The sequence below is a fragment of the Streptomyces sp. NPDC001904 genome (genome assembly GCF_040297005.1).
GTDB lineage: Bacteria > Actinomycetota > Actinomycetes > Streptomycetales > Streptomycetaceae > Streptomyces.
Map to the genome: position 1 here is coordinate 1 of NZ_JBEOYI010000044.1, position 40,794 is coordinate 40,794.

Here is a 40,794-nt window from a genome sequence, read left to right on the forward strand (position 1 = left end):
GCGCGCGGTCTGCTCCGCAGACACGACGCGCCGCCGCTACGCGGCGGGTGACCGGTGCTCCGCACCGGTGCAACTCCCCGACTTCGTCGGGGAGTTGGGCGTCACTCCGTGACGCCTGCCGGTTCCGCTCCGCGGCCCCGGCGGCTCGGATCGCTCCGCGATCCGGCCTGGCAGGTCCACGCTCCGCGCGGACCTGAAAAGCGCCCCTGTTGGATGGGCGGTGGCCGGGGACCTCGTTTCGGGGCGCAGGCTGACACTGCTTCAGATATTCGGAGTGCGCCGGGTCGGATCTTCAGCATGGGACGTCAGCCCCGGGGGATGTCGGTCATGCCGGGCGTTGAGTCAGTCGACAGGCTCCGGCGATACCGAGATGGATCTGATAGCGGTGCGCAGCCATACCGCGATGCCGCTGGTTGTCACGACCATCACCGCAGCCAAGATCCAGTAGCCGAGGGTCTGCCCGCTCTCCAGCGCCACAGCCACACCGATGACGCCTCCGGTCGGCAGTCCTGTCAAGGGGGGCCAGTCCAGCCGGCGGACAACGAGAATGAAGCAGGGAGCGAGCGCGAAGCCGCCGATGAACAGCACCATCATGCGTGTGCCCGCGTCCGGGGCCGCGGGGCATCCCCGAGCGTAGGGGCAGGGCGGTGTGTTCATGAGGCCGGATATCCCCCAGGCCAGGCTGATGACGGCGACGACGAAGCCCGTAAAGACTGTGCTCTTCAGGAACATTCGCGGATCCTACGCACGAGTGCCTCACTGCGGATACAGGGTTCGACAGGCATACCGCAGCGGCGGAAGCCTGGTTGCGGCGGTGCCCTCCTCCAGAGCGCCGAGCGCGTGGTGTCCAGCCGGCAGTGCGGGCACGCGTGCGGCGGGCGCCGGTCTCTCGCGCCGCTCCGGACCGCTTCTGCGGTGGGTGTACGAGGGTCGGCGTCTTGGGAGGAGGGAGGTGTCTCGTCTGGTGCACCTTGTGTGTCATTATATTGTCCAAGCTAGGTTATAGCGTGAGCATCGCTTCCTGGTCCGGTGGTGGAGACCGGCGCGGTGCTGGATCTTCAGTGATTTGACCTCACGTTTTCAGTGCTTATCAAGACGTGTGCTGGATATCTTTCACGGGAGCAGAGGATGGCCGCAATGAAACTTCTTCCGCATCAGGTCGAGGCCGTGGACGGTATTCTGAGGGCTCTGCAGGAACCGGTTGACGGCACAATGCCGTCGCAGGGTTTGCGGGCGCAGGTGGTTTCTGCGACGGGGTCTGGGAAGACGCTGATGGCGGTGGAGGCGGCCCGCCGGTTGAAGGCGCGGCGTGTTCTGGTGTTGGTGCCGACGCTGGATCTGTTGCTGCAGACGGTGGCCGCCTGGCGGGCCGGCGGCCGTGGTGGCGCCATGGTCGGTGTCTGCTCGCTGTCCGCTGCGGACAGTCAGGGCATCCCGTGTACGACCAGTGATGTCGAACTGCGGTTGTGGCTGCGGGGCTTGGACCAGGTCACCGTGTTCGCCACCTACGCCTCGCTCGGATTGCGAACCCTCCAGCGCGCTCATGAGGCCGGGGTCGGTGTGTGGGACCTGGTGATCATCGACGAGGCCCACAGGACTTCGGGGGATGCCGGGCGGCCGTGGGCGGCGGTGCATGACCAGCAGCAGGTCCCGGCACATCGTCGGTTGTATATGACGGCGACGCCGCGGGTGTGGGAGGCCGGCGGTGAGGCGCCGCAGGTGGTGGCGTCGATGGACCGTGACAGTGCGGTGTTCGGTCCGGTGGCGTTCGAGCTGAAGCTGTCGGAGGCCATCCGGCGCGGGATCGTCGCCCCCTACCAGGTGGTGTGCGTCGAGATCGAGGACGAAGACCTCTATCTGGCCCTGCAGGAAGCTCCCCTGGGTAACGACCATGTCCGGGGTGTGCGTCTGGCGGCGTTGCAGACCGGGCTGCTGACGGCGGCGACGGACGAGAGGCTGCGCCGGATCCTGACCTTCCACAGCCGTGTCTCGGAGGCGGAGGCGATGGCGGCCGGAGTGCCGGCCGTCGCAGAGCGGCTGCACGCGGACGATCCAGACCGGTTTCCGGCGCCGGATCGGGTGTGGGCGCAGTGGCTGTACGGCGAGCACTCCCCCGGGCACCGCCAGGCGGTGCTGCGGGAGTTCGCCTCCGACTACCTGCACCGCGAGGAGGACCGTGAGCAGGGCCGTGGGGTGAAGGCGGCGGTGCGGGTACTGGCGTCGGTCAAGGTATTGGGTGAAGGCGTCGATACAGCCCGGTGTGATGCTGTCGCGTTTATGGATACGCGCGGCTCCATGGTCGATATTGTGCAGATGGTCGGGCGTTCTCTGCGTATCAGGCCGGGTGAGGGAAAACTCGCCACTTTGGTCGTTCCCATCTTTATGCGGCCGGGCGAGAATCCCTCGGAAATGCTGACCTCGGAGGCTTACAGCAGCCTGAGCAAACTGCTGTCCGCCTTGCGGGCACACGACACCGAGACGATCGAGGCTCTCGCGGATCCCCGTGTCCGCAGTGGGAGTTGGACCTCCGAGGACGAGCAGCCCGGAGCGGGCGAGGCGACCGCGGATGCGGATGCAGCTGCGGATGCGGATGCGGAGTCGGATGTCGTCGAGGGCCAGGACGAGAGCGCCGACGTCGGTGGCCGTGAGGGCGGCGGGCCGGTGGTGAGTGGGGCGGCGGCCCAGTTGCTGCGGTTCTCCATGCCGCGGGACCCGGCCCTGATCGCGCAGTTCATCCAGCTGCGGATCCTGGACCCGGAGAAGGCCTACTGGCGGCGCGGCATCGCCGCATGCCTGCAGTACCTCAAAGAGACCGGCGCCGAGGAGCTCAAGGCGCCCTATCGGTATGTCACGCCGGAGGACTGGGCGCCGGCCGGGTTCCCGCTGGGCGTGTGGCTGGCGAACCAGCGCAAGGCCTACAACGCCGAAACCCTCCCCGCCGAGCGGGTACGGCAACTCGATGCACTGGGCATGGTGTGGAACGCGCACGACCACGCCTTCGACGAAGGTCTGACCGTGGCGCGGGCGTGGGCTGACGTGCACGGGCACCTGTTGGCACCGGTGAGCGCGGTGAGTACGGGCGGGTTCCCGATCGGGGTGTGGCTGAAGAACCAGCGCGCTGCGGCCAGGACGGCCGTGGAGGCGGCTGCCGCGCACGAACAAGGGCAGAAGGTTCCTCCGGGTGGGTGGGGGCTGTCGGAGAGCCGCCAGGACGCCCTCGACGCGATCGACCCCGGGTGGTGCCCGGCCTGGGACACCGCCTGGCAACGCTGCTACCGACTCGCCAAAAATCACCTCGACGCCGGCGGAACACTCCCCCACGGCGAGTCCGGGGTACTGGTCGTGCAGGGCGAAGACCTCGGCGAGTGGGTGCACGCGCAGCGGATGGGATGGGACAAGCTCGGGCCCGCGCAGCAGTGGCTGTTGGAGAGCGTCCTCGGGGTTGAAGAGGCTGGGGAGGGCGAGCGGCCTGTCCGGCGCACCCAGAACGACAAGTGGGCCCTCAACCTGGCAGCCGCACAACGCTTCCACACTCGGGAAGGACATCTACAGGTACCCAGGAAGCACACCGAGCTCGTACCATTCGCGGACGCCGGCCGCGGCGCGGTCGGAGCCGAGCGCGACGCAGATGGAGTGCCTGTCGCGCTCGGCATGTGGCTGGCCAATGTGCGGCGTAGGGCTGACAAACTCACCGACCAACGCCGGGCTGATCTCGATGCCCTCAGCATGCGCTGGTAGCCACACAGACCACCGCCAGGAACAGGCGATCATCAGCAGCCCGAGCGCCTCGGCCTTGAGACCCATCCCCGCGGGCGCAGGGAGCAGCCTCCGCCGAGCTTCTCTGCCCAGTAGTGCGGGGGACCATCCCCGCGGGCGCGGGGAGCAGAGCTTGTCGCGGTCGGCGTAGCGCTTGTGCCCGGAGCCATCCCCCTGGGGTACGGGGAGCAGGCCATCTCCCTCAGGTTGCACAGCCACGTCCCGGGACCATCACCGCCGGTGCGAAAAGGAAGCAGTCGATCCCCTCTCCGTCATTGTTGCCGTTGTTGGGAGCATCCCCGCGGGTGCGGGAGCAGATGAGGTTGTCGAAGACCATGACGGCCGGGTAGGGACCATCCCCGCGAGTGCGGAGCAGTGGTGCCGCCCGTACTTAGGGGAGCCGATCTTGGGGACCATCCTCGCAGGTGCGGGGAGCAGGGCGCGCAGTGCCCGTGCGATCCGCCGCGCCTGGGACCATCCCCGCGGGTGCGGGGAGCAGAGCCCGTCCTCCCCGAAGATGATCCGTCCTCCGGGACCATCCCCACGGGTGCGGGGAGCAGTCGGCGCCCTCGTCGATGGACTCCGTGACGCCGGAACCATCCCGGGGCGCGGAGAGCAGGAGGGCGGGGTGACGTTCCCGCTGCAGATGCCGCGACCGTCCCCGCAGGCGCAGGGAGCAGGACACAGGCACGGGCGCCATCATCACACCACTGAGACCATCCCAGCGGGCGCGGTGCGCAGGAGCGGGGCTTGTTCGTCAGCCGGTCCTGTCCGGTGGGACCATCCCCGCAGGCGCGGGGGCAGCGAGATGTGCCGGTCTGGCCGCTCTCCAGGGCGGGACCATCCCCGCGGGCGCGGGGAGCAGTGGCCGAAGATGTAGGCGAGCGCCCCCGTGGGGGACCATCCCCGCGGGCGCGGGGAGCAGATGGCCTACACCAGCGCGCGGGCGCTCGGCGAGGGACCATCCACGCGGACGCGGGGAGCAGGGCGTGACCGGTGGCACCGGCGTGGCGGGCGCAGGACCTTCCCCGCGGGGCGGGGAGCAGGTGACGAGCCCCAGGCCCGTTTGCGTGCCCTTGGGACCATCCCCGCGCGTGCGGGGAGCAGCGCGACAGCATGTCCTGGCCCTGGAGCACGAAGGGACCATCCCCGCGGGCGCGGAGAGCAGGTGTCCAGCCTGATCAGCGGCATCGTAGGCCTGAGACCATCCCTGCGGGCGCGGGGAGCAGGCGGGAAGGTAGCTCTGCGCCTTCCAGGTGGGGGGAGCATCCCCGCGGGTGCAGGGAGCAGGCCGCCGGCACCGGCAGCACCGGCCCCATGCGGGGACCATACCCGCGGGCGCGCGGGGAGCAGTTCAAAGGCCGGATCTACCCCATCCCAAGTAGGGGCCATCCCCCGCGAACGCGGCACGCACTCTTCAGCGAACAGCGCGGTGTAGTCGGAACCATTCCCACGGGTGCGGGGAGCAGTGGACCACGGTGAAGGTGACGGCGCCGTTCGGGGGACCATCCCCGCGGGCGCGGGGAGCAGCCCGTGGTGTGGGCGCACAAGTGGGGCGGCCCGGGACCATCCCCGTGGGAGAGCGGGGAGCAGAAGGCCGGACAGAATGTCCTGGAGGACCTCGGGGGACAATCCCCGCGGGCGCGGGGAGCAGTTTGAGTACTTGCCGGTGTCCACGTCGCTGGAGGGACCATCCCCGCGGTGCGGGGAGCAGGCGTGGGGCGAGGTCAGCATGGTCGCCATGTGGGGACCATCCCCGCGGGCGCGGGGGGGGGCAGCTTGCCAGATACTTCTCGGGCCGTTCGTCGTGGGGACCATCCCCGCGGGCACGGGGAGCAGCGGATCGCCCGGCTCGCCGTCCACAACAAGCAGGGACCATCCTTCCAGATCCCGAGCATGGGACCATCCCCGCGGGTGCGGGGAGCAGATGGCTGGCACCCTCGCGGGCACAGACAGCTGGGGACCACCCCCGCGGGCGCGCGGGGAGCAGTTCAACGGCCGGATCTACCCCATCCTCAAGCAGGGGCCATCCCCGCGAACGCGGCAAGTAGCACGCGCTCTTCAGCAAACAGCGCAGTTTAGTCGGGACCATCCCTGCGCCTCAGGGGCTCACCAAGTTCCGCTCGGCGTAGTCCTTGTGCTGAGGACCATCCCCGCGGGTACGGGAAGCGGCTGTCGCCCATTTTTAACGAAGGGGCTAGCCCCCGCAGTTCGGCGAGCAGGTCATCTTGCTCAGGTTGCACAGCCTCTTCCCGGGACGGGGCCATCCCTGCAGGTGAAGGTAGGGGCCCGACGTACGTGGTCGGCTCATCGGGCACTGATGGTGGCAGCGTGCGCCGGTCTGGCTGCTCCATGCCCGCACCGGCTCATAGGGCACCGCAGGATTAGGTGTGGGCCACTTCTTTGCCGCCGAGGCTCGTCGCCTACCCATCTCGCTGGTTCACAAATCCCAACGACGTGAGCCCCTCCGCGGCACACAGCCGGTCTGACGCCCCACCCACCTCGGTCTGCAACAGCTGGTAAGCGGCGCCGTGCTGATGCCCCCACTGCATCGCCGCACGCCACAGCGACCGGCCGTAGCCGTGCCCGCGGTATTCGGGCCGCACGCCGAAGTACTGGGGCAACAGGCGCAGGGTGCCGCTGGGGTCATTCATGGTTTCCATGGGGCCGATCGCTCCAGCCACGCGCCCTTCGTGCAGCACGGTCAGGACCGGGCCGACAGTGCCGGCGCGCATCCGCTGGTGGAGGAAGGTGAAGCCATCGGCCGCCATCTGGTCCGCGAACGAGGCGAAGTCGTCCTGTGCCGGCGCGGTGAGCTGCTTGTACTCCCCCACTGGCGCGGCGGGTTCGGCCCCTGGTCCCCTCGCGAAGTCCTTGAGCTGAACCCGCGCGCCCACCCCGTGTGCGTGTGCCTCGGGCTGGTCGGGGCCGGAGAACCAGACAATGCGGGCCCGGCCGGCGCCGAGCGTCGCAGCGAGGTTGCGGGCCAGGACCGCGCCGGCCGAGAGGCTGTCGGGGCGTGCCCCGTAGACGTGGACCTTGACGGTGCCCGCTCCGCGTTCCAGATACGTCGGGACGAGGGTCAGTTCCGGGCCGTGCTCGATGGCGTCGGCAAGGACGTGCTCGGTCTTCGTGTCGGACCAGCGGCGGTCTTTGTCGTACGGGAGGAAGACACCGGTACCGGCATTGGCCACGACCGCCTCAAAGAGGTCGGGGAGCGGGTCATGCGGACGGACGGGCCCGAGAGTCGGCACATACGGCACCGACAACACGGGCTCGATCCAGCCCCAGTGAAAACGCATGACGGCACGCTACTCACGCCGCACACGCGGCGCAGGCCCCGGCACAGGGCTAGTCGTCCGCGGGACCATCACCGCAGGTGCAAGGAGCAGCTCGACGTCCAGACCGACGGATTTTTGCAGGTGAGACCATCCCCGCGGTTGCGGGGAGCAGTTGAGCATGGACACGACGCCGTGACCAATGCCGGGACCATCCCCGCGGGCGCGGGGAGCAGCAGCGTGCCGGGCGCCTCCGGGGACTGCCCCGGGGACCATCCCCGCGGGCGCGGGGAGCAGGACGGCAACAGCTCGCCGGGCGATCCGGTGGCGGGACCATCCCCGCGGGCGCGGGGAGCAGGCCACCGGCAACGGCAAGATGGTCGGCCCCGCGGGACCATCCCCGCGGGCGCGGGGAGCAGAAGTCCACCATGACGTGGATGTGGTCGTTGCCGGGACCATCCCCGCGGGCGCGGGGAGCAGTTCTGAACCGACCTGCCGGTTCTGGTATGTCGGGGACCATCCCCGCGGGCGCGGGGAGCAGGTCGCAGCGCCGATCGCCCGGTCGATCTTCGAGGGACCATCCCCGCGGGCGCGGGGAGCAGCAGCGCGCGGTGACCGGGACGGCGTCCGGCCAGGGACCATCCCCGCGGGCGCGGGGAGCAGGCGATGACGTGCTTGATGACGCTCGACAGGTCGGGACCATCCCCGCGGGCGCGGGGAGCAGCAGGCTGCGTCATCGGTCTCGAACCCGAATGCGGGACCATCCCCGCGGGCGCGGGGAGCAGGTCCCGATCACGATCAACAACAAAGACGGCATGGGACCATCCCCGCGGGCGCGGGGAGCAGGACATCGTGCCGCAGTCCGTCATCGACCGGCTGGGACCATCCCCGCGGGCGCGGGGAGCAGCCCAACATGTTGATCTGCCACAAGCCGTACGAGGGACCATCCCCGCGGGCGCGGGGAGCAGCCGGACCGGCAGACGCCGAAGGTGATCGACGCGGGACCATCCCCGCGGGCGCGGGGAGCAGAGGAGGTTGTTGGCCTCGGGCACGCGGCCGGTGGGACCATCCCCGCGGGCGCGGGGAGCAGAAGGAATGGGCGGCGATGACCGATCCGGAGGCGGGACCATCCCCGCGGGCGCGGGGAGCAGGTACGCCGACTGCGCGGCAGCCGCCTCCCCGAGGGACCATCCCCGCGGGCGCGGGGAGCAGATCATGCCGCAGCGCCTGGAGCTCGCGCGGCCGGGACCATCCCCGCGGGCGCGGGGAGCAGACTGGATGACCTGGGACTTCTCTACGTCCAAGGCTTCTTTCTGAGTACTTTCTCCGAATCCGATATGAGCGACAAAAGAGGCAATTTATGCGTCATTGGCGTCCGAACCGTCGGCGTTTTGAGGCTCTGCTCCACCCGGCAGGCGGGCCGGTCGTGGTGGGCGCGTCAACGGTCGGGGCGTTCGGATCCGGGCGGCGGATGAGGGTGACTCCGTCGTGGTCGGTTGGGTGCCAGGCGTGGTCGTGGGTGCGGAAGGTGAAGCCCTGTTCGTTGTTGGTGGTGTGGGCGAGCAGGGCGCGTCCCTGGCCGGAATACTGTTGGACTTCGTTCCAGAGGGTGTCGCGGATGCGGGCCGAGGGGTTGCCGACGAATACGCCTGCGGAGATTTCCAGCAGCCAGCGGGTGAGGAATCCGCGCAGACCAGCGGGGCAGTTGGTGAGGACGATGACGGTCACCAGAGCTCGTCTCCGTAGTCGTCGGGCCCGTCCCCGCTGCCGTAATTGACTCCGGAGGCGACCTGGTGCCCGCCGTCAGTGTGGAGAGTGACCACATCCCGGTCAGCGTCCGCATCAGAAGCCGAGGCCGGCCTGGCTGCTTCGGGCGGTAGGAGCAGTCGCTGGATGTCGTCCACGCACCGGTTGAGCAGGGACAGTTCGGTGATGCGGTCGCGCAGGGCACGGCGGGTGCGGGGGCCGACGTCCTCCTCACTCTCGGCTGCCACGTCGAAGGCGAGGGGGATGCCGATCTCTGTTTTGTAGAGGTCGGCGATGTCCAGGACGAAGGAGAGTTCGTGGCCGGAGTGGACGAAGCCGAGGGCGGGGCTGCATCCCAGAGAGGTGACGACGGCGTGGGCGATGCCGTACATGCACTGGGCTGCGGCTGTGACAGCCTGGTTGACGGCGTCGCCGCTTTGGAAGTCGCCGGGAACATAGCGGCGGCCACGCCAGGGAACTCCGGTGCGTGCGGCCTGGGCGCGGTAGCAGTCCTTGACGCGTCGTCCTTCCCTTCCCAGGAGTTCTTGCCGGGTGAGCCCCTCGGGGTTTTCGTCGGGGAAGCGCAGCCGGTACATCGCCCGGGCGACGCTGAGGCGGCTGCGCATGCTTGCCCACTGCCGGGCCTGTGCCTCCATCAAAGCCGAGGAGCGGCTCAGGGCGCGGCCGGAGGCGTAGTAGCGCACGCCCTGTTCGCCGACCCAGCAGACGGCCGCACCGCTCTCGCCCAGCACGGTCATGGCCTGGTGGGTGACGCGGGTGCCGGGGCCCAGCAGAAGCGTGCCGATGGTGGCCGCCGGAATGTGCGCGGTGCCTTCCGCGTCCTGTGCCGTGATGGCGTTGGCGTCGCGGTGCACGATGCAGCGTTCGAGGTAGAGGAAAGAGAGGCGGTCGCTGGTGCGGGTGAGCTGTCGCGGCGTGAGGGCCTGCCGCTTGGCGACGGACGTCATGCTGGGGTACGGCGGTCGGGGGCGAGCGGGGCAAGGGTGAGCAGGCCGCAGCCGTAGGCGCGAGCCTTGCCGATGCCCTGGGTGAGGGTGCGGCGCAGGGCATCGGGGTCGGTGACCTCGAGTCGCCCGTCGAAGGTGGCGGTGACGACGGTGACGGGCTTGCCTTTACGTCGGCCGTCCGCTTCGCGGGACTTGGCGAAGGAGAGGGTGCGGGTGTCGATGACGGTGAGTTCGTGACGGTCGCCGGGGTGGGGGCGGCCCTGGTGGGTGGTGCCGTCGGGCAGGAGGCGGCGCTCGGCGGTCTTTTCGAGGATGCGGAAGCCGCAGCGCTGCTGGCGCTGCTCGTCGAGCAGCCAGCCCTTCTGGTGCACGGGGGTGAGGTGCGCGGTGATCTTGCGGGATTCGTCCGGGGTGCGGCGGATGGTGTGCACGGGGTTCGCGGTCAGCCGGAACGACCAGTGGTCCCCATTGGTCAGGCGGTCGAGGAGCGGCGCATAGGGCCGGGTCTGCCAGCCGGGGCTGTCCGGATTGGCTGCTGCCGCGGCCGGCCATCCGGCCTGCTCCACCAGGTGCGTGAGGTCGGGTGCGGCGGGGCTGACGATGTAGAGGAGGACTTGGGCGCGGGCCTGCTGGTCCAGCCGCCACAACACGCGTGGCTCGCCCGGGGTGGGGGTGTCGCCGGGCAGCAGGTCGGGGAAGCCCGACAGGACGGCCGCGTGCAGGGCCTGTGGAGAGGACAGCAGGCGCCTGGCTCCGGGGCGAGCGGTGTTGATACGGAAGCGGGTGAGGTACATCAGGCGCTCTCGTCCTTGAGGTCTGCGGCGGCCAAAGCCTCGAACGGATCGTGCTCAATGGCCAGTTGGGCGGCCTGGTCCGGCGGGGCGGGCACGGTGGTGGTGATCACGCTGCGCAGGGCATGGCGGCGGTGCGCCGCGCTGAAGCTGAGCGGCTGGTCGCGCAGGGCGTCGGAGGAGCTCTGCTCGCCGGCGGCCGCCTCGCGCAGCACCGTCAGCTGCGGCCGCTGGTGTGGCGGCCGGCCGATGCCGAGCTGTCTGCAGTACCAGGCGCCGGCCTGCCAGGGCACCTGCGCAAGGAACTCTTCCAGGGTGGCTTCGTGCAGGCCCAGTTCAACAGGGAGCGCGGGCGGGCAGGAGCGGCGGCCGAGGAATGGCGCGTAGACGGGGGTGCGCAGCGCTTGGTCGAGTTCGGTGAGCAGGTTGGGCGGGCCTTCGAGGGCGGCGACGAAGACGGCGTCGGCGAGGTAGAAGCGTTCGGTCAGGGGCATCGATTTGCCGCTGACGGCGTGGTGGGCGGTGTGGAAGTCGCGGATGCGGGTGCCGGGCTGGTCGATCCGCACGCCGAACCGCAGGGCAGCGAGCGGTGCCAGGCGTGCGTCGTCGTCGCGGTCGATGCCCTGGGCTGCGGCGAGCAGGCCGATGACGCCGCTCTTGGTGGGGGCGGACTCGGTGGTGCGGCGGGTGAAGCGGGAGGAGGCCCCCCAGGCTTGCAGGGGGCCGGCCAGCCGCAGGGCGAGCACGCTCATGCGGGCTGCTCCAGCCGCTCGGCGACCGCCTGTCCCACGGCGGTGACGAGGGTGGACAGCGTCTCGGACTCGGGGCCCAGGTCCGCGAGCGGCAGGGTGTTCGGGCCGACGCGCAGCACCCAGGTCAGGGTGGTGTCCGGCTGGCCGTAGGCGCGTTCGATGTCGGGGACGTAGGCGGCGAGCCGGTCGGAGGCCTCGCGGACGTGGCCGCCTTGGTCGCCGCGGACGGGTTCTTCGAAGGCGGCGACGAAGCTGACCGGGCGGGTGGTGCGCAGCTTGACCACGACGGCGTCGGGCAGGGTGTGGTGCCCGAACGTGTTGATCTTGCCGGTGGGCAGGGAGGCGACGAAACCGTGCAGGAACGCCTCGACCGCGCGGCGGACCGGCTCTCCGGCGGGTTCGCCCTCGCGCAGGCCGTGGCCGAGGTTGGCGGCGAGCTGGTGCACGCCCAGGGCGGCGTAGCGGTAGAGGGTGGCGGAATTGAAGTCGACCGTGCCGATCATTCCGGCACCGGTTTCCTCCTCGGTGTTCTCGTCGTCGACGGCCGTGTAGTAGTCGGACTCGGTGTCGACCCGGTGCACGCTGATGGCGTGGGCGACCTGGACGGCCGCGTCGACGTTGAAGTCGGCGGCGTCCGCGACCATCCGGCCGAACAGGGCGATGTCGACGGAGTGGCGGCTGTCGGCGATCTCCTTGACCTGGTCCTTGTTCTTCTTGTCCTTGAAGTACGCGGTGATGTCGCCGGCGCCCTCGAGGGCGAGGCAGGCCAGGCCGTCGATCTGCCGGGCGCTGAGGAAGACCAGGTACTTCGCCTCCGGCGCCGCAGCGGTCCCTGTTTCTTTGGCGGCGTCCGCCTTCCGCTTGGGCACCTCGGTCTTCAGTCCGGCGGCCCGGACCGTCTCGTCCGCCAGGACGAGCGCCTGTTCCTGGGCGACCGTGGTGTCGAGCGCGGTGATCCGCCCGGCGACCACCTCCACGATCTTCTTCGTGCGCACGCCGAGCTCGCTCGGCTCAAGGAGGTCCTCGTCGCCGAAGTAGGTACGGGTGGCCCTCTTCCATGCCTGGCTGGAGACACGGGCGCGCGGGACACCGCCGTAGACGGCTGTCTTCGGGGCGCCGGTGTCATCACGGTTGAGATTGCTGGGCGGGACGGTCTGCAGGGCGTGCACGTCCAGGAAGATGCGGCTCACAGGGTGTCCTTGTCACTGTCAGGGCCGGTCAGGGGGCCGGGTTCGGTGGGAACGGTCTGGGGGTCGGCGGCGGGGGCCTGCCAGGCGTGGAAGGAGCGGCCCCATTCGGTGCGCACCTGATCCGGGCCGCCGGGCCACTGCCATGCGTACAGCTGGCCGGCGAGCAGCCCGTAGTCGAGGGAAATGTCCGCGCGGCGCAGCAACACGACCAGGTCCCGCAGCCGCTGGGACAGGCTGGTGAGGTCGGCCGCGCTGCCCGCGCGCACCAGGCGCTTGCGCACCGCGTCGTCGATCTCGCCGGGCGGCATCAGCCTGCGCACCGCCGCCCCCAGGCCGGACGGGCGGCGGGATGCGTGCGGTCGGTGCATGCCGGTAGGGCGGGACTGCTGATGCAGCGCCCACAAGGTGACCGCCGTGTGCAAGGCGTCCTCGGCGCGCACCAGTTCGCTCTCGCGCAACGGCCGGCCGTCTTCCGGCTGGGCGTGAAGGTTCGTGGTGTCGATCAGCGTCCACAGGTCGGGCATAGCGCCTGCGGGTCGGCCTGCCCCGCGTCGCAGCCGGGCCAGGGCGGCCACGTCCTTGGGCCTGTCCGCCAGGTAGCCCAGCTGCCAGGGGGTGATGTGGGAGGCGGCGAGCGCGGCCACCCGTGTGCGGACGGTCGGCGCGCCATCAGTGACACTGCTCATGCGGGCACCTCCAGGTCGGTAGCGGATGAGGAGCCGTCCGCCTGGGCCTGCGAGTCCTCAGGAGTCTGCGTCGCAGGACTCCGGCGGGCGGCTTCTCCCAGCGCGGTGGCCAGACGCGCGCGAAACCATCTCTCGGCCAGACCGGCGTTCAGCCACACCGTGCCGGTCTTGGCGGTGACCGTTCTGCCCTGCCAGGCAGCCGGACCCGCCTGCGCGATCAGCCGCTGCCCGAGTTGCCCGATGAGGTCGTGCACCTCTCTCTGCCAGACGCAGCGCTGCTCGAACGGGTCCCCAACGCCCCCCAGACCCGCCAGCCACAACCGGTAGGGATTTTCCAGGGCGGAGAACCCTGCGTCCCGTGCCTGGATACGTGCGCCCGCCCCTTCACAGCCGGCCGCGCGGGCCAGATCAGTGGTCAGATCGCCCAGCGCGCGCACCGCGTCGTCGGCGTCCTTGGCCGCGTCGATCGCCTGCCGTGCGTAAGCACGCTCCTGCCGGTGCAGGACCACCACCGGCATCGCCAGATGGTCATCGACCACGTCGTCGACGACAGACTGCTGCGTCCCGTACACCGCGCCGACGGTGCGCGCCCGGACGAGGAAGTGACGCGGCAGCGCCCCGTCGCTGACCAGCCGGGCGATCCATTCCAAAACTCCGGGCTGCAGGCGCGCTGCCGCCTCCGCTCCCTGAGCGTCATGCGGCCGGTCGGCCAGCAGCGCCTCCACCCCGCGCCAGGCTGCGCGGGCCGGGTCGTGTTCCAGGGGCAGATAGACGGGCGAGCGGCGCAGCTTCTTCTCCTGGGCCGGGCTGCGCCGCCAGGCCGTCATCGGCTCCCGCCGGTGCTGGTTGCGCGCGGCCAGCGGGTCTCCATAGCCGAGCACGACACCCGTAACGCCGTCGCCGTCGTGCTGCAGCCGCAGGCGCCGCGACTGCCAGGTGTACAGATCCCGCACTCCGGTCGGGGTGCGCTCGGCGCCGGCCGGCCCGCACGGCTCCCGGCGCCAGGCCGGCCGGTCCCCCGGCGAAAACTCCAGGCCCTCGGTGTCGGCCGCGATCAGGTTCAGCAGCAGCGTCTCGCGCAGGGTCTCCCCCTCCACGAACACCCCGCCGAGCGCCCCGGCCCAGCCGGTGCCCAGCGGATACACCTTGCCGCCCTTGACCCGGCCGTCGCCGACCATGCCGGTCTTGATGCCCGAGGTGTCGTAGGCGTGAGCGTGCACCACCCAGCGGGCCGCCTCCGCACACGTCAGCCGCCCCACCTCCGGCATCCGCGCGGTGAAGAACGCCTCCCCGTTGGGCACATCCGCCACGATCCGGTTAAGCGAGAACACTTCATCCTTCGCCGTGCGCAGGCCGGCGCTCTGCAGGAACGGAGTCCGCGTGTGCAGGAGGTCAAACCGTTCGGAATAGGTGTCCAGATAGCGGGCCACGGGGGCGAAGCACTCCGGGTCCTCCCATAACTCCACCCAGTCGTCGATGTCGGCCGGGCCGTCCAGCGCGTCATGGGCAACGGCCAGCAACAGGCGCAGCAGCGCGAACTCCTGCGTCGGCAAGTCCCCGATGATCCGGCACAGTTCCCCGGATTGCGCGAAGACATCCCGCAGGGACAGCTCGTCCATGCGACCGGTGCTGCGCCGGACGGGTAACCATGGTTCGTCAGTCAAAAGAAACGACGGCACAGCGCCGCCCTCCGAATCGTTCTCAAGCACGAATCACGTCCAGGCCGTTCTCGGGGCTGTAGTGGAGTGCGTAGCCTGCCAGTTGGGTCTGACAATCCTCATCGAGCGCGAGAATCAGCTGGTCGGACAGCCAGGGACTGTCCTTGCCCTGCCAGGCGGGCACGTACAGCTGCTCCAGTTCCGCGATCGCCGCGTCCAGTGTTTTCGCGTAGGAGAACTGGATGGGCAGGCGCAGCCCGCAACTCGCCGCCACCCGTCCCGCGAACGGTGACGGGGCCTGGTCCTGTGGCAGGACGAGGCCGCCGCGCTTGCGGCCCTTTGAGTCGTCGGGCAGCCACGGGAGGGTCGCCAGTGTCCCGTCTGCGCGCCGCTGCACGACGACGACCTCCAGGCTCTCCCTGCTGTCACGGACCTGCGCTCGTCCGGTCCGGGTGTCGTCGGCGTCGCCGACACCGGCCGCCACCCATCCGATCAGCGGCCGTCCCGGACGGCTCACTTCACCGAGGCGGAACACCGCCGCCCGCTCGGCCTGGTCCGCCCGGTGCGCCTCGAACTGCCCTCTCGCCTCGGCAAGCGCTGGCTGCCACGACAGGGGCCCGACCGGCTCCGGCCCGTAGGCGCCCTGGACGAGCGGGCTGATGTCCGCGGGCAGCCGCACCGGCCTCCGCGGACTGTCCAGATGCGGCAGCAGCACCGCCGCCGAACGCAGCAGCGCATACGCCCCGTACACCGCGACCGATCCCCGCACAGGAACCGGCACCGGCGCTTCCCAGTCCATCCCGGTCAGCAGACACCGCGCCACACGCAGCCGCTCAGGCCGCTGCTCCTGGCCGGTACCGCGCTGATGGCGGTGGAGGCGGCCCATCCGCTGAAGCAACAGGTCGACCGGACACACGTCACTGACCAGCAGATCGAAGTCCACATCCAAAGACTGCTCGGCGACTTGGCTGGCCACCACGATATGGGCGGTGTCCGGGCGGCGGCCCGCCGCCCGGGCGGGCGGCCCGAAACGGTCCAGAAGGTCACGGTCCTTCGCCGCACGGTCCACATCGACGAACGCGGAATGCGCCACCGTGACAGCATCGTCGCCGAACCGATCACGCAGGACCCGGGCGGTCTCCAGCACCCGCCGAACCGTGTTGCGGACCACCAATACACAGCCGCCGCCCTGCAGTTCCCGCTCCAGCCGGCCGGCCAGCACGTCCACGTCGTCAACGAACCGCTCCACGTGGACGTCCGCACCACGGCCCGACGGCTCAGGACACCGCACCACCGGCGACCCGCCCGGTGCGACCGCCGTCAGCAGCGGATAGGCGTCCGCAGCCGTCGCACCGTCGTCGACCTGCACGGCCGGTTTTCCGGCATAGGCCGTCATCAACTCCTGCCGCCGCCCAGCAGGCAACGTCGCCGACAGCACCACGACCGGCACGCCATAAGCACCCAGCCAGGCCAGCACCCGGTCCAGATAGACACTCATGTAGGTGTCGTAGGCGTGCGCCTCGTCGATCACGACGACCTTGCCCGCCACCGCGAGATGCCGCAGCGCCAGATGGCGGCTCTTCAGCCCGGCGAACAGCAGCTGATCGATCGTCCCCGAAACGAACGAAGCCAGCATGGCCCGCTTACGGCCCCGCAACCACGCGTGCGCCACCAACTCCCCACCCGCGTAGACAGACGGGCTGCCCGGCCGCCGCTGCGAGACAGCCTCGGCGTCCACATCGACCGCCGCAATACGCCCGCTGCGCGCCAGCAAGGGCGCGAAATCCTCGTTCAACGCCGCCTTGGAATGAGCCAGATGCACCGAGCGACGGGCACCGTCCGCACCGGGAAGCTGCTTGATCCACTCCAGCAGCCGCGGGAACATCGCATTGCCCGTGGCCATCGTCGGCAGCGCGAAAAACACCCCGCCCGCACCCGAGCGCGCCGCGAACACCTCGGCCACCGCCAAAGCCGCCTCCGTCTTCCCCTCCCCCATCGGCGCCTCGACGATCATCAGCCCCGGCGCCTCCATCCCCCGGGCCAGCTCCACCGCGGCCGCCTGCACCGGCCGGACCCCGGCTCCCACCGGAAGCCGGAAACGGGAGACAAACAGCTCCTGCAACTCCCCTACCGGCTCAACCGCCGCCCACGGCGCCGGAAGATCCAGCCCCCGCCAGGCCGCCGCCAGCCGCTCGGCACTGCTATGAGCCGCAGCCTCGGGAAAGTACGGGAACAGATCCGGGTTGCTCGCGATCCAGTCCGCAACAATCACCACCGCCGTCAGCAACACCTGCGCCGGCTGCGGGAGTTTCACCTCCTGCCACTGCGCCAGCCGCCCAGCAACTCCGAACCGCTCCGCACACGCATCGAGCAGCTCCGTCTGCACCTGCCGCCACAACCCGCTACTACGCCCCGGCGTCCGCAGCAACTCCTCACGCTCGAACAGCGCCTTGACCTGACCATGATCCGGCGGCACCCCGTGATGCCCGCCCACCACCACAGCGAACTGCCCCGTCTGCCGCCCCGCCCAACCGCACCGCTCCTCCAGCCACTCCCCCAACAGCACCTGCCCGGCCAGCCCGTGCGGAGCCAACCGCCGCTCCCAACCCCACGCCTGACGCGACCGCATCTCCAGCCCCGCAGCACGCATCCCATCGGCCAGCAACTCCACCTGACAGGCAAAAGCCGGTGTCGCCTTGCCGATGTCATGCACTCCCGCCAGCCACACCGCCAACGCACGCCCGCTCGCCTCACCACCAGGCAACACCGCGGCAACTACCCTGCGCACACTGGCCGGCAGCCACTCATCCCACAACAGACCCGCGACAGCGGCAGAATCCTCCATGTGCCGCCACAACGGCATCCAGCCGTCACTGTCCCGGTCGTGCTTCGCCCACACCGTCCGCGCCGCAGCACTCAATCCCGGCAGCATCCCCTGCCCGGCACCCCCACCGACCATGCACAGTGACTATCACGCCACCCCCACACACCACACCAAAACAAAGAAGCACCCCCCATCCACAACCAGCCCGGCTAACACCCGCACAGACAACGGAACGTGCCTGCAAAAATCCCAGCACCAGCACACCACCCAGCCAGGCAAAACGTCCCACTATAGAAGCTATGCCCGAATCACTGAAACTAAGCAAAACCGAGTGCCCCGCCAACTGAACCCCCAGCTCACACAGTCTGCTCCCCGCGCCCGCGGGGATGGTCCCTTGATGCAGGTCTACACCGCTTTCAAGCTGATCTGCTCCCCGCGCCCGCGGGGATGGTCCCAGGGCCGACGCCTACGCCGACTACCCGGGTGGCTGCTCCCCGCGCCCGCGGGGATGGTCCCGGGCTCAGCGGCGGGTTGGCGGTCGCTGAGGACTGCTCCCCGCGCCCGCGGGGATGGTCCCAGGGCAGGGTTCGGCCGAACGAACGCCGTATACTGCTCCCCGCGCCCGCGGGGATGGTCCCAGGGCCGCCGCCGCGGGCAGCGGCCACCGCGCCTGCTCCCCGCGCCCGCGGGGATGGTCCCATGGCGCAGAAGTACGGCAACGCGATCGAGGGCTGCTCCCCGCGCCCGCGGGGATGGTCCCGCCAGCGACGAGCCGCCGTCCAGGTTGTTGTCCTGCTCCCCGCGCCCGCGGGGATGGTCCCTACGTCGTCCCCGCGGGCGGCGACGTGCGGGCCTGCTCCCCGCGCCCGCGGGGATGGTCCCGTCTCCTTCGGGGCGACGTTCCCCGCCACGCCCTGCTCCCCGCGCCCGCGGGGATGGTCCCGCCATCGCGGCGGCGGCCAGCGGCGTCATCGGCTGCTCCCCGCGCCCGCAGGGATGGTCCCGAGAACTGGGCGAACCCCGCACTGATCGTCCACTGCTCCCCGCGCCCGCGGGGATGGTCCCGTCAACGGATCCACCCTCAACAACGCACTGACCTGCTCCCCGCGCCCGCGGGGATGGTCCCTTCTGCGCGTCCTTCTGGGTGGTCCAACGGTGCTGCTCCCCGCGCCCGCGGGGATGGTCCCACCAACCTGGCCGCCGACCCGCCCGGGTGGTTCTGCTCCCCGCGCCCGCGGGGATGGTCCCTGCGTGCCGCCCTCGCACAGCCCAAGGAGAACGCTGCTCCCCGCGCCCGCGGGGATGGTCCCGCGCGGGAGGCGTGCGGCCCCCAGACGGTGAGCTGCTCCCCGCGCCCGCGGGGATGGCCCCCAGCCGCTGCACATGTCGCACTGCCACCCGCCCTGCTCCCCGCGCCCGCGGGGATGGTCCCAGGCTCAGGTGTCCGTCCGGGTTGACCAGGAACTGCTCCCCGCGCCCGCGGGGATGGTCCCTCGGCCGGGAGCGTCTTCCATGCCTTCGTGACCTGCTCCCCGCGCCCGCGGGGATGGTCCCCCGCCCAAGGACCAGGACCACACGGCGAGCGTCTGCTCCCCGCGCCCGCGGGGATGGTCCCCGCCGTCAGGCGGCTTTCTCCACGGTGATGTCCTGCTCCCCGCGCCCGCGGGGATGGTCCCGCGCCGCCGGAACGGGCCTTCCCGTGGTTCATCTGCTCCCCGCGCCCGCGGGGATGGTCCCCCGACGCGTCTGCCGGAGCCGACGCAGCGCCACTGCTCCCCGCGCCCGCGGGGATGGTCCCTGGCCGAGGGCGCGGGCCGACGTGTAGGCGGCCTGCTCCCCGCGCCCGCGGGGATGGTCCCGAGGCGCCGCTACTTCCGCCCCGTGTGTCTGCCTGCTCCCCACGCCCGCGGGGATGGTCCCATCCCGCTTCGCGTCCACCGGGGCGGCGAGTGCTGCTCCCCGCGCCCGCGGGGATGGTCCCGCATCACGAACACCCCGTTTGACCCGGACACCCTGCTCCCCGCGCCCGCGGGGATGGTCCCGCCTTCTGCGCGACGTCCGCCTTACCGCCCTTCTGCTCCCCGCGCCCGCGGGGATGGTCCCTGTCGACGTTCGGCCTGGACACCTACCTTCGGCTGCTCCCCGCGCCCGCGGGGATGGTCCCTCGCGGCTCTCTCTGAACTGTCCCGGGCCGCCCTGCTCCCTGCGCCCGCGGGGATGGTCCCCACGGACACCGGAATGATGGGCCACGCCTTTCCTGCTCCCCGCGCCCGCGGGGATGGTCCCACGGCGTGTACGGCCTGGCGACGGCTGCCGCCCTGCTCCCCGCGCCCGCGGGGATGGTCCCGTGGGCCTGACCACCGAGGACTCCCTGAAGTTCTGCTCCCCGCGCCCGCGGGGATGGTCCCATGGCGACCCATGAGGCGTCATCACTGCGCGCCTGCTCCCCGCGCCCGCGGGGATGGTCCCCGCAGCGGCTCCTCCGGCTCGGGGACCTTGGTCTGCTCCCCGCGCCCGCGGGGATGGTCCCAACGGCAGTTCACCGAGACCCAGTTGAAGGCTCTGCTCCCCGCGCCCGCGGGGATGGTCCCGCCAGGTTGGTGACGGGGTCTCCGTCGTACAGCTGCTCCCCGTGCCCGCGGGGATGGTCCCGCGCACACGGCCGCTCCGGCGACCCCGCCGACCTGCTCCCCGCGCCCGCGGGGATGGTCCCAGGAGGGGTTGGCCATCACCGAGCTGATCCGCTGCTCCCCGCGCCCGCGGGGATGGTCCCCGGTCAGGGAACAGGCCGAGAAGGAGGCCGCACTGCTCCCCGCGCCCGCGGGGATGGTCCCCGGTCAGGGACCGGCTCGCGGACTCGGCGGACCTGCTCCCCGCGCCCGCGGGGATGGTCCCCCGCCCATGACCTACAACGCGATGTCTGCCGCCTGCTCCCCGCGCCCGCGGGGATGGTCCCGAAGGCACCGACACGGATGCGAACGCCGACGCCTGCTCCCCGCGCTCGCGGGGATGGTCCCACGTAGGAGGCTTCCCCGGTGGGGGACTCCATCTGCTCCCCGCGCCCGCAGGGATGGTCCTGCCGGCGACCGACCCCACGGCCGAGCCGGGGCTGCTCCCCGTGCCCGCGGGAATGGTCCCGGCACGAAGCCGGGCCGGGCATGAGGCCTTGGGCCAGGTCTCAGGAGTCCTCGCGGCGCCGCTGGTGGCGGTGCACCCACACGAAGAAGAGGTTGGCCGTGCCCGGCCGGATCTCGAATTCATGGAAGTGGTCGGCCTCAAGCTCGCTTTCGACTTCGACGACCAGCCCTCCTCGCTGCGGCTCAATCCTCGGGCCGACCTCAGGCCCGTCGGGCAGGCGCAGAGCCAGCTCGGTGACGTTGCGGTGCTCGGTCGGCCGAGGGTCGGCAGCCGCCTGTGCCCTTGCGTGCGGGTGCCTCGGGCACTGCGTCGAAGGGGTGGGCCATAACGTCGGAGCGGATGGAAAGCACGTAGTCCAGGCTGAGGCAGGCCTCGCGCACTTGCCCTGCCTCCCGGACACCCAGTCCCTACCGGCGAGTAGGATCAGACTCGTCCGTTCCGTGTCCGCAGCAAGCAGTCGGGAGTCATCGTGCCCGCTTCATCCCGGATCCAAGTTGGTTCGGTAGTGGAGGACTTCACCTTGCCCGACGAGACGGGCACACCCACGAGTCTCGCCTCGCTGCTGACCGAGGGCCCGGTGGTGGTGTTCTTCTATCCGGCCGCCATGACGGCCGGCTGCACGGCCCAGGCCTGTCACTTTCGCGATCTGACCGCCGAGTTCGCGGCCGCCGGCGCCCGGCCTGTGGGCATCAGTTCGGACGAGGTCGAGCGGCAGCGCGAGTTCGCACAGAAGCACACCTTCGGGTTCCCATTGCTGTCCGATCCGGAGGGTGTGGTGCGGCGCCAGTTCGGTGTGGCCCGCGGATTCGGTCCTCTGCCCACCAAACGAGCCACGTTCGTCATCGGCACGGACCGACGCGTAATCGAAGTGGTGCGTAGCGAGTTCAGGATGAGCGCGCACGCGGACCAGGCCCTGGCGGCCCTGCGCAAGAACGCTTCCTGACGACCGGTCACCTAACGGCGGGTGCAACCAGCAAATACATGAGTGCTTGAGTGTTTTCACCCGGTTTATGTGTCCCTCAACGACCACGGAGCTCCAGGGCAGGGTCAGACCGTGGGCCTGATGCCGATCCCGAATTTTGGCCGGTTGCGCACCGCCGACTGGTCACACCTCCGCTCTGTCGCCCTGCACTCGAACGATCTCCGCGAAAGCGCAGGCAGCCCGGCCCAGTTGGGTGCCCATGGTCTCGGCCTGAAGGGTTACCTCGCCCGCCTCGACGACGCCGAGCAGCAGGAGTACGACGCGCACCAAGCCGCCTACCTCCGCGCCCAAGGACGCGACCCGCTCCAGCTCGGCGACCGCCCAGTCCCGGTCCCACGCCCTCGACACGATGCGCGCCGTGGAGGCCGCGCTCACCGCGTGCGCCGACGACATCGCCCGCCAGGTCCAGCGCGCACCCATGGCCATGCCGTCCGCCCGCCGCGCCACGTACGGCAGCCAGCGCGAGGCCGACATCGCGTACGCCGACCGGCAGCGCCTCGCCGTACTGGCCCGCGCCGACCTCGCCGACCCGCGCCGGTGGCGGCACACCGGCCGCCGCGACGCAGTACGCGCCTCCCTGTGGCTCCTCGCCCGCATCGAGTCCCGGCCCGGCCCGTGCCGGCCGATCGACGCCGTGCAGGCCCGGCGGATCGGGACCGTCGCGGCCGGCGCCGCCGAGCGGGTGGAGCAGGCCCTCGACATCGCCGCGCAGAAGCGGACCCTCGCCCAACGGTGCGCGTGCGGCGGGGAGATCGACATGAGAGCCGTGCGGTCCTCCGACACCGACGCCAGACGGCGGCCGTCGGGGGACCAGGCGACGGCCGAGACACCGGCCCGGTGGCCGGTCATTTCGGTGGTACGCCCGCCGGGTGCCAGGGACCAGACGCGCACCGTGCCGTCGTCCGACGCGCTGGCAAGTTGCCGTCGGCCCAGTGACCAGGCCAGGGCCCACACCGGCAGCTCATGGCCGGTCAGCACGGTCAGTTCGGCATGCGTCTCCGCATCCCAGATCCGCACAGTACGGTCGCTGCTCGCCGTGGCGAGCCGGTCGCCGTCCGGTGACCACGCAAGAGCCCCGACGCTGTCGTCATGACCGGTGAGCACGCCGAGTGCGGCCCAGGTCTCGGCGTCCCAGACGGTGACGGTACGGTCCCGCGCGCTACCGGCCAGCCGCTTCCCGTCAGGCGACCAGGCCACGGCGTACACCCTGTCGCCGTGGGCATGGGTGAGGACGACGGGGGCTACGGCCCCCTGGGCGTCCCAAATCCGGATCGTGCCGTCGTCCGACGCGGTCTCCAGTCGCGACCCGTCGGGAGACCAGGCCACAGCGTTGACGTCCCGTTCGTGGCCCCGGAAGACTGCACGCCGCCGGGAGGCGCCCAGAGCGGTGTGCAGGGCCTGTTGGGCCGCCGAGGTGGGTGCGCACTCCTCGATGGCGGCGAGCGACGCAAGGATCGCCAACTCCGGGTCGCGTTCGGCGCTTTCCAGAGCCCGGTGGGCGACCGCGTCGGCGACACGTTGCATAGAGATTCTGTCCTGGCGGATGGAGCATTCCAGAAAGGCCGCGACGAGCGGGACGCCGGTGAGGGCTCCAGACGCCTCGTCCGCCCATGCGCGTGCGACGGCCAGCCGTTCGCCGCTCAGCAGATAGGCGTCCTGCCGGCCCGAGCGTTCCCAGTCCTGTGCCCACCTTTCCAGCTCCGTACGGCGCCGCAGCTTGTCCGTACCGGCCGCGACAGCTTGACGCAGCGGAGCCCACTGCCGGAAGAGCGCCTCATGGGCGACATCCAGCACGGCATTGTCGCTGGTGAGCAGGCGTCCGGTGACGAAGGCATCGGTCACGGTGCGCTCTTCGGGCGTGAGGTCCTCGCGGTGCACGCGGCGGCGAGTCGGCTCGCCGTGCTCCAGGCTCACGAGTTTCAGCAGTGTGGAGAGCACAGGTGTGTCCGCGTCGACCGTACGCAAGTCGGCGGTGATCCGGTCCGCCTGGTCGGACAGTGCCCCGGCAACTGCGCCAAGGCGACGGTATTCGTCTTCCGTCACCGTCCCGCCGGAGCCGACTCGCAGGAAGAGTTCCTGAAGGGTGTACGCCAGCAGCGGCAGTGCGTCCCCACCTCCGGTGTCGTCCACCATCCGTGCCACGACCCCGGGAGCGAAGCTCAGGCCCGCCTGTTCCGCGGGTTTCTCGATCGCCTCGAACAGCTCTGTGCGACCGAGCACGCCGACCAGCGTCGGCTGGTGAATCAGCGCGGCGTATCCGGTCGCCAGGAAGTCGGTCAGGAAATCCGATCGCAAGGTGGCCACAACCCACAGATGCGGGTCCGCCGCAAGCGACTCATCGATCAGCGAGAGGAACGCGCCCCCGGTCCTGGGCTCCGGTCAACGTGAGGAGTTCCTCAAGCTGGTCGACGACCAGGAGCACTGGCGCGGCACGTCCGCCCCGCGCCGTGCGCAGCCGGTCCAGGCACCGCCGTACGCCCGCGGGTCCCTGCGCTAGTTCCGTCTGGACCTGCTCGACGGTCATATCGGGCAGCACCGCGGCAAGAGTGGACGTGAAGCTCGCCAGCGGATCGGCGCCCGGTGCGAACGGTGGCGTGATCACCCAGAGGCCACGCCGCCGTCCCAGGGCGGGCAGCAGTCCCGCCCGCACCAGCGAGGACTTGCCGCTCCCGGAGGGGCCGATCACCGCGACAAACCGGTGCGCACGGGTCGGTGCGGACGGATTGAGCCTGCCGACGAGATCCCTGATCTCCCGGTCACGGCCGAAGAATACGCCGGCATCGTCCTCAGTGAATGCCTCCAGCCCGGGGTACGGCGGCTGCGAGGAGTTCCACGTCCGCGTGATCGCGACAGGCCGCTCCAAGAAGTGCAGCCAGACCTGCCCCGCGACGAGAAGCAAGAGTACGACCGCGACCAAAGGCACCGACCATTCCCGCAACAGGCGCAGTGGCCACGGGACTTGATCCGTCTGGCTGGTGGCGTAGTTGGCCGCCATGCCCAACAGTGCCCCGAGCAGCATGAGCAGGACGTCCAAGACAAGCTTTACCGGACGACGGTCCACGCATCCCCCACCAGAATCCGTTATCACTCCACGTGCTCTAGCCAACCCTATGCATGACTGTTCGGCTCGACAGGCTCCGCCCGGCGGCAGGACACCCACACCTGCACCTGCACTCTCGCCAACTAGCGTCGCCGACACCTACGCGCGCACCGCGCGGCGCCCGTGTCGAACAAGGGCCTTCCTCCTGCCCATCCTGATCGACGGCTATCTGTGGTGCTCATGGGGCAGGATGTGGTCCGAAGCACTCCGCACGGGAGTGCGTTTGGACTCCGGGCCTCGACTGAGGACCTCGGGTGATGTGAAGGATTGCAGTATGGCCAGCGGTACCGTGAAGTGGTTCAACAGCGAAAAGGGCTTCGGCTTCATCGAGCAGGACGGGGGCGGCGCCGACGTCTTCGCCCACTACTCCAACATCTCCGGCAACGGCTACCGCGAGCTCACCGAGGGCGAGAAGGTCACCTTCGACATCACCCAGGGCCAGAAGGGCCCCCAGGCCGAGAACATCGTGCGCGGCTGACACCGAGCACAGCGCAGAGAGGGTTCCCGCCGCGGCCGGCGGGCACCCTCTCTGCGCTTTCGGCACACCGACACGGACGCCCCTGCCGATTGGCAATCGGAGCCTCCCCCGCCACCCAGCGGTAGACCTTGAGGCGCTCGCCCGCGGCACGTCCCCAAACAGTGGCTCAACGTACTGCGGCGGCGCAACGCGATGGGCCAGGCGCCGATCGGCCTCCTGCAAGACGACCGGGCCCGGCTCGACCTGGGTGCGGGCGGGCGGGAGGCCGCTCACACCAAGTCGGGGGCCGATGAGATCGGTGCGGGCGAGCCGGCCGCGTAGGAGGGCGGCGCGGGATCGATGAACACAGCTTTCGCAGCCGCCAGGAAGCCCCAGCGGCACGTCTGCGTGCCGGCGCCTGGCCACCTACACCACGCAGGCTCTCGACGGCTTTTGGCCAAAGAACCTAATGGTCGTCTATGTTGCAGCGGCCAGCGCGGCTTCGACAGCCGCCTCGACGTGCAGTCGCGTCGTGGGGAAGACCGGCACCGGGCTGTCTTGTGCCCCGATCAGAAGCTCGATCTCGGTGCACCCCAGGATGACGCCCTGTGCGCCCTTCTCGGCGAGCTTCCTGATCACACGCTGGTATTCCGCGCGCGACGTGTCCTGCACCACCCCGAGGCACAGTTCTTCGTAGATCACCTGGTGGACTAGCGCACGATCCGCCGCCTCCGGAATCAGTACGTCCAGGCCACGCTTTTCCAACCGGGCCCGATAGAAGTCCTGTTCCATCGTGAAGGCGGTCCCGAGTAGACCGACAGTGCGTAGCCCAGTCGCCGTCACTGCGTCAGCCGTGGCATCGGCGAGGTGCAGCAGGGGAACTGTCACTGCGGCCTCGACCTGTCCGGCGACCTTATGCATCGTGTTGGTGCAGATCAGCACCATGTCTGCACCCGCCCTCTCGAGCGACCGAGCGGCGGCGGCCAGCATGTCACCTGCCTCCGCCCAGCGGCCCTGCACCTGCAACTGCTCGATCTCCGCGAAATCCACCGAGTACAGCACGCAGCGGGCCGAGTGCAGGCCACCGAGACGGTCGCGTGTCAACTCGTTCAGCAGCCGGTAGTACTCCGACGTCGACTCCCAGCTCATCCCCCCGATCAAGCCGATCGTCTTCATGACACCCTCCTCGCGCTGTACTGCTGACAAGAGCATTCTTCAGGAACACGGGCCCAGGTGCGCTGGCAGGACGGGCAACCTCGATTGGTCGGGCATCCGCTGGGTCGTCCCGGACGGGCGGAGTGTCACCGAGCGCGGGCAGATCCTCAGCCTCGCGCACTCCGACGCGGACTTCGTCGAGTTTCTGCGGCTAGGGCTGTCCCTTAAATGATCTTCGGATCGCCTTGGACAGGCCTTGCCTCTGTGCGGCCCTCAGCTCTATCCGGCAAGGGCGAGGTTGTGCATCCGGGCCGCACCGGCCGACGCTCCATCCCGAGGCCCCCGGCCCACCCCACGGCAGACCGGGGGCCTCGTCCCAGTCCAGGGAGGCGCGGTCGGCGTCATCGAGGGAGGTGGCGGAGGTTTCCTGGGTGCCGTTCTTCGATCGCGTCGACTACATCCCGGACGACGTATTGGAGTCGACGAGGGACGGAGAGCCCGCGTCCGTCCGGGCGAGCTGGCCGTTCCAGCGGTGAGCCGCATGCAGGGAGTAGGGCTGGGCGACCAGCAGCAGCCACCGCGTTGCCGGGCCCCTGCAGTCAGGGGTTCAGCGAGCGGCCCTCAGCGCTCGTCAGGGGGCGGGTTCGTAAGCGACGGCGGCGTACCCGCACCCATCGGCTACCTGGTTCAGCGCGGCGATCTCGGCCGGGTCGGCGGTCAGCTTCCAGCGCAGCTTGGTGGACACCCAGTCGGTGATGTACTGGCAGTAGGCCTCCGCGGCCGGCGGAAGCCACTGGGCGGGATCCTGATCAGCCTTGCTGCGGTTCGTCCGGGCCGTCACCGCGATCAGCGAACGCTCGGCATCCAGATCGTTCGCGTACGCTTCGCGCCGGGCCGGCGTCCACTGCGCTGCGCCGGAATCCCAGGCTTCGGCGAGCGGGACCAGGTGGTCGATGTCGAGCTTCGCGGGGTCGGTGACCGTGGCACTGTCGTAGTAGCTGAACCACTCCCCCGCAGTCACCCTGCACGTGCCCTCGATCACGGGCTCGGTTCGTGACTGGGCGATCAGCACCTCCGCGCGGGTGTTGCAGCCATCGTGGTCAGCATCCACCCAGTGCCGGAACCTCGTCCGTTCATAGCCCGCCCGGTCCTCCGCGGCCTGCGGGAGGGAAGCGATCCCGTCCTGGAGACGGATCTGCACCATCTCCGCCCGGGCCTCGGCGCGGGCCGGGGCAGTGGTGGCGAGCAGGGGCAGCACAAGGAACGCGACGGCCGCAAAGCCACGCATCGTCATGGTCTTCATGGCCCGTTGCTACCGGCACCGACGCCCCGGCGTCAGCCGATCTCCCGCACACTCACCCGGCTGCCAGAGATGGTCCTACCGGAGAAACGATGCTTCCCACCGGGCGCTGTCGGTGCCGCCCGCAGGGGCGGAGGCGTCCTGCCGGTCGCCCCACACCGCGGTCAGGGCCTGCCAGAAGGCCGGAGTTACCGTCATCGCCGGCGGTGCCGCCTTCGGCCCCGACGGGGCGTACGGCCGCCTCATGCAGGCTGACTGGGCTGCGAATGCCGTCGGCGCCGACAGACTCCTGGTCCGGGGAGTCGAGCGCCCCACCGTCCAGGCGGCGAGGATGGTCACTGTGGATCTCCCGCACCTGGACGACCAGGGGTACACGATGGTTTGCCAGTGCCGGCGCCAGCTCGTCAAGCAGACCGTCGCGGACGTGGAAGAAGGCTTTCCCGCGATGCTTAAGTACACCGAGTACCAGCGAGAGCGCACCGTCGAGGACATCGATCACACCGTCAACTACCTCGCCACCGCACTGTATGTGGACGATGCCGCGCTGTTCACGCGCTTCATCACATGGACCGCGGACATCCTCACCGCGCGCGGGGTCCCCGCCGTCAGCCTGCTGCCCGCACTTGGTTCACTTGACCGGCAACTGTCCGACTTCCCCCGCGCCACCCGCATTCTGGCCACGGCACGAAGCGCCCTGAGCATTCCTGGACCGCGTATATGAACCCCGACCTCCTGCTCGTCACCTCCACCCGGAGACACGGCGTTGTGACGCTGTATGTCAGTGGGCAGCTCGTCTACGAAACCTGCGACGAGTTCACCGAGCACGCCGAGCAGGCCCTCGCCGCGCGCCCGGGCGTGAAGAGCGTCATCGTGAACTGTCTCCAGCTGACCGTAGTGGACTCCATGGGGTTGTCCGCATTCCTGGCCCTGCGGCGTCATGTCGATGCCGCGGGCGCGACCCTGCACCTCGAAAGACGCCCCCGTCTGCTGAACCGGATTCTGGAGATCACCGGAACCCTGACGTATCTCACCACCGGTGGTGGTTCCCCGAACGCCTCGTCCGCCACCACCAGCCGGGAAACGCCCCGTACTCACGACGGTGAGCAGTTGCCTCCGACGTCCGATGCCGGCGCGGGGTCAGACATCGGCGATCACCACTGACAACCGCCGACGCCGACATCTACGAAGCGTCGGGTTCCGCTGCTACCAGGGCTTTCATCGGCTTGCACACGTCGCACACCTGCAAGCCGATCACTGGGCCGTTCAGCGCCGGGAGCGCGTGGTGCGCGTCGTAGGTCGCGCGTGCGTCCTTCGTCACCCAGAGGTCCGGGGGGGAACTTGGGCCGCTCCCCCGCCTGCCTAGGTGATCTTCCAGAGAGCTGTGACGGTTTTGCCCGTGTCGGTGACTACGGTTTCCGTCTTGTCGCACAGCGACTGCACCATCGGCAGTCCGAGGCCTCCGCGGCCGTCCTTCAGGTCTCCAGTGCGCCTGTGGGGCGGGGTGGTGTCGCTGTCGCAGACGTCGATGGTGAGTCGGTCACCGTCGACGGTGACGTTGAGGGTCCATGAGCTGTTCGGCGTGTGGCGGACGGCGTTGGTGACCAGTTCGCTCACCACCAGCTGGACTGCCTCCAAGTCGGCCGGCACACCGGCGGCGACCAGATGTTGCACCACCTGCTGACGCGCCTGGGCGATGGATGCGCGCCTCGAGTCGGTGGTGAACATCTGCAGCCCTTCGCGTCCGGTGTGTCCCGTTCGCGTGCCCTGTACACGCTTCCTCACACTCCGGTCTGTGTCCCGTCGCCGCCGTGAGGTTGTGCTGTCAGGCCGCGGGCGGCGTCGTTATCTGCAACAACGGTGAAGGCACTTCCGACACCTGTCACCTGGAGCATGCGCCGCACGAAGACGTTCTCCCCCGCCAGGACGACCGGGCGCCGGCGGGCTGTCTGCAGAAGCAGGTTCAGCAAAGCGGAGTCGCAAAAGCGCAGGGCGCTGACATCGACGGTGAACAGCAAGCCAGCGCTCTCCCGCTCTGCGCGCGTGAACGCCTCCTCCACCTCGTCCACGAACTCCGGGTCGACATCTCCGGCCAGCACCAGGACCCACAACGTGCCCGACGGACCGTTCGATACGACCGGACTCGCCGGGTAGTACTGCTCAGACATGCGCTCATCGTCTCCCACGGGTGCGAACCGACCGCGAAACGGTCGAGAACCTGCAAGCGGACCTCACGGCGGCTCACAAGAAAGGGCGCTCCGGGAAACGGGGCGCCCCGCAGTGCAACGGTGTGACTCCCAGACACTGCGAAGCAACACGATCCACTGATCCCGTCGCTTCATGGATCATTCAACAAGATTCAGTGACTAAATGTCACTCCTCAGGCCAAAGATACTGTGCGCCCGCGCCGCCCTGACGCCGTCACGACCGCACCACGAACGCCGGGGGCAAGGCTCCGCCGATCCGCGAGGAGTCACCGTTGTCGTACATGCGAGCGGCCTGGCGGAGCAGTTCACCCCATCGTGTAGCCACCATCTGCCCGTATCGGGGCACTCGTAGTTCACCTGAGGATGTGGCGCGACGATGAGGATCGGCCGCTCATCGTCAGCCGGTCGGGCAGCGCCAGAGGAGAAGGGCTAAGGGGAAGCAAGGGGGAACTGGCGCCGCCCGACCACACCCCACAGCTGGCGCGCGCTGTCCCGGTTTCGCCCCCGTCCGGGACAGCGCGCGCCATCGCATGTGTGACGCATCGCAGAGGAAGAACGGCAGCGCGGACAGCTCCGCTCGATCACCGGCGAGTTGTCTCCCAACGGGCTCGCCGAGCGCTGAGCATTCACAGCCGAGATAGCTGGACGACGGAGGCACGGTCTCGTGCGTGGAAACCGGGCGGCAGTACGCTCGCGGTCCCTACTCCTCGCGCTCGAACTCCGCCTCGGCCCGTTCGTCGTCGAGGTCGGCCTGCGCGTGGTCGTACAGTTCGTGGACGAACTTGCGAGCCTTGTCCGCCGGGATGTCAGGGCCGAGCGAGGTCAGCCGTTGGGTCCACTCGCGGTGCGGGTCGTCACCAGCCATGGTGTCGCCTCCTCGAAAACGCAGCTTTCCTGCAGCGGCGGGCGGACCCGCGTGGTCCGCCCGCCGCTGCCGGGGATGTCAGTTGTCGTGCAATGCCTTGTGCAGTGCGTCGATCGCGAGGTGGCGGGCGACGTTGGCGGCTCGGGTGTCGCGCAGGCTGTCCAGGAGCAGGAAGTCGTGGACCATGCCGGCGACACGGACGGACGTGACGTCGACGCCGGCCTCGCGGAGCTTGTTCGCGTACATCTCGCCCTCGTCACGCAGGACGTCGGCCTCGTCGGTGATCACCAGCGTGGTCGGCAGCCCCTTCAGCTGGTCGAGGCTCGACTGGAGCGGGGAGGCGTAGTGCTGCTTCCGCTCGGCGTCGTCGGTGGTGTAGGCGTTCCAGAACCACTTCATGCCGTCGCGTGTGAGGTAGTAGCCCTCGGCGAACTGCAGGTACGACGGGGTGTCGAAGTCGGCGTTCGTCACCGGGTACAGCAGCACCTGCGCCTTGAGGTCGATGCCGTTGTCGCGCTCCTTGTTCATCAGCGCGAACACGGCCGACATGCAGCCGCCGACGGACTCGCCGGTCACCGCCACGCGGGAGGTGTCCAGCCCGTGGTCGGCGCCGTTCTTCAGGACCCACTGGCCCACGGCGTAGTTCTGCTCCACCTGCGTGGGGTACTTCGCCTCCGGCGCCCGGTCGTAGACGGGGAACACTCCGGCCGCGCCCGCTCCGACGACCAGCTCCCGGAAGAGCCGGTCGTGGGTCTTGTCGTCACCGAACACCCATCCCGCGCCATGGATATACACCACGACGGGCAGCGGGCCGGTGGCTCCCTTGGGCTTGATGATGCGGGTACGGACCGTGCCCCACTCGCCCGCGTCGACATCCACCCACTCCTCGTCGACCTCGGGCCGGTCCACCCCCTCGCCGCTCTGCAGGCCCGCGAGGATGTCCCGGCCCTGCTCCGGCGGGACCTCGTAGATCCGCGGGTGAGGATCGGTCGCCTCAGCCAGCTCACGGGCGGCGGGCTCCAGATACGGAGTGATGGGGTCAGGCAGATTCGACATGAACACACGCCTCCAACGATCAGGACGAGTGAGAACACCGGGACGAGGCGGCCGGCGCCGATGCTTCGGCACAGCCGGGCGCCGCATGTCAGCGGGTCTCCAATCATTCCGCGCGCGGGTGCTAACGCAACTTTTGGTTACCTTCCGTAGCCGGTGTCGCCACGAGTGCATCATCGGCAGCCTGCCGTGTGTGCAGCAGCGGTGGTTGCTGCCACGCCCGCGACCACCGGCACGGATGACGACACGGCCGCCGCCACCTGTTCCGTGACGGCGGCCGCTGTCAGCGCCGGAGCGGTACTGACGTCACCGGCAGAGCCCCGTAATCTGCTGCCACAGGACAGAGTGATCTTCGGCGGGGGCCCTCATGACAGGCGGCAACAGGGCCAGCACGTATATCGGCGGCGGCCACATCGGACTGGCCGTGACGATCATTGCTCTGATCGTTGTCGCCTGCTTCTCCGGCACTCGCTGGACTGTGATCGTCGCAGGAGGCTTCACCACCTGGTTCATCCTCGCGCTCACCGTCATTCGCATGAGGGGCGTGCGTGGTGGGGAAGCAGTTCGACGGGCCTATGTCGCCACGTTCGGCTGGGGCGACTACGTCAACCCCTGACGGGCTCAGGCGGCGAAGCCGATGTTCATGACGTACTCGTAGGCGCCGTAGTCGGAGCCGAGGTCGGCGGTGATGTCGTCGAACCAGGCAGCGTCCATGGCCTCGTCGTCGGCGGCCCACGCCTCGACCATCCGCTGCCAGTTCCGCACGTTCAAAGCGCGGAAGGAGACCGCCCGCACGTGGGCAGCGCGGCCGCGAGGTCCTGGACGGAGCCGTGTACACGACGTGCGTGCCGCTGGCGGCGGAGGTGGAGGCAGGCACCACGCGACACGTGACCGTGGCCGTGGCCGTGCGGCGGGTGCACCCCGATCTGCTGTGAGACCGCCGCCCGAGAGAGGCCGTAGGTCAGGCGCTCGCCCACAGGTCGGCGGTCGGCGGCGGCACGTGGCGCAGGGCGGGCAGCGGGTTGCACACCTGACAGGGCTGTGGTGCCTTGTCGCCGCCGGAGGCCGCGAGGGCATCGCGCGCGGCGACGGCATCGACGATCTCCGCCGTCTCTTCGCCAGGCCGCAGTAACTGCGGTGCACCACTGCTCCCAGGCCGGAGCGGTCCGCCTCGATCGTGAAGCCGATCCCCCGGCGGGCCTGCTCGCGGCGGTGCCGCTCGGTGGCCGCCTCGGCCTTGAGGCGCCGGATCACCTCCCGCTCGTGCCGGGCCTGCCACTCCAGCCAGACGAGGAGGGCTTGATGCGCGACGAGGCGTTCCTCGGTGGAGAGGTCAGGCGCCTGAAACTCACTCACGTACTTGATTCTATAAGTGGCCGCGGCCCACACCTCCAGCGGGCACTTGGTGTCCTGTCGCAGCGAAGGTTGAGCGTTCTCACCGCACCTTGCCCGACGGTTCTCTTTCTCACCGAAGGTTGAGCTCGCTGGTCGGAGGTGGTGCCCTGTTCCTAGAGCCTTGCTACGGTCATTCGATCCTGAACGGCCTCGACACGGAGTAGGCCTCGAACTACCTGGAGGCCACTTCCATGCGGCTCACGTTTCGCAACATCGGCGCTCCGGACCTGCCCAAGCGTGGCTACACACCGGACAACGCCCCGATCGCCGCCCTGCTTCTGGACATTGAGGCCGACTTTTCCATCGAGGAGGACGGCCGGACGCTGTGGTCGGAGGAACTCTTTCAGGTTGCCGAGCTGGCCTATCGAATGGCGCAGTGGCTCCAGGTCCCCGACGAGGTCCGCGGCAACTTCGAGCTCGACTCGATGGACTGGGCAGAGCGTGGAGTCATCCGCATCGTCCGCTGCGACGAGGGTTGGAGGGTCGGGACGGCCCTAGAACCAGATCTCTGGACCGCTCCAGTGCCCTGGGGGGACCTGGTAGCGGAGATTCGTCGCTTCGACCGCGCGGTGCGCGAGGCAACCGCCTCACTCGGCTTCAACCCGGATTTCATCCCGCAAGTGTGAAGGGCCTCCCCGCAAGCCACATCCGTGCTGGCCAGGACAAGCGCAGGGCAGTGGCGCTTTGACACCACTGATCGTCTCCGCCCGCTTGTTGATGCGGCCGAGCACTGGGTCCCCTCGTGTCACCTTCAACGCTGAAGGTTCGGTGACACAGGACAGCACTGTCCGTGGGTCCCTATACGCGTACCGGTCCGGCGAAGCTGTAGCCCCGTTGCGCCGCGTGCCGGCGCAGACACACCGACAGGTCACGGCACACCGCTTCGGCTACGCCGTCCAGCTGTTGGCAGGTCTGCGGGGGGGGTGCCCCTATCTCCTTCGTCAAGTGATCGTGATGATGATGGGCATGACGGATGAGGGTCAGGGCTTGGGTCGTGAGAGTCGTCAGGGGTGGACGCAGCTGCACTTCGCGGCGGATGAGCAGGATGCCGCGGCTGTCGGCTCTCTCCTGGCGGAGGGTGCGGAGGTGGATGCACCCGATGGGCAGGGCAATACGCCGTTGTGGCAGGCCGTGTTCACGTATCGGGGCGATGGTGCGGTGTTGTCCCTGCTGGTCAAGGCCGGTGCCGATCCGGACAGGGTCAACCTTCATGGGGTGAGCCCGCGGCGTCTTGCCGGCTGGCGTGTTGGTTCAGATGTCGTGGTGCATCTCGGGGAATCTCCTTCCTTGTAGTGCAATTTCTGCAGGTCAGGCCGCCTTGGCGGGCTGGGGTTCGTAGAAGGTTCCGTCGCGGAGCATGGCGAAGAGGACGTCGGCCCTTCGTCGGGCGAGGCAGAGTAGTGCCTGGGTGTGGTGCTTGCCCTGGGCGATCTTCTTGTCGTAGTAGGCCCTGGAAGCCGGGTCGCCCAGAGCGGCGAACGCGGAGAGGAAGAAGGCCCGTTTGAGCTGCTTGTTTCCTCTCCGGGAGGGCTGTTCGCCGCGGATCGATGAGCCCGAGCTTCGGGTCGCCGGGGCGAGTCCGGCGTAGGCGGCGAGGTGGCCGGCGGTCGGGAAAGTGCTGCCGTCGCCGACCTCGATCAGGATCCGGGCTCCGGTCCTGACGCCGACTCCCGGCATCGACGTCAGGACCTTGGAAAGAGGGTGGTCCTCCAGCAGTTTCTCGATCTGCCCGGCCAAGAGTTTTCGCTGGTCAAGGACGGCCGTCAGTGAGCCGGCCAGGCTCGGGACGATCAACGCGGCCGCCTCGGTCCCCGGGACCGTCACGGTCTGCTCGTCCAATGCGGTGAATATCTCCTCGACCAGCCGCTCGGCCATCCTGGGGGCCTTCGGCCGTAGCAGGGTGATCAGTCGCCGACGGCCGGCCTTGCGGATCTGGGCGGGTGACCCGAACCTTTCCAGCAGTGTCAGGACGGCCGGGTGCTGCAATCGCGGTCCCAGCACCCGCTCCAGCGACGGATGGATTTGCGTCAGGAGGCCGTGGAGCCGGTTGGCGACCCGGGTGGCCTCGCCGGCCAGGTCGTCGTCGAACCCGACGATCATCTCCAGTTCGGCGATCGTCTCGTCCTCGCCGTCGATGGCCCGCAGCGTGTGGGGGCGGCGTCCGCGATGATGAACGCGTCCTTCGCGTCCGTCTTGGCCTCGCCCGGGTAGAGGTCGGCGATCCGCCTCATCGTCAGCCCCGGCAGGTAGGCGAGCGGGCAGCCCATGTCCCGGGCGACCGCCAGAGGCAGGGCGCCGATCGAGGCCGGCTGATCGACCACGACCAGCACCGTCCCGTGCTTGGCCTGGAGTTTCGCGAACAGCTCGCGGAGCTTGGGTTCGGTGTTGGGTAACCGCTTGTCGAAGGCCTTCTTTCCGGCCGGTGTGACGGCGGTGGCGTGGTGTTCGCCTTTGCCGACGTCCAGGCCGAGGAAGACGTCGATGTCGCCGGTGTCGATCACGTGCAGGCCCCTCCGCTCACGCTTTCGTCCGGCCTTGCTACGGCACCGAGCTGCCACCTCCACGTTACGGAGAGCTCTTCCGGCCTGGGTGAAGCCGGTGCTCAAGCCCCTCATCAGCGGTCTGTCGATGCCTCCGGGCCCGGTGACACCACCCCCCGGATCATCAACCGCAACAAGGGGGGGAAGTCATGCCGGACCCGAAGGCCGGAGGCCCCATTGCGGAGCCACGAAGAAGGTAACGGGGGGGAGCTGGACCACAAAGTGGTTGGGGACCACGACGCGTCCGCGCCCCACGATCATGGCGTGGGCATCGCATTAGCGCCATAGCGCCACCAGAACCTCGGCCTGCTTCGTGCGTGGTGGAACCAGCGCCTGCCACACCGGTGGATTCCCACCGACGTGAGCCCGCGCGTGTGACCGATCACAGAGGTGTGGCGCCCCGCACGCGGGGCGCCACACCGTTCGTGTCTCCCTCAGGAGGCAACGATCCTGAGCAGGTTCAGGAGTGCGAGCCGGTGGTGTTGCCGGTGGCTCCGGTGGGACCGGCCTGCTTGGTGGTGGTCTTGAAGTACGCCTTGCCGTCGGGGGTGAAGCCGCTGACCGTCTCCATCGTCATGCCGCCGTTGACGTTGGCGGAGTTCTGCGCCTTCTTGTAGGCGGGGCCGCCGTCGGCGGAGGCGAGGCCCGCGGCACCAACGACCAGGGGGGCGACGAGGGCGCCGACGGCGACGTACTTGGCAAGCTTGCGCATGGATGCGGTCCTTTCGAGATCGCCCGGCCGAGCAGGACCCGCGGACACACGACCACGGGCAGGCGGAACAGGCCGGAAGCACCGCCTGCTTCGACGCTGGACGCGGATCCCGAGATGCGCATGTTGATCACAGCCAGGCGCGGCCGTCCGCCGCTGCTCGCAGTGCAGCAGTTTTCGCTGCTGTGGCAGGCAACAGCGGGAAGCGCGTGGTCCGGACGGGTGAACTCAGAGTGTGCGGCCAATCCGGCTGCCCCGGACGTTCCGGATGGCCAGTGAGAAGCCGACCGCTTCTTGTCCTCGGCCGACAGGTCCAGGGACTGTTCGGATGAGCAGGGAGCGTTTCATGTCTCGTGTGCTGAAGAGTGCGGCGATCGCGGTGGCCATCGGCGGTTCGCTGCTGGCCGGTGCGGGCGCGGCGACCGCGGACGCCGGTGCCCAGGGCGCTGCAGTGGGTTCGCCGGGCGTGCTGTCCGGCAACGTCGTCCAGGTACCGGTCCACGTCCCGGTCAACGCCTGCGGCAACACCGTGAACGTCATCGGCCTGCTCAACCCGGCCTTCGGCAACAGCTGCGCCAACGGCTCCGACAACTGGGGCGGGCACGCCTGGGACGAGGGCCACATGGGCCACCACGGCTCGATGAACCACAGCGGCCACATGGGCATGTGGAAGTAGCCCAACACCCGATAGGTACTGATGGCTTGTCCACCCGCGGGCTGCCATCGCATCACCCATCCCTGGTGCCGCACCATCACCCGGCGCCAGGGATGCGCCACGCACACGCATCGCACAGTGCAGCCTTTTTGCCGGTAGCGAACCTGGGGTGCGGGGTGGCACACAATGGAGGTGCGCTGTCCATCGGCAGCCAGTGTGTGGAGCAGGAGGATTGGTGCACAAGCCGCAGAAGGACCGACGCGAGTCCTCCGATGACCCCCAGCACCTCCTCAGGGAGGTCCTAGCCGGCTTTGACCGGTACGCCAGCGTCTGCGCAAGCCGGGACAGCGTCTTCAAGGGGTCACGCTCGACCCGCGAACAGGAACAGAGAGCCTTCGACGAACTGCGCCAGATCATGGACCGGGTACGTCAACGCAGCGGCCCCTGAGCGGGCTTATTGCACAGTGTGCGGATCCAGACACGATGAGGGCTCTGGTACGTCAGGACATGGGAAGCTGCTACGAGCAGTAGCGGCTCAAGGTTCGACGGTTTCCGTACAGGCCACCGCTACGGCGGCTGGAATGACTTGCGCAAACAAAACCGTCCAGCCCGCCTCAGGAATGCAAGCCGGCGCATTGAAGACCCAACCGACCGTGCCGGCAAGCGCTGCGAGGACGGCGGCACTCATCGTCCACATCACCGAGATACGGGGCCTGCCAGTGTCGATCAGACGCCCCAGGGTGGCTGCCACAACGCCAACAGGCAGACAGAGCAATGCATCCAGCACATCCACGCTCGCGGTTCCCACTTCAGTTTGACGTGCAGCGAGCTCGCAGCGATGCAGGGATGCCACATCATGCCGAGGATGACCACGAACGGAACAGAGAAGGCGGGCGAAGCGGGTGGCGACTGCTCTTCCGAATCGCCGTCCGCCTCACCCACCGGACACAACCGCCGGGAGGCCACCGCTCACACCCTCCCGGACCGCTCCCTCGCCCCACTCCTGCAATCTCGAGGTACCCGGGGCGCAGGGAGGACCGCAGATTTCCCGTCTTCCCTCTGCGCGGTTGCGTCAGCTCGTAGCTCCTCAGCTCTTGGGCATGAGGACGGAGTCGATGATGTAGACGTTGGCGTTGGCGGTCTTGACGTTGCCGCAGACCACGTTGGCGGTGTCGTTGACCTTGTAGGACTCGCCCGAGCCGGAGGTCATGAGCTTCGACTTCTCCAGGGTGTCGAAGGAGCCGTTCTCCAGATCCTTGGGCGCGAGCTTCTGGCCCACGACGTGGTAGGTCAGGATCTTGGTGAGCTGGGCCTTGTCGTTGAGGACCTTGTCCAGGTCGGCCTTCGGGATCTTGGCGAAGGCGTCGTTGGTCGGCGCGAACACGGTGATGTTCTTGGCGTTGTTCAGCGTGTCGACGAGGCCGGCCTTCTTGACGGCGGTGACCAGGGTGGACAGGGCCGGGTTGTTGGAGGCGGCGGTCGCGACCGGGTCCTTGGCCATGCCGTCGAAGGAGCCCGCACCATCCTTGGGGACGGAGGAACAAGCCGAGCCGAACGGCTCGTCGGCGGTGCTCATGTCGTCAGAGGGACTGGCCATGTCCGAGCCCTTCGACGCGGACGAGGCACTGTCGGACGCCTTGTCCTTGGAGTCACTGTCGGAGCACGCCGTCAGGGCCAGCGGCAACATCGCGGCGGCAGCAACAGCAACAGCGGCACGACGGACTCGAGTCTGCATGACAATCCCTCAGCGATCAGATCCGTGAAGGCCATCTGCCTCCATCGCACGGAATCCGGAGCGCCGGGTGCAGCGGATTGGTCGATTTTCGAAAGAGTGAACCTCCTACGAGCTCTTCAGTGAAAATCCGCAGGTCAGGTGCCATCGTGCGCCTTACGGACAGTCGCCCTGATCGCGAAGCCCCACAGCTGGCTACGCATCAACGCGGTTGAGGGGTGCACCACGATCGTGGTGCACCCCTCAACCCATGCGCGCTCAGCGGCATCCGGGCTGTCAGGCAGGCAGAGCCATCGTGGTCAGGGGCTGACTCGTCGGCTGCTGTGAACCGCCGGCGGGCTCCAGCGTGATGCCGAGTCCGGTGGCCTCGCCCACACGGCCGTCCATGAGCACGCTCTGGTCGGTGCGCGCGGCATCCATCAAGCCGGCCGAACGCATGTGGCCGCCGTCGGCGAACCACAGCTGGTACACCTTGCCCTTCGGCGGGGCGGCCATGTGGGACGCAATGAATACGGCCCTGCCGCTGCTCTGCGAGATGACCACCGAACCACGCGCTCCATCAACAAGGGCCGCCGAGGCGACCTTGGCATCGGGTGCGGCGAGGACTGCGGCGATCCGGTCGGACTGCTCCTGTACGGCCTCCGCCTGCTTGCGGGCGTCGTCGGCTCGGTCGTGCTGCCACATGGTGGTCGCGCCGAGCGTGGCGATCCCTGCCGCACAGGCAGCCAAGGCCCACCGCACGGCCGTACTGTGCCGTGTCCTCGTCGGAGTGGACGCGTTGACTGGTGCGCCAGGGGCCTCCTGGCGAACCTGACTGATCTGCTGCAGGACTTGTGACTTCAGATGCTGAGGTGCGCGGCGTGTTGTGGCCAGTGCGAGGCGTCCGGCGGTGGCGGTGAATTCCCGTACCTCCAGCGCGCACGTTTCACATGTGGCCATGTGCGCCTCGAACGCCTCGCGCTCGTCGTCGTCGAGTGCGTCGAGTGCGTAGGCGCCTGTCAGCGTGTGCACATCGCCCGTGTCCACGGTCATGCCGTCACCCCCAAGCAGTCACGGAGCCGGATGAGCCCGTCCCGCAGCCGCGTCTTGATCGTGCCCAAAGGCGCCGACAGTTCTTCAGCAACCTCTTTGTAGGTCAGGCCCTGGTAGTACGCCAGCGTCACCGACTGGCGCTGGATCTCCGTCAATGAACGCAGACACCGGCGCAGTTCTTCCCGCTCCTGCTGTGCCTGGACCTGCTCGGACACCTCGTCGAACTCTCGCGGCCGGTCAAGCAGAGCGGCCCGGTGATCGCGGGCCGCCGCGGACTCCACGGAACGGATGCGATCGACGGTGCGCCGGTGGGCCAGCGTGAGCAACCAGTTGAGCACCGTCCCACGCTCGGGACGGTAGCGTCCTGCCGTGCGCCACACCTCTACCCATACCTCTTGGGCGACTTCCTCGGCCTGGGCATGGTCGCGCAACACCTTGTGGACCAGCCCGAAGACCGCATGGCATCCGGCGTCGTAGACGGTGGCGAACGCCTCTTGGTTCCCTGCCCCGACTTGCTTGATCAGCGCAGGCAAATCCGGGCCGTGGGCTGGATTGGGGCCGATGGAGATGGCTTCCGTCATGCGCCGCCTTCCGAAGACCGCTGGAACGCGGTGTGAACTGGGTGACCACACCAGTAACTCATGTGCTCCCGGTCCGCCCACCGTGAGGATCATGTTCGTCGCTTCCTGTCCGTTCCCGTGCCTCCTTCTAGTCGACGGTGACGACGACGGAGTGCCAGCCGGAGGCGCCGTCGGGGATGGTGGCGGTGCGCTTCTCCGTCTGCGTCTCGCCCGTACGGTCGGTGGCCCGGACGGTCAGGGTGTGGCC

At 69.2% G+C, this 40,794-nt stretch carries 34 protein-coding genes, 1 pseudogene and 2 CRISPR repeat arrays; of the genes and pseudogenes, 10 read left to right on the top strand and 25 right to left on the bottom strand.

The window, feature by feature from the left end; translation table 11 throughout:
* Window positions 1-342 precede the first annotated feature (342 nt).
* Entirely contained in the window at window positions 343-732 is a 390-nt protein-coding gene (locus ABT127_RS37270) for a hypothetical protein (RefSeq protein WP_351460350.1), read from the bottom strand.
* Window positions 733-1,137: 405 nt separating this feature from the next.
* On the opposite strand from ABT127_RS37270, the gene ABT127_RS37275 reads away from it, so the two are divergent.
* Window positions 1,138-3,738: a DEAD/DEAH box helicase gene (locus ABT127_RS37275; protein ID WP_351460353.1), complete on the top strand. Its 2,601-nt coding sequence runs from the start codon at window positions 1,138-1,140 to the stop codon at window positions 3,736-3,738.
* Window positions 3,739-6,179: 2,441 nt separating this feature from the next.
* Here ABT127_RS37275 and ABT127_RS37280 read toward each other — a convergent pair.
* From ABT127_RS37280 to cas3, 9 genes are all read right to left on the bottom strand, one after another.
* Window positions 6,180-7,058: a GNAT family N-acetyltransferase gene (locus ABT127_RS37280; RefSeq protein WP_351460356.1), complete on the bottom strand. Its 879-nt coding sequence runs from the start codon at window positions 7,056-7,058 to the stop codon at window positions 6,180-6,182.
* Between the two features lie 61 nt (window positions 7,059-7,119).
* A CRISPR array of direct repeats spans window positions 7,120-8,307; the repeat unit is 29 nt; unit sequence GGGACCATCCCCGCGGGCGCGGGGAGCAG.
* Between the two features lie 92 nt (window positions 8,308-8,399).
* Window positions 8,400-8,762 (bottom strand): type I-E CRISPR-associated endoribonuclease Cas2e, encoded by a 363-nt coding sequence (cas2e, locus tag ABT127_RS37285; protein WP_351460359.1) that lies wholly within the window; start codon window positions 8,760-8,762, stop codon window positions 8,400-8,402.
* A complete protein-coding gene (gene cas1e / locus ABT127_RS37290; RefSeq protein WP_351460362.1) occupies window positions 8,759-9,748 on the bottom strand; it encodes a type I-E CRISPR-associated endonuclease Cas1e in 990 nt (329 codons plus the stop codon). Before cas1e ends, cas2e begins: the two co-directional genes overlap by 4 nt.
* Window positions 9,745-10,542, bottom strand: a complete 798-nt coding sequence (cas6e, locus tag ABT127_RS37295; protein WP_351460365.1) for a type I-E CRISPR-associated protein Cas6/Cse3/CasE — start codon at window positions 10,540-10,542, stop codon at window positions 9,745-9,747. The genes cas1e and cas6e overlap by 4 nt, the downstream gene beginning before the upstream one ends.
* Complete coding sequence (cas5e, locus tag ABT127_RS37300) at window positions 10,542-11,291, bottom strand: type I-E CRISPR-associated protein Cas5/CasD (RefSeq protein ID WP_351460368.1); 750 nt, start codon at window positions 11,289-11,291, stop codon at window positions 10,542-10,544. Before cas5e ends, cas6e begins: the two co-directional genes overlap by 1 nt.
* The gene (cas7e, locus tag ABT127_RS37305) at window positions 11,288-12,481 is read right to left on the bottom strand and encodes a type I-E CRISPR-associated protein Cas7/Cse4/CasC (protein ID WP_351460371.1); all 1,194 of its coding nucleotides are present in this window, start codon (window positions 12,479-12,481) and stop codon (window positions 11,288-11,290) included. The genes cas5e and cas7e overlap by 4 nt, the downstream gene beginning before the upstream one ends.
* On the bottom strand, window positions 12,478-13,167 hold the full coding sequence (gene casB / locus ABT127_RS37310) for a type I-E CRISPR-associated protein Cse2/CasB (RefSeq protein ID WP_351460374.1): 690 nt from the start codon (window positions 13,165-13,167) through the stop codon (window positions 12,478-12,480). Before casB ends, cas7e begins: the two co-directional genes overlap by 4 nt.
* On the bottom strand, window positions 13,164-14,786 hold the full coding sequence (gene casA, locus ABT127_RS37315) for a type I-E CRISPR-associated protein Cse1/CasA (protein ID WP_351460377.1): 1,623 nt from the start codon (window positions 14,784-14,786) through the stop codon (window positions 13,164-13,166). The genes casB and casA overlap by 4 nt, the downstream gene beginning before the upstream one ends.
* A gap of 82 nt (window positions 14,787-14,868) precedes the next feature.
* A complete protein-coding gene (cas3, locus tag ABT127_RS37320; RefSeq protein WP_351460380.1) occupies window positions 14,869-17,784 on the bottom strand; it encodes a CRISPR-associated helicase Cas3' in 2,916 nt (971 codons plus the stop codon).
* A 230-nt stretch (window positions 17,785-18,014) separates the two neighbouring features.
* Window positions 18,015-20,787: direct repeats of the CRISPR family, unit length 29 nt; unit sequence CTGCTCCCCGCGCCCGCGGGGATGGTCCC.
* 487 nt (window positions 20,788-21,274) lie between these two features.
* Between cas3 and ABT127_RS37325 the strand changes: the two genes are divergently transcribed.
* Window positions 21,275-21,730 (top strand): peroxiredoxin, encoded by a 456-nt coding sequence (locus ABT127_RS37325; RefSeq protein WP_351460430.1) that lies wholly within the window; start codon window positions 21,275-21,277, stop codon window positions 21,728-21,730.
* A gap of 162 nt (window positions 21,731-21,892) precedes the next feature.
* On the opposite strand, the gene ABT127_RS37330 is transcribed toward ABT127_RS37325, so the two are convergent.
* Together ABT127_RS37330 and ABT127_RS37335 are read right to left on the bottom strand one after the other, a co-directional pair.
* Window positions 21,893-24,073, bottom strand: coding sequence for a WD40 repeat domain-containing protein (locus ABT127_RS37330; protein ID WP_351460383.1), 2,181 nt, complete (start codon window positions 24,071-24,073; stop codon window positions 21,893-21,895).
* Window positions 24,074-24,104: 31 nt separating this feature from the next.
* Window positions 24,105-24,830: an ATP-binding protein gene (locus ABT127_RS37335; protein ID WP_351460386.1), complete on the bottom strand. Its 726-nt coding sequence runs from the start codon at window positions 24,828-24,830 to the stop codon at window positions 24,105-24,107.
* 313 nt (window positions 24,831-25,143) lie between these two features.
* Between ABT127_RS37335 and ABT127_RS37340 the strand changes: the two genes are divergently transcribed.
* Complete coding sequence (locus tag ABT127_RS37340) at window positions 25,144-25,347, top strand: cold-shock protein (protein WP_111667932.1); 204 nt, start codon at window positions 25,144-25,146, stop codon at window positions 25,345-25,347.
* A 456-nt stretch (window positions 25,348-25,803) separates the two neighbouring features.
* Here the strand turns inward: ABT127_RS37340 and ABT127_RS37345 are convergent, their stop codons facing one another.
* Both ABT127_RS37345 and ABT127_RS37350 read right to left on the bottom strand, forming a co-directional pair.
* On the bottom strand, window positions 25,804-26,502 hold the full coding sequence (locus tag ABT127_RS37345) for an aspartate/glutamate racemase family protein (protein ID WP_351460390.1): 699 nt from the start codon (window positions 26,500-26,502) through the stop codon (window positions 25,804-25,806).
* 610 nt (window positions 26,503-27,112) lie between these two features.
* Entirely contained in the window at window positions 27,113-27,784 is a 672-nt protein-coding gene (locus ABT127_RS37350; RefSeq protein WP_351460393.1) for an HNH endonuclease family protein, read from the bottom strand.
* A 337-nt stretch (window positions 27,785-28,121) separates the two neighbouring features.
* On the opposite strand from ABT127_RS37350, the gene ABT127_RS37355 reads away from it, so the two are divergent.
* Window positions 28,122-28,502 (top strand): hypothetical protein, encoded by a 381-nt coding sequence (locus ABT127_RS37355; protein WP_351460396.1) that lies wholly within the window; start codon window positions 28,122-28,124, stop codon window positions 28,500-28,502.
* Window positions 28,499-28,942, top strand: a complete 444-nt coding sequence (locus ABT127_RS37360; RefSeq protein WP_351460398.1) for an STAS domain-containing protein — start codon at window positions 28,499-28,501, stop codon at window positions 28,940-28,942. The genes ABT127_RS37355 and ABT127_RS37360 overlap by 4 nt, the downstream gene beginning before the upstream one ends.
* Window positions 28,943-29,140: 198 nt before the next feature.
* Here ABT127_RS37360 and ABT127_RS37365 read toward each other — a convergent pair whose 3' ends face one another.
* The 4 genes from ABT127_RS37365 to ABT127_RS37380 all read right to left on the bottom strand — a co-directional run bounded on the left by ABT127_RS37365 (window position 29,141) and on the right by ABT127_RS37380 (window position 31,906).
* Window positions 29,141-29,506 (bottom strand): ATP-binding protein, encoded by a 366-nt coding sequence (locus tag ABT127_RS37365; protein ID WP_351460401.1) that lies wholly within the window; start codon window positions 29,504-29,506, stop codon window positions 29,141-29,143.
* 53 nt (window positions 29,507-29,559) lie between these two features.
* Window positions 29,560-29,946 (bottom strand): STAS domain-containing protein, encoded by a 387-nt coding sequence (locus tag ABT127_RS37370; RefSeq protein ID WP_351460404.1) that lies wholly within the window; start codon window positions 29,944-29,946, stop codon window positions 29,560-29,562.
* Window positions 29,947-30,685: 739 nt separating this feature from the next.
* Window positions 30,686-30,850: a hypothetical protein gene (locus tag ABT127_RS37375; protein ID WP_351460407.1), complete on the bottom strand. Its 165-nt coding sequence runs from the start codon at window positions 30,848-30,850 to the stop codon at window positions 30,686-30,688.
* Between the two features lie 78 nt (window positions 30,851-30,928).
* On the bottom strand, window positions 30,929-31,906 hold the full coding sequence (locus tag ABT127_RS37380) for an alpha/beta hydrolase (protein ID WP_351460409.1): 978 nt from the start codon (window positions 31,904-31,906) through the stop codon (window positions 30,929-30,931).
* A gap of 364 nt (window positions 31,907-32,270) precedes the next feature.
* On the opposite strand from ABT127_RS37380, the gene ABT127_RS37385 reads away from it, so the two are divergent.
* Window positions 32,271-32,519 (top strand): hypothetical protein, encoded by a 249-nt coding sequence (locus ABT127_RS37385; protein ID WP_351460412.1) that lies wholly within the window; start codon window positions 32,271-32,273, stop codon window positions 32,517-32,519.
* Window positions 32,520-32,524: 5 nt separating this feature from the next.
* Here ABT127_RS37385 and ABT127_RS37390 read toward each other — a convergent pair whose 3' ends face one another.
* Window positions 32,525-32,668 (bottom strand): hypothetical protein, encoded by a 144-nt coding sequence (locus ABT127_RS37390; protein ID WP_502971843.1) that lies wholly within the window; start codon window positions 32,666-32,668, stop codon window positions 32,525-32,527.
* Window positions 32,669-33,489: 821 nt separating this feature from the next.
* Here ABT127_RS37390 and ABT127_RS37395 point away from each other — a divergent pair.
* Together ABT127_RS37395 and ABT127_RS37400 are read left to right on the top strand one after the other, a co-directional pair.
* Entirely contained in the window at window positions 33,490-33,924 is a 435-nt protein-coding gene (locus ABT127_RS37395; protein ID WP_351460414.1) for a DUF7878 domain-containing protein, read from the top strand.
* 328 nt (window positions 33,925-34,252) lie between these two features.
* Window positions 34,253-34,591 carry an ankyrin repeat domain-containing protein gene (locus ABT127_RS37400; protein WP_351460433.1) on the top strand — a complete coding sequence of 113 codons (339 nt, stop codon included), beginning with the start codon at window positions 34,253-34,255 and terminating at the stop codon, window positions 34,589-34,591.
* 15 nt (window positions 34,592-34,606) lie between these two features.
* On the opposite strand, the pseudogene ABT127_RS37405 reads toward ABT127_RS37400, so the two are convergent.
* A pseudogene (locus ABT127_RS37405) lies at window positions 34,607-35,796 on the bottom strand (IS110 family RNA-guided transposase).
* 502 nt (window positions 35,797-36,298) lie between these two features.
* A complete protein-coding gene (locus ABT127_RS37410) occupies window positions 36,299-36,550 on the bottom strand; it encodes a hypothetical protein (RefSeq protein ID WP_351460416.1) in 252 nt (83 codons plus the stop codon).
* Between the two features lie 343 nt (window positions 36,551-36,893).
* Here ABT127_RS37410 and ABT127_RS37415 point away from each other — a divergent pair, with 343 nt between their 5' ends.
* Entirely contained in the window at window positions 36,894-37,223 is a 330-nt protein-coding gene (locus ABT127_RS37415; protein ID WP_351460418.1) for a chaplin, read from the top strand.
* Between the two features lie 214 nt (window positions 37,224-37,437).
* A complete protein-coding gene (locus tag ABT127_RS37420; protein ID WP_351460420.1) occupies window positions 37,438-37,650 on the top strand; it encodes a hypothetical protein in 213 nt (70 codons plus the stop codon).
* Between the two features lie 87 nt (window positions 37,651-37,737).
* Here ABT127_RS37420 and ABT127_RS37425 read toward each other — a convergent pair whose 3' ends face one another.
* The 4 genes from ABT127_RS37425 to ABT127_RS37440 all read right to left on the bottom strand — a co-directional run bounded on the left by ABT127_RS37425 (window position 37,738) and on the right by ABT127_RS37440 (window position 40,547).
* Window positions 37,738-37,995, bottom strand: coding sequence for a hypothetical protein (locus ABT127_RS37425; RefSeq protein ID WP_351460422.1), 258 nt, complete (start codon window positions 37,993-37,995; stop codon window positions 37,738-37,740).
* 294 nt (window positions 37,996-38,289) lie between these two features.
* Window positions 38,290-38,937: a fasciclin domain-containing protein gene (locus ABT127_RS37430; protein WP_351460424.1), complete on the bottom strand. Its 648-nt coding sequence runs from the start codon at window positions 38,935-38,937 to the stop codon at window positions 38,290-38,292.
* Window positions 38,938-39,210: 273 nt separating this feature from the next.
* A complete protein-coding gene (locus tag ABT127_RS37435) occupies window positions 39,211-39,960 on the bottom strand; it encodes an anti-sigma factor (protein ID WP_351460435.1) in 750 nt (249 codons plus the stop codon).
* 2 nt (window positions 39,961-39,962) lie between these two features.
* Window positions 39,963-40,547, bottom strand: a complete 585-nt coding sequence (locus tag ABT127_RS37440; RefSeq protein ID WP_351460427.1) for a sigma-70 family RNA polymerase sigma factor — start codon at window positions 40,545-40,547, stop codon at window positions 39,963-39,965.
* Between the last annotated feature and the right edge of the window lie 247 nt (window positions 40,548-40,794).

Excerpts from the sequence above, each read along its gene's own strand:
- ABT127_RS37270 (WP_351460350.1), bottom strand. The coding sequence starts at position 732 with ATGTTCCTGAAGAGCACAGTCTTTACGGGCTTCGTCGTCGCCGTCATC.
- ABT127_RS37275 (WP_351460353.1), top strand. The coding sequence starts at position 1,138 with ATGAAACTTCTTCCGCATCAGGTCGAGGCCGTGGACGGTATTCTGAGG.
- ABT127_RS37280 (WP_351460356.1), bottom strand. The coding sequence starts at position 7,058 with ATGCGTTTTCACTGGGGCTGGATCGAGCCCGTGTTGTCGGTGCCGTAT.
- cas1e (WP_351460362.1), bottom strand. The coding sequence starts at position 9,748 with ATGACGTCCGTCGCCAAGCGGCAGGCCCTCACGCCGCGACAGCTCACC.
- cas6e (WP_351460365.1), bottom strand. The coding sequence starts at position 10,542 with ATGTACCTCACCCGCTTCCGTATCAACACCGCTCGCCCCGGAGCCAGG.
- cas5e (WP_351460368.1), bottom strand. The coding sequence starts at position 11,291 with ATGAGCGTGCTCGCCCTGCGGCTGGCCGGCCCCCTGCAAGCCTGGGGG.
- casB (WP_351460374.1), bottom strand. The coding sequence starts at position 13,167 with ATGAGCAGTGTCACTGATGGCGCGCCGACCGTCCGCACACGGGTGGCC.
- casA (WP_351460377.1), bottom strand. The coding sequence starts at position 14,786 with ATGGACGAGCTGTCCCTGCGGGATGTCTTCGCGCAATCCGGGGAACTG.
- cas3 (WP_351460380.1), bottom strand. The coding sequence starts at position 17,784 with ATGGTCGGTGGGGGTGCCGGGCAGGGGATGCTGCCGGGATTGAGTGCT.
- ABT127_RS37340 (WP_111667932.1), top strand. The coding sequence starts at position 25,144 with ATGGCCAGCGGTACCGTGAAGTGGTTCAACAGCGAAAAGGGCTTCGGC.
- ABT127_RS37345 (WP_351460390.1), bottom strand. The coding sequence starts at position 26,502 with ATGAAGACGATCGGCTTGATCGGGGGGATGAGCTGGGAGTCGACGTCG.
- ABT127_RS37350 (WP_351460393.1), bottom strand. The coding sequence starts at position 27,784 with ATGAAGACCATGACGATGCGTGGCTTTGCGGCCGTCGCGTTCCTTGTG.
- ABT127_RS37360 (WP_351460398.1), top strand. The coding sequence starts at position 28,499 with ATGAACCCCGACCTCCTGCTCGTCACCTCCACCCGGAGACACGGCGTT.
- ABT127_RS37365 (WP_351460401.1), bottom strand. The coding sequence starts at position 29,506 with ATGTTCACCACCGACTCGAGGCGCGCATCCATCGCCCAGGCGCGTCAG.
- ABT127_RS37370 (WP_351460404.1), bottom strand. The coding sequence starts at position 29,946 with ATGTCTGAGCAGTACTACCCGGCGAGTCCGGTCGTATCGAACGGTCCG.
- ABT127_RS37375 (WP_351460407.1), bottom strand. The coding sequence starts at position 30,850 with ATGGCTGGTGACGACCCGCACCGCGAGTGGACCCAACGGCTGACCTCG.
- ABT127_RS37380 (WP_351460409.1), bottom strand. The coding sequence starts at position 31,906 with ATGTCGAATCTGCCTGACCCCATCACTCCGTATCTGGAGCCCGCCGCC.
- ABT127_RS37385 (WP_351460412.1), top strand. The coding sequence starts at position 32,271 with ATGACAGGCGGCAACAGGGCCAGCACGTATATCGGCGGCGGCCACATC.
- ABT127_RS37395 (WP_351460414.1), top strand. The coding sequence starts at position 33,490 with ATGCGGCTCACGTTTCGCAACATCGGCGCTCCGGACCTGCCCAAGCGT.
- ABT127_RS37400 (WP_351460433.1), top strand. The coding sequence starts at position 34,253 with ATGATGATGGGCATGACGGATGAGGGTCAGGGCTTGGGTCGTGAGAGT.
- ABT127_RS37410 (WP_351460416.1), bottom strand. The coding sequence starts at position 36,550 with ATGCGCAAGCTTGCCAAGTACGTCGCCGTCGGCGCCCTCGTCGCCCCC.
- ABT127_RS37415 (WP_351460418.1), top strand. The coding sequence starts at position 36,894 with ATGTCTCGTGTGCTGAAGAGTGCGGCGATCGCGGTGGCCATCGGCGGT.
- ABT127_RS37430 (WP_351460424.1), bottom strand. The coding sequence starts at position 38,937 with ATGCAGACTCGAGTCCGTCGTGCCGCTGTTGCTGTTGCTGCCGCCGCG.
- ABT127_RS37440 (WP_351460427.1), bottom strand. The coding sequence starts at position 40,547 with ATGACGGAAGCCATCTCCATCGGCCCCAATCCAGCCCACGGCCCGGAT.